We start from the raw sequence: 57,671 nt of genomic DNA on the forward strand, positions 1-57,671 counted from the left end.
TTGTAGGGCGGTAGCAGTTTTGCCAGTATTCCGGTTTTTCGTTCAGGGGAAACACGTTTCATTTGTCACTCCATGCCCTCAAATTGATTTTTCAGAGGGAGTGACAACTATGCTGACACTGAGGGTGCTATCCGACAATATAGGTTGCGGTGGCGCTGGCCAGATGCGAGCCCTGCTCGTTATGCAATTCGGCGCGTGCGACGGCGATTTTATTACCACCGCGCAGCAGCGTGCTGGTAATGGTGAATCGCTCTCCATAGCCTGGGCGTAGATAATCCACCCGCATGTCAATGGTTCCCATGCGTGCGAGCCGGTGATGAAACTCCTGATCGCTGATTGTCTCATGGCGTAGCAAAGTGTTGCCGACGCAGACCAATCCAGCGGCAACGTCCAACCCCGCAGCAATCACGCCGCCGTGCAGAATCTTTTGTGCCGCATTGCCGATGAGCTTATCTTGCCGAGCGAACGTCAAGACGGCTTTGTCTGCCTCAAACTGCTGTAATTCAAGGCCAAGTTCGATATTGAACGGCATCTTGTAAATGAAAATCTCGCCCACGAGTTGGCGTACGGTATCTCTGGTTAGTGTGGTTCCCTGAAATGATGGTATGTCAGCCATGGTCGTTTCCCGCCCAAATAAGAGATACGTGTTAAATGTAGTTAATCTGATGGTTTTTAGTCACGTGGGTGTTTATTTTATGCGCTGATTTTGTTTCTTTCCAGAAAAGACTAAGAAACGGGAGAACGCTACTTCAAACGTCACTGAACTGTGTAGAATGGCGGGCTTGAATGGGGAAAGACTCACCACGAATTGGTTAGACGATCGCCGGTTAAAACGAGCGTTGTATAAAAAATGTCGGAGAAAATGAATGCGTAAAATAGTACTCGTACTGGCAGCATTACTGATGGCACAGGCTTATGCTGAAGATGCAATAAACGCGCCTGCGCCGAATCAACCCGCGGTACGTGGCAGCATTATCGCCAGCCTGTTACAAGAACATGACACCCCATTTATTCTTTATCCTTACGAAAGCAACTACTTGCTGTATACCTATACCAGCAATATCAATAAAACGGCGATACAGAGCTATAACTGGGGTGAAGAAGCACGTAAAGACGAAGTGCACTATCAACTGAGCCTCGGGTTTCCGATCTGGCGTGGCATTTTGGGTGATAACTCGTTGCTAGGGGCGTCCTATACACAGCGTTCTTGGTGGCAGTTGTCTAATAAAAGCGAGTCTTCTCCGTTCCGCGAAACCAACTATGAGCCACAGGTCTTCCTGGGCTGGGCGACCCACTACACATTAGCAGGCTGGACGCTACGAGATGTGGAAATGGGCTTTAATCACCAGTCTAACGGCCGTTCCGAACCCACTTCACGCAGTTGGAACCGTGCTTATATGCGTCTGATGGCACAAAACGGCAACTGGCAGGTGGATGTGAAGCCGTGGGTGCGTTTCTCTGATAGCCAGGATGATAACCCTGATATCACCAAATACATGGGCCATTACCGCTTACGCGTTGGCTATGTGTGGGGCGACAGCGTGTTTAGCGCGGAAGGCCGTTATAACTGGAACAGCGGTTACGGCGGCGGAGAACTGGGCTGGAGCTATCCACTAACGCGTCATGTTCGCTTCTACACCAAGGTCTTTAGCGGTTACGGTGAATCCCTGATTGACTACAACCACCGTCAGACCCGCTTCGGCGTTGGGGTGACGTTGAACGATATGTTCTAACGATCGTGTGTTTTAGCGATTGCGGTTTTTAACCATTGCAGTTTTACCCGACGGCGCTGAAAATAGCGCCTGTTTGATTTCATTGAATTGGGGAAGGCGTGTCTACGGCGGAAGTATTGAATAAGGAAGCGCTGGCGGTTCAGGTTCTACGGGACACGTTCGGCTACCAGCAATTCCGACCGGGTCAGCAGGAAATCATCAGCGCGACGCTCAGCGGGCAGGATTGTCTGGTTATCATGCCGACAGGCGGCGGTAAATCGCTGTGCTACCAAATTCCCGCCTTGGTGATGGACGGGCTGACGTTGGTGGTGTCTCCGCTGATTTCTCTGATGAAAGATCAGGTCGATCAGCTTCAGGCCTACGGCGTCTCCGCCGCTTGCCTCAATTCAACGCAGACGCGTGAACAGCAGCTTGAGGTGATGGCGGGCTGTCGTACCGGTCAGATCAAGCTGCTTTATATTGCGCCGGAACGCCTGACGACAGAAAGCTTCCTCGATCATCTCGGCCACTGGCAGATCTCTCTGATCGCGGTGGATGAGGCACACTGCATTTCCCAATGGGGACACGATTTCCGCCCTGAATACCGCGCACTGGGGCAAATTAAACAGCGTTTTCCTCATCTTCCTTTTATTGCGTTGACGGCTACCGCAGACGACACCACGCGGAGCGATATTGTTCGCCTGCTGGATCTTCAGTCGCCGCTGATTCAGATCAGCAGTTTTGACCGCCCGAATATCCGCTACACGCTGGTGGAGAAGTTTAAGCCGCTCGATCAGCTCTGGATGTTCGTGCAGGCGCAGCGCGGAAAAAGTGGCATCATCTACTGTAATAGCCGTTCTCGCGTGGAAGATATTAGCGCGCGTTTGCAGGCCCGTGGACTGAGCGCAGGGGCATATCACGCAGGATTGGATAACGAACGGCGCGCACAGGTTCAGGAAGCGTTCCTGCGTGACGATCTTCAGATGGTGGTGGCGACCGTCGCATTTGGTATGGGTATAAACAAGCCTAACGTGCGGTTCGTGGTGCATTTTGATATTCCGCGCAACATCGAATCCTACTATCAGGAAACGGGACGTGCCGGACGCGATGGCCTCGCGGCAGAAGCTGCACTCTTCTACGATCCGGCAGATATGGCGTGGTTGCGTCGCTGTCTGGAAGAGAAACCCGCTGGACCGCAGTTGGATATTGAGCGCCATAAACTCAATGCGATGGGCGCGTTTGCCGAAGCGCAGACCTGCCGCCGTCTGGTGCTGCTGAACTATTTCGGGGAAGGACGCCAAGAGGCTTGCGGCAACTGCGATATTTGTCTCGATCCGCCGAAGCGTTACGACGGGCTGGTTGAGGCGCAAAAAGCGCTATCCTGCGTGTATCGTGTCGGGCAGCGCTTTGGTTTAGGTTATATTGTCGAAGTGCTGCGCGGTGCGAATAATCAGCGTATCCGCGACTTTGGTCATGACAAGCTGCCGGTCTACGGCATTGGTAAGGATAAATCGCAGGAGCATTGGGTCAGCGTGTTGCGTCAACTGATTCATCTGGGCCTGCTGAACCAGAACATTACGATGCATTCTGCCGTACAGCTTACCGAATCAGCGCGTCCGGTATTGCGCGGGGAAATGCCGCTGCAACTGGCTGTACCGCGTGTGATTAACCTGAAACCCCGCGCTAATCAAAAATCTTACGGTGGGAATTACGACCGCAAGCTGTTTGCCAAATTGCGTAAACTGCGTAAATCCATCGCGGACGAAGACAATATTCCGCCTTACGTGGTGTTCAGCGATGCCACGCTGCTGGAGATGGCAGAGCTGATGCCGATCACTGCGGGTGAGCTGCTGAATATCAACGGGGTAGGACACCGCAAACTCGAACGCTTTGGTGCACCTTTCATGAACATGATTCGCGATCATGTCGATAATGATGATGAGTGATACTCGCCTTGTCTGATTGCATTTGAAACAGGAAAACCAACATGCTGCTATTTCTGACGGTAGCGCTGGTGCATTTCATTGCGCTGATGAGTCCGGGGCCGGATTTCTTTTTCGTTTCACAAACCGCAGCTAACCTTTCACTCAGAGCATTTCCGGTGGAGAAACAACAGCGCGTCGTGATTTGATACGGCGCGCTGTCTTCATCAGGCCTTTCTTGCCGTGGCGAGTAACGCGCCGACCAGCACAAACAGCGATCCAAATATCCGGTTGAGTATCTTCATCTGCCGTGGGCCTTTCAGCCATCCGGCGATACGTGTGGCCAGCGTGGCATAACCAATCATCACGATAATATCGACAACAACGGTGGTGATACCCAACACCAGATACTGTGCGGCCTGCGGCTGATGAGGGATGATGAACTGCGGGAACAGCGCTGCCAGAAACACAATGCTTTTCGGGTTGGTCAGGTTCACCAATATCGCACGTTTAAAGAGTTTGCGACGCGGCATGACGCTGGCGAGAGCTTGAAGGTCGAGTGCGCCGGCGGCACGCCACTGCTGAATACCCAACCAGATCAGATAAGCCGCACCCAACCATTTTAGAAGATCAAAAGCCAACACAGACTGGTTAAGCAGTGCACCCAGCCCAATGCCGACCAGTACGATATGAATAGCCAGCCCGACCTGTAAACCACTGATTGATGCCACCGCGCCGCGATAGCCGTGACTAATTCCAGTACTCATGGTGTTGATGGCTCCCGAGCCGGGCGACAGGCTGAGAATAAGTGTCGTGAGTAAGTAGGTTAACCACCAATCCAATGTCATGAAATCCTGCTCCTGAATCACGTTCTGTATTACGAGAGTCTGTCTGTTTTTTATGTCACAATACGCTCGTGATCCACCGCTTGTCATGTTCTTCCGCTAGCTTTGTTTTCCCTGCGTCACCGGAGAGGTGTGATGATTCAACGCCACAATACGTTGTTTACGTCGGAACGGTTAACGCCTGAGTCGTTAACGGCAGGCCTGTTAACGCGAGAAGCGCAGTTTGCCGCTTTTGCTACCGGAGAGTTGCTGGATTTCTGGCGTCAGCGCGAAGAGGGCGAATTCTCTGGCGTGGATGATGTGCCGATCCGGTTTGTTCGCTTTACTGCGCCCCAGCACGACAAAATTGTCGTGGTTTTTTCTGGCCGCATCGAAAGCTACGTCAAATATAGCGAAGTGGCATATGACCTCTTTCATCGCGGCTATGATGTGCTCATCATGGATCACCGTGGGCAGGGGCGGTCTGGGCGGGTGCTGCAAGATGGCCACCGCGGACACGTACAGCGCTTCAGTGATTATGTCGATGATGCTGAAACGCTGTGCCAGCAACACATTGATCCGGCGCGATATACCCGCCGCTTTGCGCTGGCGCATTCAATGGGCGGCGCGATTCTGGCACAGCTTTTGGTTCGTCAACCTGCGATGTTTGATGCGGCGGCACTGTGTGCGCCGATGTTTGGCATTCGTTTACCGCTTCCTCATTGCGTGGCCGAGTGGATCGTCGATTGGGCAGAACGTCGCCCAGCGATACGAGATTATTATGCCATCGGCACCGGACAGTGGCGTCCTTTGCCTTACCGAATGAATGTGCTCACGCACAGCCGCGAACGCTACCAGCGTAGTATTCGATTTTACGCAGATTCGCCGGATTTACGCGTAGGCGGCCCTACTTATCACTGGGTGCGTGAGGCGATACAGGCTGGGAAACAATTGCTGGCAGAGGCCAGCGCCGTGACGACGCCGCTTCTGCTGCTACAGGCAGAAGAGGAGCGCGTGGTGGATAACCGCAGTCAGAATGTGTTTTGTCAGGCACTGACGCAGAGCGGTGATGCCAATTCGAATGGCGTTTTGCAAGTTATTCTCGGTGCGCGGCATGAAATTCTATTTGAGACGGATAGTCTCCGCGCCCAGGCGTTGGCGCTGATTTTTGCGCACTTTGCCCGTTACTCTTAATTTTTTGCGGCGCGTGCCGCCAATACACCAGAAGTGAGATCTCATCGTTATGTACCATGTTGTTGCTTCCGATTTAGATGGCACGCTGCTGTCACCTGACCACTCGCTGTCCCCGTATGCGAAAGAAACCCTCAGGCTGCTGACGGAGAAAGGGATTCACTTTGTGTTCGCGACCGGACGGCACCACATGGATGTCGCGCAGATCCGCGATAATCTCGGTATCAGCGCGTTTATGATTACCTCGAACGGTGCGCGTGTGCATAACTCGCAGGGTGAGCTGATTTTCAGTCACAATCTGGATCAGGACATTGCCCGCGACCTTTACAGCGTCGTACACGCGAATCCCGATATGCTGACGCACGTTTACCGTGATGACGAGTGGTTTATGAACCGTCCGCGTGCGGAAGAAGAACGTTTCTTCAAAGAGTCGATCTTTAAATACAAGCTGTTCGAGCCTGCACTGCTTGAGACTGATGGCGTCAGCAAAGTGTTCTTTACCTGCGATTCGCATGAACAGCTGCTTCCGCTGGAAGAAGCGATCAACGCGCGTTGGGGCGATCGTGTCAACGTGAGTTTTTCGACCCTGACCTGTCTGGAAGTGATGGCAGGTGGCGTGTCTAAAGGCCATGCGCTGGAGCAGGTGGCTAAGATTATTGGCTTCTCGCTCAAAGAATGCGTGGCGTTTGGTGATGGCATGAACGACTACGAAATGTTGTCAATGGCCGGGAAAGGCTGCGTCATGCAGAACGCGCATCAGCGCCTGAAAGATTTACTGCCGGATCGCGAAGTGATTGGGTCTAACGCAGACAGCGCGGTGCCGAATTACCTGCGGGAACTGTTTCTGAAGTAAGCGGTGCATTATTGAGGCGATGTCTCATCGGGCACGTTGAACTTCAGCGCTTGTTTGAGGATCGAGATACCGAGGGCGACCACGGTGCGAGGCATCCCTGCGGGAGCCTCATCATCGTGTTTCCCTCTAAATCCATGCTTAAGCGACCAGCTTTAGCGCTTCAGCGTGGTTTTTTCAGAAAATCGACCGCTTTGTCGGGAAAATCGGTAAACAAGCCGTCAACGCCAGCCTGATAGTAGAGAATGTCATAGAGCTGATCGATATCTTTGGCGTACGTCGGTAGCCTGTCTGCTCTTGCCGTAAACGGATGCACCTGAAGTTTATGCTGATGGGCTTCCTTCACCATATTGATAAAGGTGATGTTGTCAGGCGTCGAACCTTTCTGAACGAGCATGTGGTAGTCCGGGCCGATACCGTCGGCGTAGGTCGCAATCTGTTTCATTGCACCGGATTGCTGCATCCAGTCGTAGTTGTAATTCACCCACGTTCCATTGGCCTGTTTTTCGTAGGTTTCATGCCAATCGGTATAGGCGATCAGTTGAATCAGGTTCAGATCCATCTTCATCTGTGGCTGCAATTCGGTTTTGATACGTTTTAATTCTGCAACATCAAACGATTGCAGGAAGACCCTGTCGCTTTTCTCCGTATAGCCATACTGCTTCAGCACGGCCAGCGTTTCGCGGGCGATGTCTTTCCCTTCCTGATGGTGAAACCACGGCGCTTTGATTTCGGGATAGAGGCCGATGTTCTTGCCGGTTGAGTGGTTCATACCCTGAATAAACTCAATCTCTTCCTGAAAGGTATGAATGCGGAAGTCGGATTTCCACATCGGGAAACGGTTTGGGTAGCTCTGTACCTGCTTGCCGTCTTTGATGTCGAACCCTTCGGTGAATTTCAGTGATTTGATCTCTTTCAGCGTGAAGTCGATAGCGTAAAAGCGTCCATCTTTACGGGCACGCTGAGGGAAACGCTCTGCTACATCGGTAACGCGATCCAGATAGTGGTCATGCAGGACAATAAGCGCGTTGTCTTTGGTGAGCACCAGATCCTGCTCCAGATAATCGACGCCTTGAGCGTAGGCCATCGCTTTGGCGGGAAGCGTATGCTCAGGCAGATAACCGCTGGCACCACGATGGGCAATGACGATTTTATCGGGTGATGAAGTGGAAGTGCCGGCGTGACTAGAAGCGCTAAAGGAAACGGAGAGCGCAAGGGTGGAGATCAGAGATGTTACGGTAACGTTCATGCGATCAAACCTCTTTCTGTTGAGAGAAAGGCGGCGTCATCAGGACGCCGCCAGAGGGATGCTTACAAGAGCGGGTTAGGCGCGATTGGCTAACTCTGCTTTATGCTTTTTCTCATTCAGCATAACAACAATCAGCAGAAGCACAGCCATAATGCTGCCGCCGATCATCACCATGAAGCCGCCGTCCCAACCGAAGAAGTCAACGGTGTAGCCGACGATGGCGCTGGCGGCAACGGAGCCACCGAGGTAGCCGAACAGACCGGTGAAGCCTGCCGCTGTGCCTGCTGCTTTCTTCGGTGCCAGTTCCAGCGCGTGCAGGCCGATAAGCATAACCGGACCGTAAATCAGGAAGCCGATGATGATCATACATGCCATATCCACACCCGGATTACCGGCTGGGTTCAGCCAGTAAACGGTGGTGGCGATGGTAACGAGTACCATGAAAAACACGCCAGTTGCACCACGGTTACCTTTGAAGACCTTATCAGACATCCAGCCGCACAACAGCGTGCCCGGAATACCCGCGTATTCATACAGGAAGTACGCCCAGGACGATTTATCCAGTGCGAAGTGTTTAACTTCTTTCAGATAAGTCGGTGACCAGTCGAGGATGCCGTAACGCAGCAGGTAAACGAAGACGTTGGCGATAGCGATGTACCACAACAGTTTGTTCGGGAAAACGTACTGCATGAAGATCTGCTTAGCCGTCAGTTCTTCTTCGTCTTTTTCATTATAATCAGCCGGATAGTCGTTTTTATACTCTTCGACTGGCGGTAGACCACAGGATTGCGGGGTATCACGCATTAGGGCAAATGCGATTAGCGCAACCAGAATGGCGGCGAAGGCAGGCATGTAGAGTGCTGCTTTCCAGTCGTTAAACCAGGCCATACCCAGCAGGAACAGCAGAGGCGGAAGGCCACCGCCGACGTTATGCGCACAGTTCCATACGGATACGATGCCACCGCGTTCTTTTTGTGACCACCAGTGAACCATGGTGCGTCCACACGGTGGCCATCCCATTCCCTGGAACCAGCCGCACAGGAACAGCAAGACGAACATGACGGCAATACTGGATGTTGCCCATGGTACAAAGCCCATGAACAGCATGACGGCGGCTGCCAAAATTAGACCAGCGGGCAGGAAAACTCGCGGGTTGGAACGGTCAGATACCGAACCCATGATGAATTTGGAAAAGCCGTAGGCGATAGAGATGCCGGAAAGTGCAAAGCCAAGATCACCGCGTGAGAAGCCTTGTTCAATCAGGTAAGGCATTGCCAGTGTGAAGTTTTTACGTACCAGATAATAGGCGGCGTAGCCAAAAAAGATCCCCATGAATATCTGCCAGCGCAGACGGCGATAGAGGGGATCAACACGATCCTGCGATACGCGCGCCTGGTGGGCTGCGGGTCTAAAAATACTCAGCATAGATATCTCCAATGCGAAAAAAAACGATAGCTTTTTTGTTCTATTACGAACGTTATTGTAAGGGGCTAGCGTACAAATGAGTGTGATTCATGACGCTAATGTTACATTTTTATAAAACTGTGACGATTTTTGCGCTCATGTTAACAGAATCGGAAAATTCCACAGTGCGGTTTTGGTGATATGAATCACACTTATTGTCTTTAGATTCCTCTTTGTTTTCGTTTGGTGTTCGTTATTGCTCTTTATCAAACATTTCCTCTTGTTTTTGTGTCCCAATAGCAACATACATATCCTCCGCCTGGAGCGAGAACATGATGCAAAACACTGGGAACTGGCGCGAAACTGACGTGGTTGTCATCGGTGGCGGTGCGACGGGAGCGGGTACGGCACGGGATTGTGCCCTGCGTGGGCTGCGCTGCCTGTTGCTTGAACGTTATGATATTGCGACCGGTGCGACCGGGCGTAATCACGGCTTATTACATAGCGGCGCCCGCTATGCGGTAACCGATGGCGAATCTGCCCGAGAATGTATTGAAGAGAATCAGATTCTTCGGCGGATTGCCCGACACTGTATTGAACCTACCGACGGCCTGTTTATCACCTTACCGGAAGACGATCTCGGCTGGCAGGCGCAGTTCATTACGGCTTGCCAGCAGGCGGGGATTCGCGCACAGGCGTTGGATCCGCAGGAAGCGCTGCGGCTGGAACCCGCCGCAAACCCGACGCTGATTGGCGCGGTGCGCGTGCCGGATGGCTCTGTAGATCCTTTTCGCCTGACGGCGGCCAACATGATTGATGCCTGTGAGCACGGCGCGGAAGTGTTGACCTATCATGAGGTCATCGGGCTGATTCGTCAGGGCGACCGTATTACCGGAGTGCGCGTTTTCGACCATAAAAAAGGTGTAGAAACAGAAATATACGCACAAGTGGTGGTCAACGCAGGTGGCATTTGGGGGCAACACATTGCGGAATATGCCGATTTGCGTGTGCGCATGTTCCCGGCAAAGGGCGCGCTGCTGATTCTCGGGCATCGCATTAACAATATGGTGATCAACCGCTGTCGCAAACCGGCAGATGCCGACATTCTGGTGCCGGGCGATACCATTTCTCTGATTGGCACTACCTCAACCCACATCGACTACGATCAGATCGACAATATGTTGGTGACGCCTGCCGAAGTGGAAACGCTGATGCGGGAAGGTTCGATGCTGGCACCCGCGCTGGCAAGCACGCGAATTCTACGCGCCTATGCGGGCGTCCGACCGCTGGTTGCCAGCGATAGCGATCCCAGCGGGCGTAGCGTGAGTCGCGGCATTGTGCTGCTCGACCATGCCAGCCGCGACGGGCTGGAAGGATTTATTACCATCACTGGCGGCAAGCTGATGACCTATCGCCTGATGGCGGAATGGGTGACGGACGCTATCTGCAAGAAGCTGGGTCATGACGTCGTCTGTTCGACGGCGCAGACGCCGTTACCCGGTTCTGAATCGCTGAATGAAGTGAAAACTGCCCCCCACGCCCTGTCAGCGTATCCCCCGGCAAAACCGCTCTCTGCGCCGCTGCGTGGTTCGGCGATTTATCGCCACGGTGAACGCGCTGGGAGAATGCTGTCCGGTGAACGTCTGGACCGCAGTCTGGTGTGCGAATGTGAGGCCGTGACGGCGGGAGAAGTACGCTATGCCGTGGAATCGTTACAGGTGAATAACCTGATTGATTTACGTCGGCGCACTCGTGTGGGCATGGGCACCTGTCAGGGTGAGCTGTGCGCCTGCCGCGCGGCAGGTCTGTTGTGCCGTCTGGGCACCGCGACGCCGGAGCAGTCGCTTACGCAGCTCAGCCAGTTTTTGAACGAACGTTGGAAAGGCATTCGCCCGGTTGCGTGGGGTAATGCGCTGCGCGAAAGCGAGTTTACCAGCTGGATTTATCAGGGATTGTGCGGTCTGACGGCCAGCGACAGTCAGGAGGATCGTCATGCGCTATGACGTTGTGATTATCGGCGGCGGACTGGCAGGATTGACCTGTGGTATCCGCTTGGCAGAGCAGGGAAAACGCTGCGCAATTGTCAGCGCTGGGCAGAATGCGCTGCATTTTTCTTCCGGCGCGCTGGATTTACTCTCTCATCTCCCTGACGGACAGCCCGTTAGCCAGCCGCTCAACGCGCTGGACGAGCTGGCGCGTCAGGCGCCTCATCACCCTTATTCTCGTATGGGGGCGGCGGCGGTTGCCGCACTGTTGCCACAGGTTGAGGCGTTGTTGGAACGTAGCAATATCTCTCTGTTGGGCAATCATCAGCAGAACCACTGGCGTATGACGCCGTTAGGTAAGTTTCGTGCATGTTGGCTAAGCCCGGTTGATGGTGTCACGCGTGGTCTGGCGGATTCCCATTTTGGCCACAATCCGCTTATTGCCGGTATTGAAGGCTTTCTGGATTTTCAGCCCCGAATTGTGGCTGGCACGCTTCAGACGCAGGGTATTGCGGCACGCAGCGATGAGCTCAAACTGCCCGTGTTGGATCGGCTGCGTCAAAATGCCAGCGAATTCCGCGCGGTAAATATCGCCCGCGTGCTGGATCGACCTGAAAACCGCTCGGCGCTGGTGGAAGAGCTATCGCTTCTGGCCAACGGTAACGATGCCATCATCATGCCTGCCTGTCTGGGATTGGACAGCCCCGAGATCGTGAGTGAACTCGCTGATGCGTTAGGTAAACCGGTGCTGCTGTTGCCGACATTACCGCCGTCAGTACTCGGATTACGTTTGCATCAGGCGCTGTCACAGCGCTTTCGCCAACTGGGTGGCATGGTGATGCCGGGCGATCGCGCGGTTCGCGCTTCGCTGTCTCCACAGGAAATTGCGGTTCATAGCCACCATCACCGCGATATTCCGCTGCGTGCGAAACACGCGGTGCTGGCGAGCGGTAGCTTTTTCAGTAACGGGCTAGTGACACAGTTCGATCGGGTGACGGAACCGGTCTTTGGGCTGGATGTTCGGTTCGCTGAGCAGCGCGAGGGGTGGAGCCAGCAGGATGTCTTTGCGCCGCAGCCCTATATGCAATTTGGCGCGATTGTCGATGAACACCTGCATCCGCGTATCGCGGGTGAGACGATCAACAATCTGTACGCGATTGGCGCGGTGCTGGAAGGTTTCGACCCGATTGTGCAGGGATGTGGGGCTGGCGTTTCCTTACTCAGCGCGCTCCATGTTGCCGAACAGATCCTGAAGGAGGGCAATCCATGAGCCTGCTTAGCGATAACAGTTTTGAAGATTGCATCAAATGTACGGTCTGTACCACGTACTGTCCGGTTTCGCGTGTGAACCCGCTTTATCCTGGCCCGAAACAGGCGGGGCCGGATGGTGAACGCCTGCGGCGCAAAGATCCGTCGCTGTACGACGATGCGCTGAAATACTGCACCAACTGCAAACGCTGTGAAGTCGCGTGCCCGTCGGATGTTAAAATTGGCGACATCATTCAGCGTGCGAAAGCGACACACAGCAATCATAAGCCAACACTGCGTGACGCGATTCTGAGCCATACCGACTTCATGGGGTCGATTGCCACGCCGTTTGCGCCGCTGGTCAATACGGCTACCAGCCTGAAACCGGTGCGCCAACTGCTGGATAAGGCGTTGAAAATCGACCACCGTCGCCAACTGCCTAAATACTCGTTCGGCACCTTTCGGCGCTGGTATCGCCAGCAGGCAGCAAAGCAGCAGGCTTATGATGAGCAGATCGCGTATTTCCACGGTTGTTATGTGAACTACAACCATCCGCAACTGGGTAAAGATCTGGTTCAGGTCTTTAATGCGATGGGCATTGGCGTCCAGTTGCTGAATAAAGAGAAATGCTGTGGTGTGCCGCTGATCGCCAATGGTTTTCACGACAAAGCCAGAAAGCAGGCGCACGCGAATATAAAATCACTGGATGAGGCGATCAATCAGAAATCCTTGCCCGTAGTCGCGACGTCATCCAGTTGTACGTTCACGCTGCGGGACGAATACCCGCATCTACTGGGGGTGGATAACGGCCACGTGCGCGATGGCATCGAACTCGTGACGCGTCAGCTCTATCGCCTGCTGGAAGAAGAAGGCCGAACGCTGCCGCTGCGTAAGTTACCGCTGCGGGTGGCGTATCACACACCTTGCCATTTGGAACGGATGGGCTGGACGGCGTATACCTTAGCGCTGTTGCAACGCATCCCCGGTCTTGAACTGGTAATGCTGGATTCTCAGTGTTGCGGCATTGCAGGCACTTACGGTTTCAAGAAAGAGAATTATGCGACGTCGCAGGGCATTGGCGCTCCGCTGTTCCAGCAGATTGAAGAGAGCGGTGTTGATATCGTGGTGACGGATTGCGAAACCTGTAAATGGCAGATCGAGATGTCGACCAGCAAGCTATGTGAGCACCCGATCACGCTGTTGGCGAGGTCATTAGCGCAACCAGAGTAAAAGCAGAAGCGGAGCAAAACGGATAATGGGGGTCACGTAATCCTCATTTTAGGAGAAACACGGGGATGAGGTTCCCGCAGGGATACCTCGCCCCGTGGTCGCTCCGCGTATTTCGGTTTTTAAACGATCGGCATTAAGTAAAACGGGCTGTTTTGCGGCCCGTATTGAGAATAAGAATTCATCGCAAAAAGCACTTTACAAGTGCGAATGATAATGATTATTATTGCTGTGCGTTCCGGGGAACGATGTCATGTGCCTGTGTTAATTACCGATGGTGTTCATGACGATTCGGCTTCCCTGTGAAGGCACGACATTGCTCACATTGCTTCCAGTATTATTTAGCCAGCTCGGGTGCTGGCTTTTTTTTTGCAATTCTCCTCCAGCTCCTCATCCCATTCTGATTTTTCGAACAGAGCGGTGAGTTTTTTGCGCTATCTTATTTGCCACCGCCCGTTACACTTTCCTTATCAAAAACGTGGGAGGAAAGAGCATGATCTATTTACGTCAAGCGCAGGATCGCGGACATGCGAATCACGGCTGGCTCGACAGTTGGCACACGTTCTCATTCGCCGATTATTACGATCCTGATTTCATGGGATTCTCAGCACTGCGCGTGATTAACGAAGACGTTATCGACGGCGGTCAGGGGTTCGGCACGCACCCGCACAAAGATATGGAAATTCTGACCTATGTTTTATCCGGTGCCGTTGAGCATCAGGACAGCATGGGAAATAAAGAGCAGGTACCAGCGGGCGAATTCCAGATTATGAGCGCGGGAACGGGTATTCGTCACTCTGAGTACAATGCCAGCAAAGACCAAGCGCTGCACCTGTACCAAATCTGGATTATCCCGGAAAAAATCGGGCTGACGCCGCGCTACGAGCAGAAGCGCTTTGATGTGCGGCAAGGACGCCAGTTGGTGCTGTCCCCAGATGCGCGTGAAGGCTCGCTGAAAGTCTTTCAGGATATGACGCTGTGGCGCTGGGCGCTGAAAGCACAGGAGCAATCGGTGTATCAGATTCAGGCTGACCGTCGCGTCTGGGTTCAGGTGGTGCGTGGTACGGTAGAGATTAACGGCCAGAAAGCGGAAACCAGCGATGCGTTCGCCGTTTGGGACGAAACGGCTATTTCCGTACACGCCAGCGCAGACAGCGAAATTTTGCTATTTGATTTGCCGCCAGTATAACGGTGGCGAAGAAATAACGGATAAGCCCGCGTAGGAAAGGACGCGGGCTTATTTCAACTACATTACCAGCTCAGCCCAAACCCTCTGGAAAACGCCACCGTACCGGTATTCGTTTCCACATCGTAGTTTTGCCAGATATTGACTGGGAGTTTCCCCTGTGGCGCGCGCTTACCTGTCAGCACCTCTGCCAAAGATATCATCGAGTGACCACGCCAACTGCCGTTGTCATACCCGTAATAGGAATACGTCGCCACAGCAGCGTTAACATCGCCAGCGTAGTTGATAATGTCATACGGTGCACGTAGTGAAAGATGAACGCGCTTTTTCCCTAAATCGGCAGCATGTCGTAACCAGTTAAGGTAGGGATTATTCGCGACACCGTTTGTTGCTGGTTCGGTGGCAACACCATCCTGCTCAACTGGCGTAAAGCTGGTTGACAGCGTCCCGAGAAGAAATATGTCACAGTTGGAAATATGATCTCTGACTTGGGCATCGGTCAGTTCCGTTTCCTTTGCCGCAACCACATTCAGGTATCCCTCCTGTGCCATCACGGCTGCGATGCCTTTGGCCTGCTCTCCCCAAGGCGTCAGGATAAAATAGCGTAGGGCTTTGTCTTTTAATGGCAGCAGTGATTGTTGATTGATCACCACCGTTATGGAACGGTCGGCAATGTGTTTTTCTACCTCGTATCCCTGTGTCGCAGAGGCGTCAGCGACGGTTTTTTCTTTCTCACATAAAAGGTGATACCGTGCCTTGAGGGTTAAAATTCGCTCTACCGATGCATCAATTTCGGTTTCTTCTATGTTCCCTTGCTTCACCGTGTCCACAATGTACTGGATCAAGTCTGGCAAGAGTTTGACCTGATCAGGAGATGAAATACTGATGGGCATCAGGGCTATATCCACGCCAGCGGTGAACACCTGTCGGACGGCGTCTTCCTGACTGAAATGATCGGCAATTGCGCCCATGTCCAGTGCATCTGAAATCGTCACACCTGTATAACCCAACTCACCACGCAGGATATCAGTCTGGATCGTATGTGACATGGTCGCAGGCACAGTAATTTTCTCACCGCTACGTGTAGTAATCTGATAGTTATCCAGTGCCGGATACTGAATATGAGCCGTCATGACCATATCCGATACTGTCTGGTTATCAATCGCCCGTTTATAAGGCATGATATCGATGGCAAAGGCGTCTTCTCGTGAGCGGTCGACGCGAGGCAGACCAGTATGAGAATCCGTGGATGTACTGCCGTGCCCCGGAAAATGCTTGTAAGCGGTGATCAATCCTTGCTGTTTCATGCCTGCCGTCATTTTTTCCGCCAAACGATAAACGGTGTCCGTGTCGTCGCTGAAGGCGCGCACGTTAATGACCGGGTTGAAAGGATTAGTGTTGACATCAACGACCGGTGCAAAGTTGGTATTTATATGCATAAAAATCATGTCTTGTGCCATCAGACGGCCCTGGTCGCTGGCAATCTGTATATCGGCTCCGCCTTCAACCGCTGAGGATAGCGCCATGTTGCCGGGAAAGGATGCGTAATCGCCGCGCGGTAGGCGGAAAACGTTGCCCCCTTCGTTATCGGTACCAATGAATAATCGGGCGCCGCCACGGGTTTCCATCGAGGCATACCACGCTGTCAGCTTTTTAATTTGCTGCTTATCTTTCAAATTGTTGGCAAATAGGATCACGCCACCAATATGGTGATCCGTGATTAATTTGCCAACCGTTTCATCGGGAACTGTCATGTCCTGCTTGCTTTTTCCCGTTGGATCCCAGTAGCGAAAGTCCAGCATGAGCTTTTGTCCGATTTTCTCTTCCAGCGTCATTAAGTTTATTTTCTGTTTAATATTCATAATATATTTCCTTCTTCAGGCCAAGGTTTAATGACAGGGAAATAATATTTAATTGCTATCACGCAACCTGTCATTTTTTATATTCAGTTATCAGACAGCGATATTCTGAAAACCTATTAAATAGGGTGTAAAAAAGAGTAACTATTAATTTTTATTAGTGATTTTCTGGGTTTTTAGGCGTTGGGATAATGGACGTGCAGCGCTAAAATAAACTGAGTCGTTATTATCAACATGAACACTTAAAGGACATTGCGTATTTTCTGGGTCACTTTAATTATTTTATTCCCCTCCACATTTACTTTCTTTATGTTTTTTTTGCTAAACTTAGCTTACTGTTTTTCAGGCATTTTTAGTCGACGATGAAGAAGAAAAGACCCGTTCTCCAGGATGTTGCTGACCGCGTAGGGATTACCAAAATGACGGTAAGCCGCTATTTGCGTAACCCCGCTCAGGTGTCCACTGCCTTGCAGAAAAAGATCGCCATTGCGTTGGATGAACTGGGCTATATCCCTAATCTCGCACCGAATATGCTCGCCAGCTCGACCAGCCGGGCGATTGGCGTACTGCTGCCATCGTTAACCAATCAGGTTTTTGCTGAGGTGTTGCGTGGGATTGAACGCACGGCGGAAGCGCACGGTTACCAGACCATGTTGGCGCACTATGGGTATCATCCTGACAGAGAAGAACAGCGTCTGACTTCACTGCTGTCGTATCACATTGACGGGCTTATTCTGGCTGAACGCACCCACACGCCGCGAACGCGCCAGATGCTGGACGTCGCTGGCATTCCAGTGGTGGAACTGATGGATTCCGTTTCCCCTTGTCTGGATATGGCTGTCGGGTTTGATAACGTCGAAGCCGCTCGGCAGATGACGTTACGCATGGTGGCGCTCGGGCATCGTCATATCGTCTATCTTGGCGCACGACAGGATGAGCGCACCATCATGCGCTGTCGCGGCTACGAGCAAGCGATGTGGGAAAGCGATATCAAAAGTTATTGCGTGATGAGCGAGCGGGCGTCTTCCTATTCGCTTGGTGGTGAACTGTTGCGGCAGACGCAGGCGGAATACCCGCAGGTCGATAGCGTGTTTTGCACCAATGACGACTTAGCCGTCGGCGCGATGTTTGAATGCCAGCGGCAGGGGCTGCGCGTGCCGGAAGATATCGGCGTCGCCGGTTTTCACGGCCACGATATCGGGCAGGCGATGGTGCCGAAGCTGGCTAGCGTACTGACGCCGCGCGAACACATGGGGCGCGTCGGCACCGAGCGCCTGCTGGCTCGCCTGCGAGGCGAGCCGGTGGAGCAGGGAATGGTCGATGTCGGCTTTACCGTGCTGGACGGCGAAAGCCTCTAAGCCGCTGCGTTAGCCTGCTGTGCGCAGTGCTTCAACACAGCGCTGTACGACTTCTTCCCGGGTGCCGTCAATATCGACCTTCAGGACATCCGGCTCATCGCTGCCCGGTTCTTCCAGCGCATCGAACTGGCTTTTCAGCAGCTCTGTCGGCATGAAGTGGCCTGCCCTGGCCTTGTGACGCTCCAGAACCAGGTCAAAGCTGCCTTTCAAATAGATAAACACCATCTTTTCGTTCCCTTCGCGCAGGCGGTCGCGGTAACGCTTTTTCAGCGCAGAACAGACGATGATGCCAGTCTCGTTTTTGTGCGCCAGGCTGTAGGCGACATCGCTGAGTCGCTCCAGCCACGGCGCACGATCGTCGTCATTTAACGGCGTGCCGCTGGCCATTTTCTGGATATTCGCGCGAGGATGCAGATCGTCGCCGTCAATAAATTTTGCCTCAATGGCGCGGCCAAGTTCAGCGCCAACTGAGGATTTTCCACTGCCTGATACGCCCATCAGAATAATGCTTCGACCTGACATAATTTGATCTCTATCCCAAACTGTAAATTAAATGATACTTAATGGTTCCAGACTTTAACATGTTACCCGTATCATGTTACCGGTATCAAATGATGCTGTGATACATCTCACAAACAATCAGCCAATCCAGACTGGGTGCCCTAAAGAGAGTATTAACGATGACAGAAATAACATCCGCTTATAGCGCCAGTGTGCTATTAACCATCGCCGCAGGTTCGGTCGCACTGTTATTGGTGCTGATTATGCGCTTCCGCGTCCACGCATTTCTGGCGTTGACGCTGGTGAGCTTGATCACGGCGCTGGCGACAAAAACGCCTTTCGAGAAACTCGTTCCTACGCTGCTTAGTGGTTTCGGTAGCACGCTCGCATCCGTTGCCCTGTTGGTTGGTTTGGGGGCAATGATTGGTCGCCTGCTGGAAGTGACCGGTGGTGCCAATGTGCTGGCGGATACACTCATCAATAAGTTTGGTGAGAAACGTGCACCTTTCGCGCTGGGCCTTGCCTCTCTGCTGTTCGGCTTCCCGATCTTTTTCGACGCCGGGCTGATCGTGATGCTGCCGATTATTTTCAGCGTGGCGAAACGTTTTGGTGGGTCAACGCTAACGTATGCGTTCCCAGCGGCAGGCGCCTTTGCCGTTATGCACGCTTTGCTGCCGCCGCACCCCGGCCCGGTTGCTGCCAGTGAACTGCTGGGCGCCAACATTGGTCTGCTGGTGCTGGTGGGGGCCGTGATCGCTTTCCCCACCTGGTATTTCGGCGGTTATTTATTCGGCCTGTGGGCAGGTAAAAAATTCCATTTGCCGCTGCCGTCAACGTTCCTGACTGAAGTGAAAGCGGATGAGCAGCACACGCCACCGGCGTTTGGCGTGGTGATGTGGGTGCTGTTGCTGCCGCTGATCCTGATTTTCCTTGATACCGGACTGAATACTCTGACGGTAATGGGCGTTATCAGCGGTGATAGCGGTCTGGTGCAGTTCCTGCGTATGCTGGGGAAAACACCGATTGCGCTGCTGATTACGGTCTTGTTCGCCATGATTATGTTTAGCGGTCAGCATAGCCGTAAACACCTTGAGAAGATCTGTGAAGGTGCGCTGGGGCCGGTTTGCTCAATTATTCTGGTAACTGGCGCGGGCGGGATGTTCGGTGGTGTTCTGCGTTCGAGCGGCATCGGCGATGCGTTGTCTGGCGCGCTGGCGGATACCGGTATGCCAGTGATTGTCGCGGCGTTTGTGGTATCTGCGGCACTGCGTGTGGCACAGGGTTCCGCAACGGTAGCGTTAACGACCACGGCGGCGTTGATGGCACCGGCGGTGGCGGCGACGCCTGGCCTCAGCCAGTTCGATCTCTGCTTTATTGTGGTGGCGATTGCGGGTGGTGCGACGGTGTTATCACACGTGAACGACTCTGGCTTCTGGCTGGTTGGTCGTTTCCTCGAAATGGATGAGAAGACGACCCTGAAAACCTGGACGGTGATGGAAACGCTGCTCGGCACCATCGCGTTCCTGATTGCATTAGTGGGGAGTATTTTCCTCTAACGCTCCTGCGCGGAGGGTGTTAAGCAAGCCTGACGCGCGGTGATAATGGATAGATCGTAAAGACGCTGTAAATACATCCCTGTACGCTCGGGTTGCGCCATCCCTGGCGCAAACGCTTTACTCTTCTATTCCATTATCACCGTTTTCATTCTGAGAATCGTTTTGTAATGGTTTTAGAGTAGAGCTTCGTTACCTGCATGATGGCGAAGCGCTATTTCTATAACTTCATGTAAGCACGCACGCCGTCGAGGAACATCTGCGTCGATAGCATCACCAGAATCAGGCCCATCAATTTCTCCAGTGCGCTCACGCCTTTCTCACCCAGCAAACGCAAGAACAAATCTGACATCAACAGGATGATGAATGAAATCGTCCAGGCGATAAACAGCGCCAGCGTCAGGTGAGGTAGCTGATTGGGGTACTGGTGGGAAAGCAGCATCAGCGCCGCGAGGATCGACGGCCCCGCTACCAGTGGAATCGCCATTGGCACCAGAAACGGCTCTTCTCCGGCAGGCAGGCCGCTGCTGTTGCCTTCCTGCGAAGGGAAAATCATCCGAATTGCGATGAGGAACAGCACGATACCGCCGGAAATGGACACGGTTTCGGTGCGCAGGTTCAGGAACGCCAGAATGTGCTCACCGGCGAACAGGAAGATCAGCATCAGCCCAAGTGCAATCAGCATTTCGCGGATCAGCACCACACGCCGGCGTTTAGGGTCGAGGTGCTTGAGTACGGACATGAAAATCGGCAGGTTGCCGAGTGGGTCCATTATGAGCAACAGCAGTACCGTTGCGGAGATCATTTCTGTCATGTTGGCTCTTTACTCCCAAAACCGTGTTTCCTGACTGGGGCCATCTTCATGGACTGATCAACGTTGTTATCCTGTGCCAGGTTGATGATATTAGAATGACTGCTGAAAAATGCCGTACTATCGAATAAATTCACTTGCGACTTTATGTACATTTTGTAAGGTTGAACGACACGATAATTTACAGGTTTACGACACGACGCGCTCGACCTCTGCGGCAGCTCACTGAGTCAGCAATCACTCAGCGCCATCGACGTTAGCCAGAATTCTTTTTGTTACCCCCAAAGCAGGACAGTTACCATGAAAAATGTTGGTTTTATTGGCTGGCGCGGTATGGTCGGCTCGGTTCTCATGCAGCGTATGCAGGAAGAACGCGATTTTGATGTGATTCACCCGGTGTTCTTTTCGACTTCTCAGCATGGCGAACCTGCCCCCGCGCTGGGCGGCCATCAAGGCGTGTTGCAGGATGCTTATAATATCGAAGCATTGCGCGCGCTGGACATCATCATTACCTGCCAGGGCGGCGATTATACCAATGAAGTCTACCCAAAGCTGCGTGAAAGTGGCTGGCAGGGGTACTGGATCGACGCCGCCTCCTCGCTGCGTATGAAAGATGATGCGATTATCATTCTGGATCCGGTCAACCACGGGGTGATTCAGCAAGGTCTGGATAAAGGCATCAAAACCTTTGCTGGCGGCAACTGTACCGTCAGCCTGATGCTGATGTCATTGGGCGGTCTGTTTGCTAACAATCTGGTGGAGTGGGTCTCTGCTGCGACGTATCAGGCAGCGTCTGGCGGTGGTGCGCGTCACATGCGTGAACTGCTGGCTCAGATGGGCGCACTGCACGGCGAAGTCGCGAAAGAGTTACAGGATCCGGCCTCTGCGATTCTGGATATCGAACGTAAAGTGACAGCGCTGACCCGTAGCGGTTCGTTGCCGACCGATAACTTTGGCGTACCGTTGGCAGGTAGCCTGATTCCGTGGATCGACAAACAGCTGGATAACGGCCAGAGCCGCGAGGAGTGGAAAGGTCAGGCAGAAACCAACAAGATTCTGAGTACCAGCAGCGTCATTCCTGTTGACGGCCTTTGCGTGCGCGTCGGTGCCCTGCGCTGCCACAGCCAGGCGTTCACCATCAAGCTGAAAAAAGACGTCGCGCTGCCGGAAATCGAGCAACTGCTGGCAACCCACAACGACTGGGTGAAAGTGGTGCCGAACGATCGCGACATTACCATGCGTGAACTGACGCCTGCTGCGGTAACCGGCACGCTTTCCACGCCGGTGGGTCGTCTGCGTAAGCTGAACATGGGGCCGGAATACCTGTCCGCCTTCACGGTCGGCGATCAGCTGCTGTGGGGAGCCGCTGAACCGCTGCGCCGTATGCTGCGCATCCTGCTGTAGTTATCTCGCTATAGTTATCTCGCTATAGTTCTCCTGCTTTCTGGCGCAACATCGTTTGGTGTTGTGCCTGTTTCATACTCAAGTTTAATCAAGAGCATAAACAAATGAGTACCGACAGTGAAAAGGATATGTCACGAGTATTGACATGGAAAAATCAGAAATTTGTTGTTACGACGAATAATGATCTACTGGATATTCATGCCATACATTGTTATTTAACGCGTTCAAGTTGGGCAGAAGGCATTGATATCGATACGGTTCGGGAATCTATTACTAACAGCCTTAATTTCGGTTTATTTGCTGACGATAAGCAAATTGGATTCGCACGTGTCGTGACGGATTTTGCGACTTTCGGTTATCTCTGTGATGTTTATGTGCTTGAAGAATATCAGCAGCAAAAGTTGGGCAGTTGGTTAATGGAATGCTGCCTTGACCATCCGGTACTTAAACGACTGCGACGTATTATGTTACTGACATCAACCGCGCCATGGCTCTATGAAAAAGCAGGGTATTCTCCGGTTAACAAAGAAAACTATGTCTGGACGATTACACGTCCCGATATCTATCAATCGAAAATGCATCGTGCTTGAGTCAACCAGTCAGACTAAGCATCGTGGCCTTCTTTCAGGTATTTCTTCAGACAATCTGTACTCGCCTATTCTACCTCCGTCAGTGCTTGGTTCTGGTGGACTGCCGCTTCACGTTTATCGGTGAAATTAACGCCACAACCCTGCCGAATCGTCGTAAATAAATCCATAATATTGGGCGTTAACATCATTTTAATGGAATAACTCACAATATGATGGATTTAAGTGTGAGTACGATCATCAAGCCGCTATTCGACGACCCAACCCGCAACGCTTCTATCTCCCCGTCACGCCACGCTATCGAGTTTTTCCAATGCCTTGCGCGCTGAAATCAGCGGGACGCGTACTTCGACACGTGTGAATTTATCTGCTTCGCTGACCACGGTAATGCCATAGCGGTTGCCGTAGCGTGCTTTAATGCGGCGGTCGACCAGATTCATGCCTAGCCCGTCGCCACCGCTGCGGGGCTGATAGGTGCCAGCGTTATCTTCCACTGACAGTTCCAGCGTGTTGGCGTGTAGGCGCCCGCTAATATGGATGTGCCCGTGTTCAATCATCTGCGAAGTACCGTGCTTAATCGCATTTTCGACAATCGGTTGCAGAGAAAATGCCGGTAGCCGCGCTTCGAGCAGCGCCTCCGGCAGCGAGATTTCTACCGTCAGGTGATCGGCAAAGCGTGCTTTTTCGATTTCGAGATAGGCATTAACGTGCTCCAGTTCGTCATTAAGCGACACTTCATCGTTGCTGCGTTTGAGGTTTTTACGGAAAAACGTCGACAGAGACAGCACCAACTGGCGCGCGTGATCGGGGTTGCGTCGTATCACGGCGGATAGCGTATTCAGTGCATTGAACAGAAAATGCGGGTTGACCTGCGCATGTAGCAGCTTGATTTCCGACTGCGCCAGCAGCTGTTTCTGTTGTTCAAAGCGGCCAGTCAGAATCTGTGCGGAAAGCAGGTGGGCGATCCCTTCTCCCAGCGTACGGTTAATGCTGGAAAATAGCTTATTCTTGGGTTCATAAAGTTTGATCGTGCCGACAACGCGCTGATCTTCGCCACGCAGTGGAATCACCAGTGTAGACCCGAGCTTACACTGCGGCGACACTGAGCAGGTGTAAGACACTTCGTTGCCGTCCGCATACACGACCTGATTGTTGTCTATTGCCCGGCGGGTGTGTGATGACGTGATCGGGGCACCGACGTTGTGGTGGTCGTCGCCCAACCCGATGAAGGCCAGTAGTTTGTCGCGATCGGTAATCGCGACGGCACCGACACCCAGCTCTTCATACAAAATACGGGCTACGCGCATACTGTTTTGCGGATTGAATCCCTGACGCAGCGCCCCTTCGGCGCGTGCCGCGATTTGCAGCGCTTTGGCGGAAAATGCAGACGTGTATTTTTCGAAAATGGCGCGTCTGTCGAGCAGGATACGCATGAACATGGCGGAACCGATGGTATTGGTGATCATCATCGGTAGTGCAATATCTCTCACCAGCTCAACGGCGTTATCAAACGGACGGGCAACCAGCAGAATAATCGCCATTTGCAGACATTCCGCAACCAGCGCGGTCAGGCCGACGACAAGCGGCTGAAACAGCAAATCGATACGGTTACGGCGTGCCAGATAGCGATGCAGCAGCCCGCCGAGCAAGCCTTCGGCAATGGTCGACAGCATACAGGCCAGCGCAGTCATACCGCCCATCGAATAGCGGTGTAATCCGCCAGTCAACCCGACGAGGAAGCCAACAGAAGGGCCGCCCAGCATGCCGCCGAGCACTGCGCCCGTCGCGCGGGTATTGGCAATAGAATCGTCGATATGCAAGCCGAAGTAGGTTCCCATAATGCAAAACACGGAGAAAACCAGATAGCAGACCAGCTTGTGCGGCAGGCGGATAGTGACCTGCATCAGCGGGATAAACAGCGGCGTTTTACTGAGTAGATAAGCGATAACCAGATAAACACACATCTGCTGTAACAGGGAAAGAATTAGATCAACCTGGCTAACCATGGGCGGTGTCTCTTCATACATCATCTATCAACATACACAATTGCCAAATTGTACTGCTTTTTGCTAGCGGACGAATCGATCTTTAAACAAAAGATGCTAATTATCCCGTGTCATAACTTATTCATATAAATATAAACGGAAAAACTTGATCAGCTATCAGATATTTCTCCGTTTTTTGACTACGCTGAATCAAGAGGCGTGGCTCAAGAACTCTTTCATAGTATTCATTATTTTTACACGTCGCCGTTATTCGTTAGCAAGATAATAACTCATTATTTTTATTGGGTTTTTGTTAAAAGTAAGTGACGGAAGAATATAAACGCAACGTAATACGCTTTTTATATAGCTTATTTATTTAATTCAAATGGTTAATCAGAGGATGGATACCATGTCAGCGTTTTCTGAGGCAATTAATTCACTTATTTCCGGTCATTATGCCGATCCGTTTTCGCTGTTAGGTATGCATCATTCCTCCAAAGGCCTTGAAGTTCGCGCGTTGCTGCCGGATGCGGAGGCTGCCTGGGTCGTTGATGCCAGCAATGGACGAAAAATTGCCGAACTGGAGCGCGTCGATGGGCGCGGTTTTTTTTGTGGTCTGGTGCCGCGTCGGAAGCAGGCTTTTCACTATCAATTGGCCGTGACCTGGCGTGAAGAAACCTGGGTGATTGAAGATCCTTACCGTTTTGGTCCGTTGTTGCAGGATTTGGACATTTGGCTTTTGGCTGAAGGCACCCATCTGCGACCTTACGAACGATTGGGCGCACATTTGGAAACGCTGGACGGGGTTGAAGGCACACGCTTTGCCGTCTGGGCGCCGAACGCTCAACGTGTTTCGGTGGTGGGGCAGTTTAACTTCTGGGATGGTCGACGTCATCCGATGCGGCTACGCAAGGAAAATGGCATTTGGGAGCTGTTTCTGCCCGACGTGAAAGCGGGCCAGCTCTACAAATATGAAATGATAGACAGCCACGGCAGCGTGCGGCTGAAGGCCGATCCGTATGCGTTTGAAGCACAGATGCGCCCGGATACCGCATCGCTGATTACGCCGTTGCCTGAGAAAGTCCCGACCAGCGACGCACGACGTGAGGCGAATAGCCTGCGCTCGCCGATATCCATTTATGAAGTTCATCTCGGCTCCTGGCGGCGACATACGGATAACAATTTCTGGCTGAGCTATCAGGAACTGGCGAAGCAACTGATTGATTATGTGCAATACATGGGCTTTACGCACGTTGAGTTGATGCCGATAAACGAACACCCGTTCGATGGCAGTTGGGGTTATCAGCCGCTAGGGCTGTATGCACCAACGCGTCGTTTCGGTACGGCATCAGAGTTTAGAGCGTTTGTTGATGCGCTTCATGGTGCAGGCATCAACGTCTTACTGGACTGGGTGCCGGGGCATTTTCCCAGCGACGAATACGGCCTTGCACAGTTTGATGGCACCGCGCTGTATGAGTACGCCGATCCGCGTGAAGGTTATCATCAGGACTGGAACACGTTGATTTACAACTATGGCCGCCATGAGGTGCGTAACTATCTGGCGGGTAACGCGTTGTTTTGGATGGAGCGCTATGGTATCGACGGGCTACGGGTGGACGCGGTGGCTTCCATGATTTACCGCGACTACAGCCGCAGTGAAGGCGAGTGGGTACCAAACCATTACGGCGGTAAAGAGAACCTCGAAGCTATTGCGTTTCTGCGCTACACCAATCACATGCTAGGCCATGCGGCACCTGCGGCGATCACGCTTGCCGAAGAGTCCACCGATTATCCGGGCGTCACGTTGCCACCTGATTGCAACGGCTTAGGGTTTCACTACAAGTGGAACATGGGCTGGATGCACGACACGTTGACCTATATGCAACTCGATCCCATTCACCGCAAATACCATCACGATCTGCTGACATTCGGTATGTTGTACGCCTATAGCGAGAATTTCGTGCTGCCGCTGTCTCACGATGAAGTGGTGCACGGCAAACGTTCGTTGCTGGATCGCATGCCCGGTGATGTGTGGCAGAAATTTGCCAATTTACGCGCCTATTACGGCTTTATGTGGGCGTATCCCGGCAAAAAGCTGCTGTTTATGGGCGGTGAATTTGCGCAAGGGCGTGAGTGGAATCACGACGCCAGTCTGGACTGGCATCTGCTGGATGAGCCGGAAGGGTGGCATCGCGGTGTTCAGGCGCTGGTCCGCGATCTCAACCATTACTATCGCCAGCAGCCGTCGCTCTATCAGTTGGATTTTCAGCCGCAGGGCTTTGAATGGCTGGTGGTGGACGATCGGGAAAACTCGGTTTTTGCCTTTGTCCGGCGTGATGAGCAGGGCAACGAAGTGCTGGTAATCAGCAATTTTACACCTGTGCCACGTTATGGCTATCGGATTGGCATCAACCAGCCCGGCGGCTGGCGTGAAGTCATGAACACTGATTCTGTTCACTATAACGGTAGCGATCAGGGCAATGTTGGGACGATTTACAGCGAGGAATGGGGCAGCCATCAACGCCAGCACTCTCTTGTTCTGACCATTCCGCCGCTTGCCACACTGTATCTGGTGAAGGAGGCGTAAATGGCGGAGTTGCAGACGGGCAAGCCGACACCGCTGGGGGCAAGTTTTGACGGCAACGGCGTGAATTTCGCGCTGTTTTCGGCGGATGCCGAGCGGGTAGAATTGTGTGTGTTTGATGAACGTCAGCAGGAACAACGGATCGCGCTGACCGCGCGCAGCGGCGATATCTGGCACGGCTATCTTCCCGATGCGCAGCCGGGATTACGCTACGGTTTCCGGGTTGATGGGCCGTTCGAACCGTCACAGGGTTTACGTTTCAATCCGCATAAGCTGCTGTTGGATCCCTGTGCGCGCCAGCTTGATGGCTGGGTTGTGGATGATGCTAGTCTGCAAGGCGGAATTGATCAGCGGGATGAACGCGATAGCGCTGACATTATGGCGAAGTGCGTGGTCACGGTAGAGGATTACGACTGGCAGGATGATCAACATCCACAAACGCCCTGGCATCAGACGGTGATTTATGAGGCGCACGTTCGTGGGTTGACGCAACTGCATCCTGATATTCCCGAAGAGATTCGCGGTAGCTATGCGGCGTTAGGTCACCCAGTGATGATTGACTATCTGACATCGCTGGGCGTGACGGCGCTGGAACTGCTTCCGGTGCAGCAGCATGCCGATGAGCCTCGGCTGCAACAGATGGGGCTGCGTAATTACTGGGGCTATAACGTACTGCTGCCGTTCGCCGTGGATAACAGTCTGGCCGCAGGCAACGACGCGCTGAATGAGTTCAGAGATGCGGTGAAAGCGCTGCATAACGCGGGTATTGAGGTCATTCTGGATGTGGTGTTCAACCATAGCGCCGAACTGGACGTTGAAGGCCCCACGCTGTGCCAGCGCGGCATCGACAACCGCAGTTATTACTGGCTGGGTGAAAACGGTGAATACCACAACTGGACTGGCTGCGGCAATGTGTTGCGGCTGAACCATCCGGCGGTCATTAATTGGGTGATGGACTGTCTGCGCTTCTGGCGCGAGGTCTGCCATGTTGATGGCTTCCGTTTCGATCTGGCAACGGTGCTGGGGCGCACACCGGATTTTACCGCCGCTGCGCCGCTGTTGTCCGCCATGAAAAACGATAGCCGCTTACAGGGCTGCAAGCTGATTGCTGAACCGTGGGACATCGGGCATGGCGGTTATCAGTTAGGTCAGTTCCCGACGCCGTTCGCGGAGTGGAGCGACCGCTACCGTGATGATATGCGCCGCTTTTGGCTACATGGCGATATTTCCCTCGGCGCGTTCGCTCGCCGTTTTGCCGCCTCCAGCGATATTTTCCAGCAGCACGACCGCCTGCCTTATGCCTCTATCAACAAACTGACGGCTCATGACGGCTTTACGCTGCGCGATCTGGTGAGTTTCAACCACAAGCACAATGATGCCAACGGAGAAGGCAATTGCGACGGCACAGACAGTAACTTCAGTAATAACCACGGCACGGAAGGGCTGGAAGCGGATGATGACATCCGTCAACGTCGATTAGCTAGCCAGAAGGCGCTGCTGACGACGCTGATTCTATCGCAGGGAACACCAATGCTGCTGGCGGGTGATGAACTGGGTCACAGCCAACAGGGCAACAATAACGCCTACTGTCAGGACAACGAGCTGGCCTGGCTGCACTGGGAAAACGCGGATCGTACATTGCGCGACTTTGTCGCCGGATTGATCCAACTTCGCCGCACGATCCCTGCATTACAGCAGGAAACGTGGTGGCAAGAAGGAGATGGCGCGGTGCAGTGGCTGAACAGAGAAGGACAGCCTTTGACGCCGCAGCAGTGGGAACAAGGGGAGCATCAGCTACAGATTTTACTGTCTGGTCGTTGGCTTGTGCTGTTTAACGCCAACCTTCATGCCGGTGAGTTCATGCTGCCAGAGGGCCACTGGCAGGTTTCACCGCCGTTTGATGAGATGAACTCGCTTGAGGGCGGAATTTGGCTCGGACAAGCGCAGGCGGTATGTGTCTTGATAAAGCAGACCACCTAAGCCATTAAAAGAATAATCAGGAGATAGCCATGGTGAACAACGACAAGCATGACCCTCTGATGTTGGCAAGACAGCTCCCTTTAAAATCCGTGGCATTAATTTTGGCCGGCGGCCGTGGAACGCGACTGAAAGGGCTGACGGCGCTGCGTGCCAAGCCCGCCGTCCACTTTGGCGGCAAATTTCGCATTATTGATTTCGCACTCTCTAACTGCCTGAACTCCGGTATCCGCCGCATTGGCGTGATTACGCAATATCAGTCGCATACGCTGGTGCAGCATATTCAGCGCGGCTGGTCGTTTTTTAATGCGGAGATGAACGAGTTTGTCGATCTGCTTCCCGCACAGCAGCGCCATTCTACCGATCACTGGTATCGGGGAACGGCGGACGCGGTTTGCCAGAATCTCGACATTATCCGGCGCTATCAGGCGGAGTATGTGGTCATCCTCGCGGGCGATCACATCTACAAGATGGACTACTCACGTATGCTGATCGATCACGTGGAGAAGGGGGCGGAATGTACGGTCGCCTGCCTGCCCGTGCCGCTGGAAGAAGCCAGCGCCTTTGGCGTAATGAGCGTGGACAAACAGCATCGTATCCTCGATTTTTCTGAAAAACCGGATAACCCGACGCCGATGCCAGATAACCCTGATATGGCGCTCGCGAGCATGGGGATCTATGTTTTTAATGCAGACTATCTTTATCAGTTGCTGGAAGAGGATCGTAATACGTCCGATTCCGCTCATGACTTTGGTCAGGATCTGATCCCGAAGATTGTCTCGCAGCGTCTGGCCTGGGCGCACCCTTTTACCCTGTCGTGCGTCACGTCGGGCGAAGATGAAAACCAATATTGGCGGGATGTCGGTACGCTGGAAGCCTATTGGCGTGCCAACCTCGATCTGGCGTCAGTCACGCCGGAGCTGGATGTCTACGATCGGCACTGGCCGATTCGTTCCGCTATTGAATCGCTGCCGCCTGCCAAATTTGTTCAGGACCGTTCAGGCAGCCATGGCATGACGATGAACTCGCTGGTATCGGGAGGCTGCATCGTCTCTGGCTCGGTTGTCACGCATTCAGTGCTGTTCCCACGTGTGAGGGTCAATTCGTTTTGCAGTATAGATTCGACGGTGATCCTGCCGGATGTCAACGTGGGGCGCTCCTGTCGTTTACGCCGTTGCGTGATCGATCGTGCCTGTCACTTGCCGGAAGGCATGGTGATTGGTGAAAACGCGGAAGAAGATAGCCGCCGTTTTTACCGTTCGGAAGAGGGGATCGTGCTGGTCACGCGATCGATGTTGGAAAAGCTGTAAACACCATCGGAACAAAATGGGAGTAATAATGCGGGTCTTACATGTTTGTTCAGAGCTATTTCCACTATTGAAAACCGGTGGACTGGCGGATGTGGCTGGTGCGTTGCCCGGCGCGCAGATTGCGGCGGGGATGGATGTCCGCGTCATTCTGCCTGCCTTCCCCGATCTGAAAAAAGGCATCGCTAACCTAGAGGTCGTGCGTGAACTGGATACCTTCGCCGGACACGTCACTTTGCTGTTCGGCCATTTTAACGGCGTCGGTATTTATTTGATTGATGTGCCCGATTTATATGAACGTGCGGGCAGCCCTTATCACGACCCGGCGCTTTACGCTTATGCCGATAACTACCTGCGGTTCGCGCTACTGGGATGGATGGGATGTGAGATGGCATTCGGGCTGGACCACTACTGGCGGCCTGATATTGTGCATGCCCATGATTGGCACGCTGGGTTGACCTGTGCCTACCTGGCAGCACGCAACCGTCCGGCGAAATCGATCTTCACCGTTCACAATCTGGCCTATCAGGGGCTGTTTGATGCCCGGCATATGGCGAATCTCCACTTGCCGAGTGACTTCTTTCAGGTCTACGGGCTGGAGTTTTATGGTCAGATTTCCTACCTCAAGGCAGGATTGTACTACGCTGACCATATTACGACCGTGAGCCCGACTTACGCGCATGAGATCACGCTGCCAGCCTATGGTTACGGTATGGAGGGCTTGCTGCTGGCGCGTGAAGAGGAAGGGCGGCTGTCCGGTATCCTCAATGGCGTGGATGAAACCATTTGGAATCCAGCACACGATCCTCTACTCACCAGCCACTACAGCCGCGATACGCTGGCGAACAAAGCGGAAAACAAGCGACGTCTGCAAACGGCGATGGGTTTGAAGGTAGACGAAAAGGCACCGGTTTTTGCCATCGTGAGCCGCCTGACCAGCCAGAAAGGGCTCGATATTGCATTAAGCGCGATACCGGATTTGTTGGAGCAGGGTGGGCAACTGGTGGTGTTGGGCGCAGGGGATGCCGATTTGCAGAAGGGTTTTCTGGCCGCCGCCGCGGAATATCACGGTCAGGTTGGGGTACAGATTGGCTATCACGAGGCTTTCTCGCACCGCATCATTGGCGGCGCGGATGTCATCATGGTGCCCAGCCGATTTGAGCCGTGCGGGTTAACGCAGCTTTACGGCCTGAAATATGGCACGTTACCGCTGGTGCGCCGTACCGGCGGACTGGCTGATACGGTATCAGACTGTTCGCTGGAGAATCTGGCGGATGGTCTGGCAAGCGGATTTGTCTTTAACGATTGCAGTGTGGGATCGCTATCGCGCGCGATTCGTCGTGTGTTTGTGCTGTGGTCCCGACCCACGCTATGGCGCTATGTGCAGCGTCAGGCGATGGCGATGGATTTTGGTTGGCAGGCTTCTGCTCAGGCTTATGGTGCGCTATATCAACGCTTGCATACCCACTAGTTTTCTCGCTGCGCGTCATCCTCGTGCAATCTGAAAACGACAGGGTAGGGTAACACTCACTTGGGAATGAATATTATGAACTCGCCGTTTATCTATACTTCACCAACGCTCAGTGTGGAAGCGCTGAAACACTCTATTGCTTACAAGCTTATGTTTACCGTAGGGAAAGACCCCTCTATTGCGAATAAGCACGACTGGCTGAATGCCACCTTACTGGCTGTGCGTGACCGGATGGTAGAACGCTGGCTGCGCTCGAATCGCGCTCAGCTTTCACAAGATGTACGGCAGGTGTATTACCTGTCGATGGAGTTTTTGCTGGGGCGAACGCTGTCGAACGCGCTGCTGGCGATGGGATTATACGAAGATATTAAGGCTGCGCTGGACGGTATGGGGCTGGAGCTGGACGATCTGTTAGAGGAAGAAAATGACCCCGGTTTAGGTAACGGTGGCTTGGGGCGTCTGGCTGCCTGTTTTCTGGATTCGCTGGCGACGATGGCTCTGCCGGGGCGTGGTTACGGTATTCGCTACGAATACGGTATGTTTAAACAAAACATTGTTAACGGCAAACAGGCGGAATCGCCGGACTACTGGCTGGAATACGGGAATGCGTGGGAATTCCCGCGTCACAGTACGCGCTACAAAGTGCGCTTCGGCGGTCGAATCCAGCAGGAAGGCAGCAAAATGCGCTGGCTGGAAACGGAAGAAGTTATCGCGTGCGCCTACGACCAAATCATCCCCGGTTTTGATACCGACGCCACTAATACCTTGCGCCTGTGGGGCGCGCAGGCCAGTAACGAAATCAATCTGGGTAAATTCAATCAGGGCGACTATTTTGCGGCGGTGGAAGATAAAAACCACTCGGAAAACGTGTCGCGCGTGCTGTATCCCGATGATTCAACCTACTCTGGCCGCGAACTGCGCCTGCGTCAGGAATACTTCCTGGTTTCCGCTACGGTGCAGGACATTCTCAACCGCCATTGGATGATGCATAAGACCTACGCCAATCTGGCGGAAAAGTTTGCCATCCACCTGAATGATACTCACCCGGTGCTGGCTATCCCGGAACTGATGCGTTTGCTGATCGATGAGCACAAATTCAAATGGATAGAAGCATGGGCCGTAGTGAGGAAAGTCTTTTCCTACACTAACCACACGCTGATGCAGGAAGCGCTGGAAACCTGGCCCGTCGATATGCTGGGTAAAATCCTGCCGCGCCATCTGCAATTGATTTTCGAAATCAACGAGCACTTTCTGGAATACGTGCAGAAAGAAATCCCCGATGACAACGAGCTGCTGGCGCGGGTTTCCATCATTGATGAAAACAACGGGCGTAAAATACGGATGGCGTGGCTGGCAGTGATCGCCAGTCATAAAGTGAATGGGGTATCGGAGCTGCATTCGGATCTGATGGTGCAGTCCCTGTTTGCTGACTTCGCCCGAATCTTCCCTAACCGCTTCTGTAATAAAACCAATGGTGTAACGCCGCGCCGCTGGCTGGCGCTCGCTAACCCGTCGCTCTCTAAACTGCTGGATGACACAATAGGCCAGACTTGGCGTACCGATCTGAGCCAGTTGAGTGAACTAAAACAGCACATCGATTATCCAGCGTTTGTGCAGAAAATTCGCAAGGTGAAACTAAAGAACAAGGTGCGTTTAGCAACCTATATGGCGGAAAATCTGAATATTGTGGTTAATCCGGAATCGCTGTTTGACGTGCAGATTAAGCGTATTCACGAATACAAGCGGCAACTGTTGAATGTGTTGCACATCATCACGCTTTATAACCGCATTAAAGACGATCCTGAGGTTGAACGTGTTCCGCGCGTCGCCATCTTTGCGGGCAAGGCCGCATCGGCCTATTACATGGCGAAGCACATCATTAACTTGATCAACGACGTTGCGAAGGTGATCAATAACGATCCGGCACTGCACGATCGGTTGAAGGTGGTATTCATCCCAAACTACAGCGTGAGCCTGGCACAGCTGATCATTCCGGCGGCGGATCTTTCTGAACAGATCTCGCTGGCGGGAACGGAAGCCTCCGGTACCAGTAACATGAAGTTTGCACTGAACGGCGCGCTGACGATCGGCACGTTGGATGGGGCGAATGTCGAAATGCTGGAGCATATTGGCGAAGAGAATATGTTTATCTTCGGCAACACGGCCGATCAGGTCGAAGCGCTACGCCAGAACGGCTATAACCCACGGCAATATTACGATCAGGACGAAGAGCTACATCGTGTGCTGACGCAAATCACCACGGGTATCTTCAGCCCTGATGATAGCCGCCGATACAGCGATCTGTTTGATTCATTAGTGAATTTTGGCGATTACTACCAGCTACTGGCAGACTATCGTAGCTATGTGGACACGCAGGATCGGGTTGATGAGCTGTATCGGAACAAGGATGAATGGGCGCGCAGTGCTGTCCAGAACATTGCCAGCATGGGCTATTTCTCGTCTGACCGCACCATCGGCGAATATGCTGCGGATATCTGGAATATCAAACCGATACGGTTGTGATTGCGGGAACTTCATTGTTGCGGATTTACATTGAGGAATGGTGATTGTTTCGTGCGTGGTGAGAATAGGTGTGGTTCTGTAGCAGAGAGCCACGCCCGACACAGGGCAGCTCAAACGCCGCTTGCCCTGTGTACCCAGGCTTATTGGCTAAATCATGCCGCTGCGCGGTGCCTTCGGGCTTGGATTAACGCAAATCGAGCCGCCAGTGACGCGTTCCGGACGCGGCACTGGCTTTCGCGACGTCCTGTCGCTCACTCGGCGTTAATCCACCCCTCAGCATGATTTTTACGCCAGCAATATCAGGCGAAACAATATGGACGAGATGCTCGTCCATTTTTATTAACCCGCTTTTGCCATCTGCTGTTGGCGGTAGCTGGCTAACCAGTCGCTGATGCGTTGTTTCTGTGCGTCATCAAAGCGCATGCCCAGCTTAGTGCGGCGCCAGATGACGTCGTCCAGCGTGACGGCCCATTCTTTCTCGACCAGATAGCGTAGTTCCGCTTCATACAGGTCATGACCGAAATCTTCACCCAGATCGCTGAGGCCTTTCACGTTTGCCAGAATCAGTTCGCTGTTTGAACCGTAGGTACGGCTGTAACGGCGCGTCAGTGATTCAGGCAGATTGAAGCGGCGACGCAGCGCGGCGGCGTAGTCATCCCGCGTGCCAGCGATATCACCGCCCGGCAGTACTGCATCTTTCGTCCAGGCTTTACCCGCCTGCGGATAGTATTTGTGCAGCTTATCCAGCGCGTGCTCTGCCAGTTTACGGTACGTCGTCAGCTTGCCGCCAAACACGGAAAGCAGCGGAGCCTGACCGTTATCATCATCTACCGACAGCGTGTAGTCACGGGTAATCGCCTGTGGAGAATCGGATTCGTCATCGCACAGTGGTCGTACGCCGGAGTAAGTCCAGACGATGTCATCGCGCGTGAGTTGCTGTTTGAAATGGTCGTTATACACATCCAGCAGGTAACCGACTTCGTTATCATCGATCTTCACATCGTGCGGATTACCTTTGTACTCCACGTCGGTCGTACCGATGATCGAGTAGTCATCCTGCCACGGGATCACGAACACAATGCGGTGATCTTTGTTTTGCAGAATATACGCCTGCGGCTGGTTATGGACTTTTGGCACCACGATGTGGCTGCCTTTGATCAAACGGATGCCGTAAGGTGATTTCAGTTGCAAGCCGTCATCAAAGAATTCTTTCACCCACGGGCCGGTCGCGTTCACCAGACCTTTGGCGCGCCAGGTGAAGGTTTCGCCGGTCAGTGAGTCAACGGCATCCACAATCCACACGCCTTGTTCACGGCGAGCACGGGTGACTTTGGTGCGGGTGCGGACTTCTCCGCTTCGTTTTGCCACTTCTTGCGCGTTTAACACTACCAGACGCGCATCATCCACCCAGCAGTCAGAATATTCAAAGCCTTGCTTCAGCTCAGGCTTAAGAACGGAATCTGCACCGAATTTCAGCCCTTTACTGGCAGGCAGGCTGACGCGTTTGCCAATGTTGTCATACATAAACAGGCCGATACGAATCATCCAGGCTGGACGCAAGTGCGGCTGATGGGGCAAACGAAAGCGCATGGGGAAAATAATGTGCGGAGCCATTTTCAGCAGCGTTTCGCGCTCAGACAGTGCTTCGCTGACCAAACGAAACTCATAGTGCTCAAGGTAACGCAGGCCGCCGTGAATCAGTTTAGAGCTGGCAGAGGACGTGGCACAGGCAAGATCCTGCGCTTCCAACAACAGGACTGATAGCCCTCGCCCAGCCGCATCTGCGGCGATGCCTGCACCGTTAATTCCGCCGCCGATAACGATGAGATCTTTGGTTTCCACGTTTCTTCCTCCACCCTCGAATAAATCAAAATGTTCGTTTTCGAGCATTATAATAATCGAAAACAAACAAATCAGCTAATGGTTAACCAAATAAAAACATTTATGCGTGATGAAGCTAACAATATGATGATAGTTGTCACATTAAAATAAGGGTTATTGAGGGTTATTGAGGGTTATTGAGGGTTTTTGGGGGACAATTCTTGACGACCTGATTCCTGTTGGACGTCACAGCTGCTCGATATACTGGCTGAAGCGCAAGAGATAGCCATCGGGATCCTGAACTAAAAACTCTCGCTGGCATGCTTCGGTTGGTCCTGTCGTGTCTTTGCTGGTTTCTATTGTGTAATAGTTATCTTTGAGTGGTCGGTAAAGCGGAATGTGATGATGCGCCAGACTGTCCAATAGCGGCATCACGTCGTCCACCTCTATCTGAAGATTGATACCCCGTCCCAAAGGCTTGACGAGATCTCCCGTGTTCCATCCTCCATCGTGAAACGCTTCCAGCATTAGCTGCGCTTCGCCGAGACTGAGATAGACAAACTCTGGATCCTCACGGCGGAACGTTATGGTGAAACCGAGTATATGCACGTAGAAATGCAGAGAGGCGGAAAAGTCCATCACTGTAAGTTCAGGCACCATGCGGTTCCAGTAGGTCTGATTCACGGTATTTACTTACCTCGTACCATAGGGATAGTCAGTGGCTCTGAACATTAATCATGTATCAGTAAATGGTGTATGACCACTTTTGTTTTTATTACCGAATTCGTTGAATCGATATTCCTCCTGGGGGGAGGAATATCGCATGGCAAGATGCATTAGTGCTGGCCGTAATAGGCGTTAGGGCCATGTTTACGACTAAAGTGTTTATTCATCAGGTGGGTGTCAATCAGGCGCAGACGTGGGTTGATGGAACAGGCAATCCAGGCCATTTTTGCGACTTCTTCCATCACGACAGCGTTGTGTACGGCTTCTTCTGCATTCTTGCCCCAGCAAAAAGGACCGTGCTGGTAAACAAGGATCCCTGGTGTATGTAGTGGGTGACTTGTATTAATGGTTTCTGCTATTACGACTCCAGTATTGTTTTCATAAGCCTGTTCAACTTCTTGTGGTGTGAGTGGACGAGTACAAAGAATGTCACCGGCAAAGTAGTCGGCGTGTGTTGTTCCCAGCGCAGGAATGGATAGCCCTGCCTGAGCCCAGGCGGTAGCGTGTGTTGAATGGGTATGCACAATACCGCCAATTTGCGGATAACGTTGGTAAAGCGCAAGGTGGGTCCCAGTATCTGATGAAGGTCGGTATTGCCCTTCGACAACTTTCCCCTGCATGTCGACGACAACCATATCGTCTGCCTGCATCTCGTCATAAGCGACGCCGCTGGGTTTGATGACGATAATCTGGCGATCGCGATCGATAGCGCTAACGTTGCCCCACGTATAGGTCACAAGGCCATGGCGCGGTAGCGCCATGTTGGCGTCAAACACCTGTTGTTTTAGCGATGTGTTCATGCTGTTTCCTCCACGGGTAGCCCTGCCTGTGACATTTTCTGTCTGACCCAATCGCGGGCGGCTGTGACCTCCTGAATAGGATTTTTTGCATTTTCACTCCACATTTCAATCAGGTAGGGGCCACAATATCCGCTCTCTTTAAGTGTTGAAAAACATTGGGTGAAATCGACAACGCCCGTACCAAACGGCACGTTTTTAAATACGCCTGGTTGGGTGTCCTTAACGTGTACCGCCACGATATGGCCTCTCCCTGCTCGTAATTCCATTTGCACGTCGTTGTCCCATGCGGAAAGGTTGCCAATATCGGGATACAACTGAAACCATGGATTATTTAAAAAGCTAGCGTAACCGAGCGCTTTGCTGATGGAGTTCATCAATGGATAATCCATGATTTCCATCGCCAGCGTGACCTGCGCCCGGCTTGCCATTTCCACCGCTTGCTGTAACCCAAGACGGAAGCGCTCTCGTGTCGTATCATTTGCGCGTTGGTAATAGACGTCATAGCCAGCAAGCTGGATAACGCGAATCCCCACGTCCTGAGCCAGCCGGATCGCCTTGCGCATGATCGACAGCCCTTGATCCCGAATGGCATCGTCCTCCGAGCCCAGCGGGAAGCGACGGTGGGCGCTAAGGCACATTGACGGTACGCGTATGCCGCTGATAGCAATGGCGTTAACCAATTCCATTCGTTGCTCACGGCTCCAGTCAAGTCGTGCCAGTCGGCTATCGGTCTCGTCTACCGACATTTCGACAAAATCAAACCCCAGCGCTTTCGCCTGTTGCAGGCGCGTCAGCCAATCTTCCCCCGCTGGTAAGGCTTTTTCGTAAATACCGAGTGGTACGGCTTTTGTGAGCATGCGTGTCTCCTTACCCCCAGATCTGAGCTATCTGGCGTTTAAATTCGCGAGCAGCTTCTACCGGGCTGGCGGCATCACGAATACTACGCCCTGCGATAAAAACATGGATCGGAATGCCGGCGAATAAGGGGAGATCTTCCAGAGCCAGGCCCCCAGTAACGGTGACGTTGAATCCCATTTCGGCGAGGCGCTGGATGGATCGGATATCCGACTTGCTCCAGGCAATACCTGCTGCTTGCGCATCGCGGCTACGGTGATAGACAACCTGCTGAATACCGATATCGCGCCACGCCTGTGCCTGTTCCCACGTCCAGAAACCGGTGAGTTCGATCTGCACATCACCGTTAAATTCACGTGCAACTTCCAAGGCTCCTGACGCAGTATTAATGTCCGCGCAGCAAATTACCGTGACCCAATCCGCCTGCGCTTCAAAACACATACGCGACAAAATTTTCCCGGCGTCAGCGATTTTTGCATCCGCCAGAACAATTTTGTGGGGGTAGAGCGCTTTCAGATCGCGCACGGCACGTACACCTTCTCCCACGCACAGGATGGTGCCAACTTCAATAATATCCACCTCTTCGGCAATCAAGCGGGTGGTCTGATAAGCATCGGCTAACGTCTGGTTATCCAGTGCGACTTGTAACATGGGTAAATGGGACATCAAAGCTCCTTAATCAGCAATTGCTGTGGTTGAACGATCAATCAAGTCCAGTACCTCTTGCTCGTTGCGGCAGGCGCGTAAACGATCAAAATTGGCTTCATCTTCAAAGAGATTGACGATTTGCATAATGCCGATCTCCTGATGTGTGGCGGCATCGACGGCAGCCATCGTAATCAGGATATCCACCGGATCGTTATCTTCATGGTTGAATATCAATGGCGTTTGCAACGTGACCAGTGCAAAACCTGTACGCTTCACGCCTTCTTCCGGGCGACCGTGCGGCATGGCCAGGCCGGGCGCGATGACAAAGTAAGGGCCGAATTTTTTCACACCGTCCAGAATCGCCTGGTAATAACGTGGTTCGACGACATCGGCGGCCACCAGAAGATCGACACCCATTTTCACCGCCTCCTGCCAGGTGTCGGCTTCGGCCTGTAGGCGAATAGAGCGGTTTTCTGATAATGAATCGCGTAATTTCATGCATGCTCCTCGTGTTGACGACTGCGCTGCGTGTGACGACTAAGCTGAAAATGCTAGGACGATTTTAGAGCGGCAGGGAAGTGCGCCTCGATGACGTCTAATAGCTTGGGACCAAAGTCTGCGGCTGATAGCATGTTGCGTACACCGACGACATATTTATTGCCGCTGACGGTGATTTCATCAGCGACGTGAGTGGAGGCGATGATAATGTCCGCTCCGCTTAGCTCTGCTTTGTATTCACCGACAGCGCAGCTATTCAGCGTGTGGTCGATGCCTTGCTGAGTCAGAAATTGCCCTACCTTCATTTTCATAATCATGGAGCTGCCTTGTCCGCAGCCGCACACCGCCAGAATCCGTACTGTCATGATGATGTCTCCAGTATTAGTTTGTGAGGTTTTCAGTGAGTTTCTTTTCTGCATCTTCCTCGGCGCGCAATGTGCGGCTAGCAAAGACCATATAAATCAAAGCGATGATTACCACCACGCCCATAAACCACAGTCCGAGCGTTAACCCTTGCATTAGCGGTGGTGCAAGAATTGACCAATCTGCCATTCCCATCCATGCACTCAGTCCGGTCAACTTGACAGCCCAGACGCAGCCAAAGATTTCAATCATCCCCATCACCAGGCAGATTTTCAGCGCAGCACGCCAGCCGCCAAAGTGATTGGCAAACACGCCGATAGTCGCATTCGAGAAGAACATCGGGATAAAGCCGGGAATGATCATGATAGGCGAACCAATACCCAGCAGGATGCCGACAGCGATCAATTGCCCGATGGTCCCCCACATGAAGCCCCAGACCACGGCATTGGGCGCAAAGCTATAAATTGCTGCACAGTCGATCGCCAGCACTGCACCGGGTATCAGGCGCTGAGATATCCCGTTAAATGCCTCCGAAAGTTCAGCAACGAACATGCGTACACCTTGAACGATGATGAAAATGGCGACGGCGAATTGGAAGCCTGTCTGGAGGATGTAGATTGACCAATGTGTTTTACCCGCCATCTGCTGCACGGTATCGAACCCGAAAGATAGCAGGATGGCACCAAAGAATATGGTCATGACGATCGCGGTTGAGACAATGTTGTCGTGAAAGATGTTTAGCCAGCCGGGCAGCTTGAGATCTTCTACGCTCTCTTCTTTTTTGCCCAGATAGGGGGCGATTTTGTAGGCCAGCCAGGAGGCGAACTGTTGCTGATGACCAATAGAAAAACCGCAGCCATCTGTGACGTCCTGAGTGGGTTTATACATCATGTTGGAGGTTATGCCCCAATAGAGGGAAACCAGTACGGCAGTGCAAATAATGGTTGTCCACATCGGATAGCCGAGTATGTATAAAAACACCGCGATCAACCCAGCCTGCTGAAACATGATGTGACCGGTGAGCATAATGGTACGGATACCCGTCAGCCGTCGCAGCAGGACGTAAAAGATATTCAGCGCCAGTGCCAGTAAGACGGCGTAACCCACCCAACTGTAGGCATCGCCCATGCTTTCAATTGTTGCCATCATTGAAGCATAGGTGTCTGAAATTGCGCCGTTTATTCCATAAACTGATGACATTTTTGCGACAACGGGTTTGAACGTACTGGTCAGGATGCCGGCCCCTGCCTGCAAGAGCATAAAACCGATGATCGTTTTGATCGTGCCTTTAATGATTACTGTGGTGCTTTTGCGTAGTAACAAATAGCCAATCATCGTGACGATCCCCAGCAGCAGGGGGGCGTTCGTCATGACCTGATTAAAAAAAATCGTGAAGATGGTATAGAAAATTTCCATAAGCACTCCGTTCGGATTTTGTTCATCCCGTTGCGCGTTAGTACCGCCACGCATTTCTGTAGGGCACCTTAACTCTATCAATCACAAGTAATCATAAAAAGATTTTTATTGATTTTTTGCGAGAGGCTTCGCAATTATTTTTTCTTATCAGACAACTAATCTAAATTGAGAATTGTTTTTTATTTTTTTAATTAAATCAGTGATTTGGTATTTTTATTGCGTAGGGATTCCTTTTGAATATCTCAGGAATAACAGAAGGTGACCACTATTATTGCTTATGTGGTAATTGAGAGTGTGATTAAGGCATGATACTTTGTGATTAATTTTATCATAGTTAGTTTTTTTGTGATTATTTTATGACGCATTTGATAATGTACCCAACTGCTGAGTGAGGTTTGCATAATGAGTAAAATTGACAGTATTACCCGCGAGTCATGGATTTTGGACACGTTTCCAGAGTGGGGAACGTGGCTGAATGAAGAAATTGAGCAGGAGCAAGTCGCCCCTGGATCGTTTGCGATGTGGTGGCTGGGTTGTACCGGTATTTGGCTGAAGTCAGAAGAAGGGGCGAATATTTGCGTGGATTTCTGGTGTGGTACCGGTAAGCAAAGTCACGCCAACCCGTTAATGAAAACCGGGCACCAAATGCAGCGTATGGCCGGCGTGAAAAAACTACAGCCCAATTTGCGCACGACGCCGTTTGTGCTCGATCCTTTCGCAATTCGCCAGATTGATGCCGTTCTGGCTACGCACGATCACAATGATCACATTGATGTGAATGTAGCAGCGGCGGTGATGAAGCATTGTGACAGCAGTGTGCCTTTCATCGGCCCGGAAAGTTGCGTGAATATCTGGACTGGCTGGGGAGTGCCGCGTGAACGCTGTATTATTGTGAAACCGGGTGATGTGATTACCATCAAAGATGTGCAAATTCACGCCCTGGATGCGTTTGACCGCACGGCTCTGATTACGTTGCCTGTGGAAGAAAAAGCGGCAGGTGTACTGCCGGATGGCATGGACAAGCGTGCAGTTAACTACCTTTTTAAAACGCCGGGCGGCAATCTATACCACAGCGGGGATTCACACTATTCAAACTACTATGCCAAACATGGCAATGAGCATCAAATCGACGTGGCGCTGGGTTCCTATGGTGAAAACCCCCGCGGTATTACCGATAAAATGACCAGTTCAGACATGCTGCGGATGGCTGAAGCGTTAAATACCAAAGTTGTGATTCCGTTCCACCATGATATTTGGTCAAACTTTCAGGCTGACCCGCAGGAGATCCGCGTACTGTGGGAAATGAAAAAAGACCGTCTGAAATATGGCTTTAAGCCTTTTATCTGGCAGGTGGGCGGGAAATTTACCTGGCCGCAGGATAAGGACAACCTGGAGTACCATTATCCACGGGGCTTTGATGATTGCTTCACAATAGAGCCAGATTTACCGTTTAAGTCCTTCCTTTAGACACATTGATTCGGGCACGCAAGGGTGCCCGAATTTGTATTCAGGTGCATATTATCTGGCTGTATTGATTCCATGACGCGAATCTTTGCGTACTTTTGATAAGTTATGATTCAAAATATAGCAAGTGCTCACTATAATCTGCGTTCAGAATCTTTCAAATGGGGCAAGCATGACTGAATCTCAACGCCAAAACGCCATCATCGATTTTTTGCAGCGTAGGGGGCAAATTACCGTTGCCGATCTGATCGAACAATTCGAGGTGTCTCCGGCGACGGCACGTCGTGATATCAACAAACTTGATGAGAGTGGCAGGCTCAGAAAGGTGCGTAATGGCGCGGAGGTCGTGACGATCCCGCGGCTGGTGTGGACGCCGTTAACCATTTATCAGACACAGCATCTGGATGAAAAAATGCGCATCGCCAAGGCGGCCGCGCAACTGTGCCAGCCGGGAGAGAGTGTCGTCATTAACTGTGGCTCGACCGCATTTCTGTTGGGTCAGGAGATTTGTGGTAAGGATGTGCAGGTGATTACTAACTACCTGCCTCTGGCGAATTACCTGATTGAGCAGGAGCATGACAGTGTGGTTATCATGGGTGGGCAATACAACAAAAGCCAGTCCATCACGCTGGCACCACAGGAGCGAGACGCCAGCTTGTATGCAGGACATTGGATGTTCACCAGCGGTAGAGGGTTGACGGTAGATGGGTTGTATAAAACGGATATGTTGACGGCAATGGCTGAGCAGACGATGCTCAACTATGCCGGAAAGCTGGCCGTTGTGGTTGATAGCAGTAAGGTTGGAGAGAGGGCAGGAATGTTATTTAGCCGAGTCGACCAGATTGATGTCGTGATAACCGGTAATGAAGCCAATGCGGAGATTGTGAACCAACTACGTAATTTGGGGGTTGAGGTTATTTTGGTGTAATACCGTGATTTATCCTCGCTCTTTATCTGGTTTTTGTGGCGTAAGAACGCGCTACAATGGTGCCAGTTATTCTCAAAACTCCGCCATTATTAACAAGGTTGTCATTTCCGATGGAACAATTTGAAGCAATTAGCCTTGAGCACGCCCATTCTCGCTGGCAGGACGGAGGCGTTGTCGTTGATATTCGCGATCCACAGAGCTTTGCCGTCGCCCATGTTCCCGGCGCGACGCACCTGACGAACGAAACGCTGTCTGACTTTGTACGCGGAACCGACTTGGCAGCACCGGTCATGGTGATTTGCTACCACGGTATTAGCAGCCGCAATGCGGCACAGTACCTGATTAGCCTTGGGTTTGATTCGGTGTACAGCATTGATGGTGGCTTTGAGGCCTGGCAACATCGCTATCCGCAAGACACGGTATCTGCCAGTTAAAAAAACGGCGTGTCCGTATCTTCGGATGCGCCGCCGTCTTGACGTCAGGGATTACTGCGGGTTTGCCGTGGATCCGGAATGTCGGAATACCTGTATGATGCTCTTCGCTTGCATGATGACCACCAGTAGGAAAAGCACGGCCAGAAAGGCGGAAATCGGGCGTTCTATGAAAGCCATTAGATCACCGTCGGATTTCAGCAGGGAAGAAAGCAGGCTTTTTTCCAACATTGGTCCCAGCACCATGCCCAAGATGACGGGCGCAATGGGGTAGTGATGTTTTTGCAGGAAATACCCCACGATCCCCATTACCAGCATGACCACTACTGATGCCATTGAGTTATTCATGGCGAAGGCACCGACAATACTGAACACGATAACCACCGGATACACGATATCCTTATTCACGGAAATCAGTCGTTTCAGGAGATTCACCACCACCAGTGCCAGCGGGAGCAGGGCGAGGTTGGCGATAAAGAACAGGATAAAAATGGCGTAGAGCTTTTCGGGATGGAAGATAAATAACGACGGCCCCGGCTGCATGTCTTTCATATACAGTACGCCGATGACAATGGCGGCAACGGAATCGCCGGGAATGCCGAATACTAACGTCGGAATATAGCTGCCAGCCAGACTGGCATTGTTGCTGGATGAAGCGTTGATCAATGCTTCTTCCGAACCCTTACCGTATTTTTCCGGCTGGCGGGAAAATTTTTTCGCTACGGCATACGAGATCCAGGCGGCGATGTCCGCGCCAGCGCCGGGTAGAACCCCAATCAGCGTGCCGATGGCGCTACTACGCGCGATACCGAGGCGATTCTTTTTTAATGCCGGGCGAACGCCGGAAAGAATATTGAATGATGCCTTCTCCTTTGGCTGTGAAGTCACGCTGGGCGATGGTGAGTTTTCGCGGTGACGGTTGGCGTAGTAATCAATGGCATTCGCGATAGCAAACATACCGATCATCGCAGGAATGAAGCTGATACCCTCCAGTAGCGCGACCTGCCCAAACGTAAAGCGGGGTTGTCCTGTAAATTCATCATAGCCGATGGTTGCCAGTACCAGCCCCAACAAGAGCGCCATCAAGCTCTTGACCACATATTGTCCAGAAATCAACGTAGAACAACTTAGCCCCAGCAGGGCCAGCCAGGTGTACTCGAATGAACTGAACTTCATCGCAAAGGAGGCCAGCAGCGGGGACGCGAATGTCAGCACTATCGCGCCGATGATACCGCCAATCACGGATGTGCTCAGGCCAAGCCCCAGAACATAATTGGTTTTCCCCTGCTGGCTTAGCGCGTAGCTGTCGTCCACATAGGCCGCAGAAGCGGGTGTACCAGGAATACGCAGTAGTACGCCGGGAATATCGCCCGCGTAAATCGTGGAGGCGCCAACAGAGATCATCATCGCTAAGGCGGGGATAGGATCCATGAAAAAGGTAAAAGGCACCAGCAGCGCCACAGCCATGGTGGCCGTCAGGCCAGGGATGGCTCCGACAAACAAGCCGAATAACCCTGCGGCGAAGATAGCAATGATAGCATTGAGCGTAATGTAATCGCTGGCGTTAATCAGGATATCCATTGTCATGTTTCCTTAAAAAAGAATACCGGCAGGGAGCGGTACCAGTAATACTTTGGAAAACAGGTAGTAAATACCAGTCGAAAGCACCACCGCTGCAACGGCGGCGGGGAGCCTGTGTTGAGGAAGAAAAAAGACGAATAGTCCTGCCATGATAAGGCTGGTTGTGAATATAAATCCTATTATATCAACAATATATATATAGAAGATCACCGTGCATGCTACTAACACTACGCTCAGGATGTCACGGCGTGCGGTTCCGGATGAGGAAGCGTCGGCTTTTAACCGCACCGTGATGAAATCCAGTAATGAAAGCAGCCCGATCAGAATACCCGTAATGGCTGGCATAAACCCTGCGCCAAACGTGGCGACATCGCCAAGCTCAATGAAGGCATAGGCGGCGACGCTGAGGCCAAATAGCAGGAAAATCAGAGGGAGTAATGATTGTAGTTTCGGCATGTTGTTCAGGTGCCATTTTCATGGCACCTGCCTGTTATTTAGCATCAGAAAGCAGGCTACCAAACTGGGCGTCTTCATCTTTCATGAACTGATAGAGCGCATCGCCGTATAGCTCGCTCACTTCAAATCCTTGGTTTTTAGCGAATTTTTGGAGTTCGCCTCCCTCATACACTTTCTTCATTGCCGCTGTTAGCTTCTCGCTAATGTCCGCTGGCAAGCCTTTCGGCGCGGAGAGCACGTTCCATGTAGTCAGTGACCAGTCATAGGGTGTGGTCTTGTTGAATACGGGGATGGCGGCATACAGTTCGGAGGCCTGATCGGACATGATTGCGAGATGACGTACCATGCCTGCATCAACCATGCTTTTGGCCTCGCCGGGCGACGAAGTGACGAAATCAACGCCGCCGGATACCAGCTCCTGGAGGGCGGCGCTAGCACCCTGCGATGGAATAAAGCGGACCGCATTTTCCGGTAGGTTGGCACTTTTTAACATACCGAGGGTGTTCAAATGCCAGACGGATTTCAACCCACTGCCGGAGGCACGCAGTTTACCGGGCCGTTGTTTTATTGCGTCGATCAGTTGATTGGCATTCTGGTAAGGGGAGTCTTTGGCGACCTGTAAGCCACCATAAATCACGGCCAGACGGCTGATCGGTGTGTAGTCCTCGTAGCTCAGATTAGTCATTTTCTGGTGGTGCATCATTGCGATTTCTACGGTCACTACCCCTAGCGTATAGCCATCAGGCTTGGCACGGTGGATGGCGTCGTGACCCACTACGCCGCTGCCGCCGGTACGATTGACGACATTCACGTTCACGCCCAGTTCTTTTTGCAGACCCTGAGCAACCAAACGTGCCACAGTGTCCGTATTTCCCCCCGCGCCCCAAGGCACGATAATCGTAATCGGTTTCTCCGGCCAGGCCGCAAAAGCGGAGCAGGAGAGGAAAAGTGTACTTAATGCCATTAACCGGATGCGTTTCATTATCGTTGCTTCCTTTTGTAGAGATATGAGGTAAAAGGCAGTTAGTTAATCTGTTTTATTTTGTTGTTGTAATGTGCGGTGCCAGTGCGGATTTGCTCAAGAAGAACAGCCAACCCCCAATGTTTTTCCAGCACATCATCTTGATTGACCCGGCAGTGTGCGCTGCTGAAGGTGCCCTGGTGTTGGTGATAAATTTTGGCGTTCTTGGGGTAGCCCAACGTTTCTGTCACGGCGGCAAGTGAGAGGAATGTTGCCAGTTCCTGCGCCAATTCAGGATCGCGAGCATGGTGATGATATAACCACCGGTAAAGCTCGGGATGGAAATTGGTAAACACGCCGCTAAAGCCTCTGGAACCGGCTTTCATTGCTTCAAAGGCAATGGCAGCGTTGGCATTGATGATATTCAACGGCGTGCCGGCCGTTAACGCCACGCGATGAATGACGGTAGGCAAATCGCAACTTACGTCTTTTAACACAACAAAACGGCTGGTTTGAGCACAGTAATTCAGTTCTTCATCGCTTAGCAGGCGACGGTAAGGTGCCGGACATTCATAGAGTCCCAGCGGTATATCTGGCGGAAGCGCAGCAAGCAGGCGGTTCAGCGTGGCGTAAAATACCTCACTGCCTTGATTGTGAGGGTCAAGGTGGTTGGTAACCAACACCAGAGCGTCAATGCCGGTTTCCGACATCGCGCGCAGTTCGTGAATCTGCTCCTCAATATCGTCACTGACGTGGCCTGATGCGATGACGGGCACTCGGCCATTGACCTTTTCGACGACAAAACGTGCCAGCGCCACACGCTCCGGCAAGCTAAGAAACAACATTTCACTCGACTGACAAACGGCGAACAGCGCATCGACCCCCTTAGCCAGATACCAGTCGATAAGTTTCTCCAGACCGGGATAGTCAATGTCATTGCTGTCGGTAAAAGGGGTCAGCATGACGGGTACAATTCCATTGATTTCTTTCATTATTTACTCCTCACTGAATAATCTTATTTTACCCTCAATGAGGGGGAATGCTGCGCGAGCCGAGCCTTGACCTGACGATGTTCTGGCATGTTGGCGGCACCTTCGCGTTCAACGGCCAGCGAGGCAAAGGCGGAGGCGTAGGTCGCGGCCTGAACGAGGTTTTGCCCGTTGGCGATGGCGGCGGCGAATGCGCCGTTAAAGGCGTCGCCAGCACCGGTTGTATCAATACTGAGTGCGGGAAAGGCGGGAATATGTTGAAACTGTTGGTTATCCAACAGCAGTGCGCCGCGCGCACCCATCGTAATGATGACGCACCGTGCACCGAGTTCGGCGATCTTCATGGCCGCGGTTTTCGCGCTATCCAGATCGTGAATGTCTACCCCAGACAGGAGTGAGGCTTCGGTTTCATTTGGCGTAATCACGTCGATGTAGTCGAGATACGGCAGGATGTCGCCGGAATAGGGTGCAGGATTGAGAATCACTTTTTTACTTAACGCGCGTGCCAGTTTCATCGCGTTTAAGGTTGCGGAGAAATTATTCTCCAACTGGAGTAGCAGGACATCGGCGTGTGATAGTTCTGGGGTGATGGCCGCCACCTCATCTTCATTAATCGTCTGATTAGCGCCAGGATAAATAGCGATCATGTTCTCGCCGTTTTGCTGAGAGACATAAATAATGGCGTTACCCGTTGGCTCCGTTTCGGATTGATAGAGTGTAAAAGAGAGAATTTCAGATGAGGCAAGATGATCGTAGGCGAATTGGCTGAATTGATCTTTGCCGACCTTTGAAACGAAATGGACGCGCGATCCCGCTCGGCTGGCGGCCATTGCCTGATTCGCGCCTTTGCCGCCGGGGCCTAATGTACTGCCCTGTGCCATGAGCGATTCGCCGCCTTTTGGGAAGCGATCAACCTTGGCGACAATATCGACGTTAAAGGATCCCAGAATACATACCTTGCCGTTCATCTTGCTTCCTTTGTTTCTGGTGGTTTGCGGGTGTCGCTGTTTTCCTAAACGCTTAAGCAGTACGTCAAAGTTTTCACCGTTGGTGGTGATGAGCTCTGACTGCAAACTGCGGCGCGTAACGATGGCGCCGCCATGACAGCGCTGGATCAGGCTCATATTGGCTAGTGCGTTTAAGTCACTACGGATGGTTTCGCGGGTGACAGAGAATTCTTTTGCTAAAAATTCAACGCTTGCGCGCCCGTGTCTGTCCAGATAGGTCAGGATTCGATTTCGCCTTTCTTCAAGAAACATACGTCCTCTCCCTGTAGCTATTTTGGAGAGTAAAATAGGTAGAATGATTAAAAAGTGACTAATGTCATGAGAAACAAGTTGAAACGGAAGTAAACAAAAATAAATAATTTCGTTGCATTAAAGGGGGGTGGGGTCGCATTTGTTGTTACATTTTACGAGATTCCCGTTATAAACGAGGGTGTTGGACAGGCTGTGAATGACGATTCGCTTGCCTGCTTGACCTTGATATGTGTTATTTTTACGCGCAATCTGCCTACGATACGGTGAATAACTCTTATGGCCATCCGCGTTATCGCTCTCTCCAACCCGCGCCTGGCGCAGGCATTCGTTGATTACATGCGCACGCAGCAGGTCCATCTGGAAATGCGCCCTCAAGGGCATGAAGCTGAACTGTGGCTGGAAGATGAAGCCCAACTGAACAACGTTCAGGAAGCGATGGAGATTTTTCTGCGTGACCCGACAAACCCGCGCTATCTGGCGGCCAGTTGGCAAACGGGATCGATGGATACCGGTATTCAATACCAGCGTTATTCTTACTTGCAGACGCTGAAGCAAAAAGCAGGGCCGCTGACGCTATCCGTGATGGTCGTGACGATTGCGGTGTTCATCCTGATGCAAATTTCAGGTTATGAGAGCGTGATGACGTGGCTTGCGTTCCCGGCAGAAGGACAGCAGCTACAGCTGTGGCGCTGGTTTAGTCATGCTTTGTTGCACTTTTCTCTACTGCATATTTTGTTCAATCTGATGTGGTGGTGGTATCTGGGAGGGCCGGTTGAAAAAGTGTTGGGAACCGGCAAGCTGTTGGTCATCACGCTGGTTTCTGCGCTGGTGAGCGGCTGGGCGCAGTCCTGGTTTAGCGGCACCTATTTTGGTGGTATGTCCGGCGTGGTTTATGCCCTGATGGGGTATGTCTGGCTTCGAGGGGAAAGAGAGCCTGATGGCTATTTATCCATGCCGCGCAGTCTGATGGCCTTCGCTTTACTGTGGCTGGTCGCCGGATATTTCGATATTTTAGGCATGTCGATCGCGAATGCCGCGCATGTGGCTGGGCTGGTTGTCGGGCTATTGATGGCCTTTTGGGACACGTATAATAAAACAAACCCCCGGTAAATCGGGGCGTCTTAGGGGATAAATGTGAAGCAGACACAACGGCATGACGCCATTATTGAACTGGTGCGTCGGCAGGGGTATGTCAGTACAGAAGAGCTGGTGGATCATTTTGCGGTGAGCCCGCAGACCATTCGTCGCGATCTGAACGATCTGGCCGAACAGAATAAGATCCATCGTCACCACGGTGGTGCGGCCTTGCCATCCAGTTCAGTGAATACGGCCTATCATGACCGTAAAATGATGTGGTCGGATGAAAAAGCGCGCATTGCCCGTCGGGTGGCGAGCCAGATCCCAGACGGGGCCACCTTGTTTATTGATATCGGCACCACGCCTGAAGCGGTGGCCTATGCGTTGATGCAGCATAAAGATCTGCGCGTGGTCACCAATAACCTGAATGTGGCAACGCTGCTGACGGCAAAAGAGGATTTTCGCCTGATTTTGGCCGGTGGCGAAGTGCGCACCCGCGATGGTGGCATTATGGGGGAGGCGACGCTCGATTTTATCTCTCAGTTCCGTCTGGATTTCGGCATTTTGGGCATCAGCGGTATTGACATGGATGGGTCATTACTGGAGTTTGATTACCATGAAGTGCGCACAAAACGGGCGATTATTGAAAATTCTCGCTGCGTCATGCTGGTGACAGATCATTCCAAGTTCGGCCGCAATGCGATGGTGAATTTGGGTAACATGGATTTGATCGACTATCTTTTTACCGACCAGTCACCACCACCCAGCGTACTGAAAATCATTGAACAACATAAGGTACAGTTGGAGTTGTGTTGAGTCCGATGTGCCTTTTCCATGATGGACAAAGGAGGAGGCACGATGTCAGATTCTTCAAACCAGTCTGGTTCTTCACAAAAGTCAGGATTGTCAAAACGTTCAGTGGCTGCAAAAAAGTCAGATGCTTTGACGCAGCCTGCTTCCCCCACTCATTCTGCCATCGCCTTTGATGCACCACAGTTTGCCGCCGCGCTGCTCCGTCAACAGCGGCTCGGTGGCGTCGCTTCCCTAAAGGCGATGACGCCAGTGCAGTGCTGGCGCGCCGTCAGCCTCGCGCTGGCCGAACAGTTGCTGACGCACACCGCGTCGCCAACGCCTCCTGCTTCCAATACCAATACACCTCAGCGCCATGTGAACTACCTCTCGATGGAGTTTCTGCCTGGCCGCCTGACGGGCAACAACCTGCTGAATTTGGGCTGGTATGACGCCGTAGCCAACGCGCTGGCTGAGCAAGGGCTGAACCTGAGCGATATTCTGGAGCAGGAAACCGATCCGGGTTTAGGCAACGGTGGATTAGGTCGGTTGGCATCCTGCTTTCTGGACTCGATGGCAACGGTAGGGCAGCCTGCAACGGGTTACGGCCTCAATTACCAGTATGGCCTGTTTCGCCAGCATTTTGCGCAAGAACAGCAGCAGGAAACGGCTGATGACTGGCAACGTGACTCCTACCCGTGGCTTTTACCGCGAGCGGAGCTGGCGGTGGATGTTGGGTTCGGCGGGCGTTTGCAACCCCAGACCGACGGGAGCCTGCGCTGGCTGCCGGATACCGTTTTCAGGGGAGAAGCCTGTGATTTACCCGTGATTGGCTATCACAACGGTTCCGCCCAGCCGCTGCGCCTGTGGCGTGCGACGCATCGTGATCCGTTTGATCTAACCTTATTCAATGAAGGCCACTATCTGCGTGCGGCGCAGGCGGGAATTTCCGCTGCCAGCCTGACCAGCGTGCTGTACCCGAATGACAATCATGCGGCGGGCAAACGCTTGCGCCTGATGCAGCAGTATTTCCACTGTGCCTGTTCGGTCGCTGACATCCTGCGCCGCCACCTTAACGCGGGGCGGGCGTTATCGGCGTTGCCGGACTATGAAGTCATCCAGCTTAATGATACTCACCCGACGCTGGCGATCCCTGAATTGATGCGGCTGTTGCTGGATGAACACCAGATGTCGTGGGATGACGCGTGGTCGATAACCGGGCGTACCTTTGCCTATACCAACCATACGCTGATGCCCGAAGCGCTTGAGCGCTGGGATGAACGGCTGTTTAGTCGTCTGCTTCCCCGCCATCTGTCGATTATTCGGCAGATTGATACACAGTTTAAGGCGCAGGTTGAACGCAAATGGCCCGGCGATCGGCTGGTGTGGGCGAAGCTTGCCATCCGCCACCAGCGGCAGATTCGCATGGCAAACTTGTGCGTCGTGAGCTGCTTTGCGGTCAACGGCGTGGCGGCACTGCACTCGGAACTGGTGGTGAAAGATCTGTTCCCTGAATACCATCAACTCTGGCCGACCAAATTCCACAACGTCACCAACGGCATTACGCCACGTCGTTGGCTAAAGCAGTGTAACCCGGCGCTGTCTGCGTTGATCGACGACACGCTGCATACACCATGGGTGAATGATTTGCCCGCGTTGCAAGGGCTGGAACCCTACGCTGATGATGCTGATTTTCGTGAGCGTTATCGACAAATCAAGGCCGATAATAAAACGCAGTTGGCGACCTATCTTCGCCAGCAGTACGACATTGTGGTCGATCCACAGGCGTTGTTTGACGTGCAAATCAAGCGATTGCATGAATACAAGCGTCAGCATTTGAATCTACTTCATATTCTCGCGCTATATCGTCAATTGCGTGACAATCCGCATCTGGATATAGTGCCGCACGTCTTTTTGTTCGGTGCCAAAGCGGCACCGGGCTATGTATTAGCGAAAAACATCATTTATGCCATTAATCGGGTCGCTGCGGTCATTAATCACGATCGCCGGGTTAACGATCGCCTAAGGGTCATCTTCCCGGCGGACTATCGCGTATCGCTGGCTGAACGGATGATTCCTGCTGCTGATGTGTCTGAGCAGATTTCGACGGCAGGTAAAGAAGCGTCCGGCACTGGCAATATGAAGCTGGCGCTGAACGGGGCGTTGACCGTCGGTACGTTGGACGGGGCGAATGTAGAAATGGCGCAGCAGGTCGGCGAGGACAATCTGTTCATTTTCGGCCACACCGTGGAACAGGTCAAAGCGTTACAGGCTCAGGGTTACGAACCGGCTGACTACCTTGCTGCGACGCCGCTGCTGCGTGAAATACTGAGCGAGCTGGCGAGCGGCGCGTTCAGTCATGGGGATAAAGACGCGTTTGCCCCGCTGCTGGATAGCCTGCTGAAACTGGGCGACCCCTATATGTTAATGGCCGATTTTGCACCGTATTGTGAGGTGCAGCAGCGTGTTGATGCGCTATATCGTGAGCAGGATGAATGGACGCGCCGCTGTGTGCTGAATACTGCCAGAATGGGGATGTTCAGTTCAGACAGAGCGATTCATGATTACCAGACGCGCATTTGGCAGGCGCATCGTTAGGAAAAGGAGAGGGTATTCAAGGTGGATAAACTGGCAAGCCAACAGACAGGCATCGCGGAAAGCTATACCGATGCCTATGGCAAAGAGCACATTGTTGCGGCCGCAATCAGAAATCAGATTCAGGCAATGATGGACGTTTCTGATAGCGGCAATGCGCCCTTGCCGCCTGTTCGTGTCTTTTTGCAAGGCCGGGATGCGGTCATCGAGCTTGCTGGTCGCGGTGAATACCTCTGGACGCTGATGTATGAAAATGGCGGTCAAATCCAAGGTCAGATAACGGGCGGCTCAACGTTGGCTCTGCCGGGCGTGCTGCCGCTGGGTTACCACTACTTGACGCTGGTGCAGGCCGACCAGCGCTGGAGTTGCCGGATTATTGTCGCGCCGCACCGTTGCTATGAACCCGAAGCTTTACAGCAGGGAAAACGCTGGTGGGGCGTTACCGTCCAGCTTTATACCTTGCGCTCGCAGAACAACTGGGGCGTGGGGGATTTTGGCGATCTGCGCCAACTGGTGGAACAAATTGCCCGACGTGGCGGTGCTTTTGTAGGGCTGAACCCGCTGCACTCGCTGTATCCCGCCCTCCCTGAAGCCGCAAGCCCTTACAGCCCGTCATCCCGACACTGGCTGAACATTATTTATATCGATGTGAATCGAATCGATGATTTCCAGCAGAGCGGTGAAGCGCAGGCGTGGTGGCATCGTGAGGATACGCAAAGTGCGGTTACGTCGCTACGGGCAGGTCGCTGGGTCGATTATGAGCCGGTTACGCAGCTTAAGTTGACGGCCCTGCGGCTGGCGTTTCGCTATTTTACTACCCGCAGTACGCTGGATCCGCGCATTAGCGCCTTCCGTCAGTTTGTTGTCAGTGGCGGGCAGAGTCTGCAACTCCAGGCGACGTTTGATGCGTTGCAGGCCTACCTGAAAAAGCAGGGTGAGAACTACGCGGACTGGCATCAGTGGCCTGCCAGTTATCATGATGTACACAGTGAAACCGTGAAGTCATTCCGCCGTGAAAACAGCGATGAGATTACGTTCTACAGCTGGCTACAATGGGTGGCGTATGAGCAGTTAGCGGATTGCTACGCGCACAGTAAGCAGCTTGGTCTGCCGTTAGGTCTGTATCGCGACTTGGCCGTTGGTGTCGCACAGGGCGGCGCGGAAACCTGGGACGAACGACAGCTATATTGTCTCGATGCTTCTATCGGTGCACCGCCGGATCCACTTGGACCGCAGGGACAAAATTGGCAGCTTGCGCCAATGAACCCCACCATGATGCAGCTTCGAGGCTATCAACCTTTTATCGACGTACTGCGCAGCAACATGGCGCACTGCGGTGCATTGCGCATCGATCATGTGATGGCGCTTTTACGCCTGTGGTGGATTCCCAAAGCGGAGTCAGCAGGCAACGGGGCTTATGTGTATTATCCTGTCGACGATCTGCTGGCGGTACTGGCGTTGGAAAGCCAGCGTCATCGCTGCCTGATTATCGGTGAGGATTTAGGCACGGTGCCGCCGGAAATTGTCAGCAAGCTGCATGACTATGGTATTTATTCCTACAAGGTATTGTTCTTTGAAAAGGACGACGAGAATCACTTCCGCGCACCTGAGGATTATCCGCGCCAGGCGATGGCTACTATCACCACTCATGACCTCCCGACGTTACGTGGCTACTGGCAAACGGTGGATTTATCGCTTGGGCGCGAGCTAGGGCTTTACCCTGCGGAGTCGTTGTTGCAGGAGCAGATGCAACAACGTGAAAAATCCAAGCAGGGGTTGCTCAACGCGTTACATCATTACGGACTATTACCGCAGCGTGTTGGCCGCAACTCGGCGCTGACGACAATGGGCGCACCGCTGAGTCGTGGCGTTCACCGCTATGTTGCAGATAGCGCCAGCGCACTGGTCGGGTTTCAACTGGAAGACTGGCTGGATATGGCGACGCCGGTCAACGTACCGGGCACCAATCGCGAATATCCCAACTGGCGGCGTAAGCTGACGCGTCCGCTGGAATCGATCTTCGCTGACCGCTGCCTTGAACGACTGGTTCGGGATGTGGATTTACGCCGCGGCGCGCCGATGAAAACGCAAAAAGCCTAATAACATAATGAGTACTTTTCCTCCCCTGAGTCGGGGAGGAAAGCAAAGATAAATCAGCAGGGGAGAAGATTAATAGTAGGAGTGCTCGCCGCGCTGGTGTTCGGTGAGATCTCTCACGCCTTTCAGCTCAGGGAAGGTTTGCAGCAGCTCTTTCTCAATCCCTTCTTTCAGCGTAACGTCAACCATAGAACAGCCGTTACAGCCGCCGCCAAATTGCAGAATCGCCAGACCGTCATCGGTAATTTCCATCAGCGTCACGCGGCCGCCGTGGCCAGCTAGCTGTGGGTTGATCTGCGATTGCAGCACATACTCAACGCGTTCCATCAGCGGGGCGCTGTCGTCCACTTTACGCATTTTGGCGTTTGGCGCTTTCAGCGTGAGCTGAGAACCTAATTGGTCGGTCACGAAGTCGATTTCAGCGTCTTCAAGATAAGGTGCGCTGAGTTCGTCCACGTAGGCGGAAATCTTTTCAAACTTCAGTACGGTATCGCTGGCTTCTACGGCATCCGGCGGGCAGTAAGAGACACCGCACTCGGCGTTTGGCGTACCTGGATTGATAACAAATACGCGAATCTGTGTGCCTTCTTCCTGTTTTGCCAACAGTTTCAGGAAATGCTCCTGAGCAGCATCAGTAATACGGATCATAATAGTAAGCTCGATAGTTGACTGCACTTATCGGTTATAATACGCCCATCCTCCCCCCGACTACAAGGTTCGGCATAAACACCAGACCTGAACGCCCGCCGCGCCTTGAGCCAGCAACAGCCTACTGATTTCGGCTGCGGTACTGCCCGTCGTGACCACATCATCCAGTAAAACCACCTGCTGCCCGGACAGCGATACGTCACAGGAAAATGCACCTCGCAGATTTCTTCGCCGCGCGCTGGCGCTGAGTGTTTGCTGTAGCGGCGTGCGTCGGGTGCGCTGCAATTCGCGTGGATTGTAAGCACAGCTCAGCCAGTGAGCGAGAGGGCGGGCAAGCAGTTCGGTCTGGTTAAAACCACGACGCCACTGGCGGTTTCGGTGTAGAGGCACGGTGAACAGACGATCGGGGCGAAATAGAGGTATCTGCCCAGCGAGCTTTCGCTCGCGATAGGTCATCTGCCAGCGTAATAGCATCTGTCGCGCGAGTACCGCTGCCAGCTCGGTTTTACCGTGAAACTTGAAATGCTTAAGCAGCGTGTTAAACGGTGGCG

The 57,671-nt window shown here is 52.6% G+C and carries 48 protein-coding genes and 1 pseudogene (1 of these 49 running past the window's edge); 25 read left to right on the forward strand and 24 right to left on the reverse strand.

What is annotated here, in order from left to right:
* Positions 1-127: 127 nt before the first annotated feature.
* Positions 128-616, reverse strand: coding sequence for a thioesterase family protein (locus tag KP22_RS13000; RefSeq protein ID WP_039305048.1), 489 nt, complete (start codon positions 614-616; stop codon positions 128-130).
* Positions 617-866: 250 nt separating this feature from the next.
* On the opposite strand from KP22_RS13000, the gene pldA reads away from it, so the two are divergent.
* From pldA to KP22_RS22200, 3 genes and pseudogenes are all read left to right on the forward strand, one after another.
* On the forward strand, positions 867-1,733 hold the full coding sequence (pldA, locus tag KP22_RS13005) for a phospholipase A (protein ID WP_039305045.1): 867 nt from the start codon (positions 867-869) through the stop codon (positions 1,731-1,733).
* 98 nt (positions 1,734-1,831) lie between these two features.
* The gene (gene recQ, locus KP22_RS13010; RefSeq protein WP_039324641.1) at positions 1,832-3,658 is read left to right on the forward strand and encodes an ATP-dependent DNA helicase RecQ; all 1,827 of its coding nucleotides are present in this window, start codon (positions 1,832-1,834) and stop codon (positions 3,656-3,658) included.
* Positions 3,659-3,699: 41 nt separating this feature from the next.
* A pseudogene (locus KP22_RS22200) lies at positions 3,700-3,804 on the forward strand (threonine export protein RhtC); the annotation flags it as partial.
* Between the two features lie 57 nt (positions 3,805-3,861).
* Here KP22_RS22200 and rhtB read toward each other — a convergent pair.
* Positions 3,862-4,482, reverse strand: a complete 621-nt coding sequence (gene rhtB / locus KP22_RS13015; RefSeq protein WP_039324643.1) for a homoserine/homoserine lactone efflux protein — start codon at positions 4,480-4,482, stop codon at positions 3,862-3,864.
* A gap of 132 nt (positions 4,483-4,614) precedes the next feature.
* Here rhtB and pldB point away from each other — a divergent pair, with 132 nt between their 5' ends.
* A complete protein-coding gene (gene pldB / locus KP22_RS13020) occupies positions 4,615-5,652 on the forward strand; it encodes a lysophospholipase L2 (protein WP_039324645.1) in 1,038 nt (345 codons plus the stop codon).
* A gap of 49 nt (positions 5,653-5,701) precedes the next feature.
* Entirely contained in the window at positions 5,702-6,502 is an 801-nt protein-coding gene (gene yigL / locus KP22_RS13025; RefSeq protein WP_039305036.1) for a sugar/pyridoxal phosphate phosphatase YigL, read from the forward strand.
* 160 nt (positions 6,503-6,662) lie between these two features.
* On the opposite strand, the gene glpQ is transcribed toward yigL, so the two are convergent.
* The gene (gene glpQ, locus KP22_RS13030; protein WP_039324647.1) at positions 6,663-7,748 is read right to left on the reverse strand and encodes a glycerophosphodiester phosphodiesterase; all 1,086 of its coding nucleotides are present in this window, start codon (positions 7,746-7,748) and stop codon (positions 6,663-6,665) included.
* 75 nt (positions 7,749-7,823) lie between these two features.
* The gene (gene glpT / locus KP22_RS13035) at positions 7,824-9,173 is read right to left on the reverse strand and encodes a glycerol-3-phosphate transporter (RefSeq protein WP_039324649.1); all 1,350 of its coding nucleotides are present in this window, start codon (positions 9,171-9,173) and stop codon (positions 7,824-7,826) included.
* Between the two features lie 311 nt (positions 9,174-9,484).
* On the opposite strand from glpT, the gene glpA reads away from it, so the two are divergent.
* The 4 genes from glpA (at position 9,485) to KP22_RS13060 (ending at position 14,801) form a co-directional block, all read left to right on the forward strand.
* Positions 9,485-11,155: an anaerobic glycerol-3-phosphate dehydrogenase subunit A gene (glpA, locus tag KP22_RS13045; RefSeq protein WP_039324651.1), complete on the forward strand. Its 1,671-nt coding sequence runs from the start codon at positions 9,485-9,487 to the stop codon at positions 11,153-11,155.
* Positions 11,145-12,407 (forward strand): glycerol-3-phosphate dehydrogenase subunit GlpB, encoded by a 1,263-nt coding sequence (gene glpB / locus KP22_RS13050; protein ID WP_039324653.1) that lies wholly within the window; start codon positions 11,145-11,147, stop codon positions 12,405-12,407. Before glpA ends, glpB begins: the two co-directional genes overlap by 11 nt.
* Complete coding sequence (glpC, locus tag KP22_RS13055; protein ID WP_039324655.1) at positions 12,404-13,615, forward strand: anaerobic glycerol-3-phosphate dehydrogenase subunit GlpC; 1,212 nt, start codon at positions 12,404-12,406, stop codon at positions 13,613-13,615. Before glpB ends, glpC begins: the two co-directional genes overlap by 4 nt.
* A gap of 490 nt (positions 13,616-14,105) precedes the next feature.
* Positions 14,106-14,801, forward strand: coding sequence for a pirin family protein (locus KP22_RS13060; RefSeq protein ID WP_039324656.1), 696 nt, complete (start codon positions 14,106-14,108; stop codon positions 14,799-14,801).
* Between the two features lie 62 nt (positions 14,802-14,863).
* Here KP22_RS13060 and KP22_RS13065 read toward each other — a convergent pair whose 3' ends face one another.
* Positions 14,864-16,660, reverse strand: a complete 1,797-nt coding sequence (locus KP22_RS13065) for a glycoside hydrolase family 3 N-terminal domain-containing protein (protein ID WP_039324658.1) — start codon at positions 16,658-16,660, stop codon at positions 14,864-14,866.
* A gap of 359 nt (positions 16,661-17,019) precedes the next feature.
* On the opposite strand from KP22_RS13065, the gene gntR reads away from it, so the two are divergent.
* Positions 17,020-18,015, forward strand: a complete 996-nt coding sequence (gene gntR, locus KP22_RS13070; protein WP_039324660.1) for a gluconate operon transcriptional repressor GntR — start codon at positions 17,020-17,022, stop codon at positions 18,013-18,015.
* Positions 18,016-18,024: 9 nt separating this feature from the next.
* On the opposite strand, the gene KP22_RS13075 is transcribed toward gntR, so the two are convergent.
* Positions 18,025-18,537: a gluconokinase gene (locus tag KP22_RS13075; RefSeq protein WP_039305007.1), complete on the reverse strand. Its 513-nt coding sequence runs from the start codon at positions 18,535-18,537 to the stop codon at positions 18,025-18,027.
* 158 nt (positions 18,538-18,695) lie between these two features.
* On the opposite strand from KP22_RS13075, the gene KP22_RS13080 reads away from it, so the two are divergent.
* The gene (locus KP22_RS13080; protein ID WP_039324662.1) at positions 18,696-20,072 is read left to right on the forward strand and encodes a GntP family permease; all 1,377 of its coding nucleotides are present in this window, start codon (positions 18,696-18,698) and stop codon (positions 20,070-20,072) included.
* Positions 20,073-20,289: 217 nt separating this feature from the next.
* On the opposite strand, the gene KP22_RS13085 is transcribed toward KP22_RS13080, so the two are convergent.
* Positions 20,290-20,883 (reverse strand): YhgN family NAAT transporter, encoded by a 594-nt coding sequence (locus tag KP22_RS13085; RefSeq protein ID WP_039305003.1) that lies wholly within the window; start codon positions 20,881-20,883, stop codon positions 20,290-20,292.
* A gap of 297 nt (positions 20,884-21,180) precedes the next feature.
* Between KP22_RS13085 and asd the strand changes: the two genes are divergently transcribed.
* A complete protein-coding gene (gene asd, locus KP22_RS13090; RefSeq protein WP_039324664.1) occupies positions 21,181-22,284 on the forward strand; it encodes an aspartate-semialdehyde dehydrogenase in 1,104 nt (367 codons plus the stop codon).
* 104 nt (positions 22,285-22,388) lie between these two features.
* Complete coding sequence (locus KP22_RS13095) at positions 22,389-22,874, forward strand: GNAT family N-acetyltransferase (RefSeq protein ID WP_052012523.1); 486 nt, start codon at positions 22,389-22,391, stop codon at positions 22,872-22,874.
* Between the two features lie 284 nt (positions 22,875-23,158).
* Here KP22_RS13095 and KP22_RS13100 read toward each other — a convergent pair whose 3' ends face one another.
* Positions 23,159-24,877, reverse strand: coding sequence for a sensor histidine kinase (locus tag KP22_RS13100; RefSeq protein WP_039324666.1), 1,719 nt, complete (start codon positions 24,875-24,877; stop codon positions 23,159-23,161).
* 388 nt (positions 24,878-25,265) lie between these two features.
* Here KP22_RS13100 and glgB point away from each other — a divergent pair, with 388 nt between their 5' ends.
* From glgB to glgP, 5 genes are all read left to right on the forward strand, one after another.
* Positions 25,266-27,443: a 1,4-alpha-glucan branching enzyme gene (glgB, locus tag KP22_RS13105; protein WP_039324668.1), complete on the forward strand. Its 2,178-nt coding sequence runs from the start codon at positions 25,266-25,268 to the stop codon at positions 27,441-27,443.
* A complete protein-coding gene (gene glgX / locus KP22_RS13110; protein ID WP_039304993.1) occupies positions 27,444-29,420 on the forward strand; it encodes a glycogen debranching protein GlgX in 1,977 nt (658 codons plus the stop codon).
* Between the two features lie 29 nt (positions 29,421-29,449).
* Positions 29,450-30,727 (forward strand): glucose-1-phosphate adenylyltransferase, encoded by a 1,278-nt coding sequence (gene glgC, locus KP22_RS13115; protein WP_039304991.1) that lies wholly within the window; start codon positions 29,450-29,452, stop codon positions 30,725-30,727.
* A gap of 28 nt (positions 30,728-30,755) precedes the next feature.
* Entirely contained in the window at positions 30,756-32,195 is a 1,440-nt protein-coding gene (glgA, locus tag KP22_RS13120) for a glycogen synthase GlgA (RefSeq protein ID WP_039324669.1), read from the forward strand.
* Positions 32,196-32,270: 75 nt separating this feature from the next.
* A complete protein-coding gene (glgP, locus tag KP22_RS13125) occupies positions 32,271-34,718 on the forward strand; it encodes a glycogen phosphorylase (protein WP_039324672.1) in 2,448 nt (815 codons plus the stop codon).
* Positions 34,719-34,902: 184 nt separating this feature from the next.
* Here the strand turns inward: glgP and KP22_RS22435 are convergent, their stop codons facing one another.
* The 9 genes from KP22_RS22435 to ulaA form a co-directional block, all read right to left on the reverse strand.
* Positions 34,903-35,052 (reverse strand): hypothetical protein, encoded by a 150-nt coding sequence (locus KP22_RS22435; RefSeq protein WP_156103738.1) that lies wholly within the window; start codon positions 35,050-35,052, stop codon positions 34,903-34,905.
* A gap of 5 nt (positions 35,053-35,057) precedes the next feature.
* Positions 35,058-36,560, reverse strand: coding sequence for a glycerol-3-phosphate dehydrogenase (gene glpD / locus KP22_RS13130; RefSeq protein WP_039324674.1), 1,503 nt, complete (start codon positions 36,558-36,560; stop codon positions 35,058-35,060).
* Positions 36,561-36,785: 225 nt separating this feature from the next.
* Complete coding sequence (locus tag KP22_RS13135) at positions 36,786-37,199, reverse strand: bleomycin resistance protein (RefSeq protein WP_039304985.1); 414 nt, start codon at positions 37,197-37,199, stop codon at positions 36,786-36,788.
* A gap of 176 nt (positions 37,200-37,375) precedes the next feature.
* On the reverse strand, positions 37,376-38,065 hold the full coding sequence (locus tag KP22_RS13140) for an L-ribulose-5-phosphate 4-epimerase (protein ID WP_039304984.1): 690 nt from the start codon (positions 38,063-38,065) through the stop codon (positions 37,376-37,378).
* Entirely contained in the window at positions 38,062-38,922 is an 861-nt protein-coding gene (locus KP22_RS13145) for an L-ribulose-5-phosphate 3-epimerase (RefSeq protein ID WP_039304982.1), read from the reverse strand. The genes KP22_RS13140 and KP22_RS13145 overlap by 4 nt, the downstream gene beginning before the upstream one ends.
* Before the next feature lie 10 nt (positions 38,923-38,932).
* Positions 38,933-39,586: a 3-keto-L-gulonate-6-phosphate decarboxylase UlaD gene (locus tag KP22_RS13150; protein ID WP_156103737.1), complete on the reverse strand. Its 654-nt coding sequence runs from the start codon at positions 39,584-39,586 to the stop codon at positions 38,933-38,935.
* Between the two features lie 9 nt (positions 39,587-39,595).
* Positions 39,596-40,066, reverse strand: a complete 471-nt coding sequence (ulaC, locus tag KP22_RS13155) for a PTS ascorbate transporter subunit IIA (RefSeq protein ID WP_039304979.1) — start codon at positions 40,064-40,066, stop codon at positions 39,596-39,598.
* Positions 40,067-40,119: 53 nt separating this feature from the next.
* On the reverse strand, positions 40,120-40,431 hold the full coding sequence (gene ulaB / locus KP22_RS13160; RefSeq protein ID WP_039304976.1) for a PTS ascorbate transporter subunit IIB: 312 nt from the start codon (positions 40,429-40,431) through the stop codon (positions 40,120-40,122).
* A 16-nt stretch (positions 40,432-40,447) separates the two neighbouring features.
* Complete coding sequence (gene ulaA, locus KP22_RS13165; protein ID WP_039305341.1) at positions 40,448-41,845, reverse strand: PTS ascorbate-specific subunit IIBC; 1,398 nt, start codon at positions 41,843-41,845, stop codon at positions 40,448-40,450.
* Between the two features lie 402 nt (positions 41,846-42,247).
* Between ulaA and ulaG the strand changes: the two genes are divergently transcribed.
* From ulaG to glpE, 3 genes are all read left to right on the forward strand, one after another.
* Positions 42,248-43,312: an L-ascorbate 6-phosphate lactonase gene (gene ulaG / locus KP22_RS13170; RefSeq protein WP_039304973.1), complete on the forward strand. Its 1,065-nt coding sequence runs from the start codon at positions 42,248-42,250 to the stop codon at positions 43,310-43,312.
* Positions 43,313-43,481: 169 nt separating this feature from the next.
* Entirely contained in the window at positions 43,482-44,237 is a 756-nt protein-coding gene (gene ulaR, locus KP22_RS13175; protein WP_039304971.1) for an HTH-type transcriptional regulator UlaR, read from the forward strand.
* Positions 44,238-44,347: 110 nt separating this feature from the next.
* The gene (glpE, locus tag KP22_RS13180; protein ID WP_039304969.1) at positions 44,348-44,671 is read left to right on the forward strand and encodes a thiosulfate sulfurtransferase GlpE; all 324 of its coding nucleotides are present in this window, start codon (positions 44,348-44,350) and stop codon (positions 44,669-44,671) included.
* Between the two features lie 51 nt (positions 44,672-44,722).
* Here glpE and KP22_RS13185 read toward each other — a convergent pair whose 3' ends face one another.
* Genes KP22_RS13185 through rbsK form a run of 5 tightly spaced genes read right to left on the reverse strand, consistent with a single transcriptional unit; the run spans position 44,723 to position 49,914 of the window.
* On the reverse strand, positions 44,723-46,249 hold the full coding sequence (locus KP22_RS13185) for a tripartite tricarboxylate transporter permease (RefSeq protein WP_039324676.1): 1,527 nt from the start codon (positions 46,247-46,249) through the stop codon (positions 44,723-44,725).
* Between the two features lie 12 nt (positions 46,250-46,261).
* The gene (locus tag KP22_RS13190; protein ID WP_039304967.1) at positions 46,262-46,705 is read right to left on the reverse strand and encodes a tripartite tricarboxylate transporter TctB family protein; all 444 of its coding nucleotides are present in this window, start codon (positions 46,703-46,705) and stop codon (positions 46,262-46,264) included.
* 34 nt (positions 46,706-46,739) lie between these two features.
* Complete coding sequence (locus KP22_RS13195; RefSeq protein WP_052012524.1) at positions 46,740-47,687, reverse strand: tripartite tricarboxylate transporter substrate binding protein; 948 nt, start codon at positions 47,685-47,687, stop codon at positions 46,740-46,742.
* 41 nt (positions 47,688-47,728) lie between these two features.
* Complete coding sequence (locus KP22_RS13200; RefSeq protein ID WP_039324679.1) at positions 47,729-48,658, reverse strand: dihydrodipicolinate synthase family protein; 930 nt, start codon at positions 48,656-48,658, stop codon at positions 47,729-47,731.
* 23 nt (positions 48,659-48,681) lie between these two features.
* Positions 48,682-49,914, reverse strand: a complete 1,233-nt coding sequence (gene rbsK / locus KP22_RS13205) for a ribokinase (protein ID WP_039324681.1) — start codon at positions 49,912-49,914, stop codon at positions 48,682-48,684.
* Between the two features lie 276 nt (positions 49,915-50,190).
* Between rbsK and glpG the strand changes: the two genes are divergently transcribed.
* Genes glpG through malQ form a run of 4 tightly spaced genes read left to right on the forward strand, consistent with a single transcriptional unit; the run spans position 50,191 to position 56,475 of the window.
* Positions 50,191-51,024 (forward strand): rhomboid family intramembrane serine protease GlpG, encoded by an 834-nt coding sequence (gene glpG / locus KP22_RS13210; protein ID WP_039304960.1) that lies wholly within the window; start codon positions 50,191-50,193, stop codon positions 51,022-51,024.
* Between the two features lie 24 nt (positions 51,025-51,048).
* Positions 51,049-51,807, forward strand: coding sequence for a DeoR/GlpR family transcriptional regulator (locus KP22_RS13215; protein WP_005969330.1), 759 nt, complete (start codon positions 51,049-51,051; stop codon positions 51,805-51,807).
* 42 nt (positions 51,808-51,849) lie between these two features.
* The gene (gene malP, locus KP22_RS13220) at positions 51,850-54,378 is read left to right on the forward strand and encodes a maltodextrin phosphorylase (protein WP_081926247.1); all 2,529 of its coding nucleotides are present in this window, start codon (positions 51,850-51,852) and stop codon (positions 54,376-54,378) included.
* Positions 54,379-54,399: 21 nt separating this feature from the next.
* Complete coding sequence (malQ, locus tag KP22_RS13225; RefSeq protein WP_039304957.1) at positions 54,400-56,475, forward strand: 4-alpha-glucanotransferase; 2,076 nt, start codon at positions 54,400-54,402, stop codon at positions 56,473-56,475.
* A 69-nt stretch (positions 56,476-56,544) separates the two neighbouring features.
* On the opposite strand, the gene nfuA is transcribed toward malQ, so the two are convergent.
* Together nfuA and gntX are read right to left on the reverse strand one after the other, a co-directional pair.
* Positions 56,545-57,120 (reverse strand): Fe-S biogenesis protein NfuA, encoded by a 576-nt coding sequence (gene nfuA / locus KP22_RS13230; protein ID WP_039304954.1) that lies wholly within the window; start codon positions 57,118-57,120, stop codon positions 56,545-56,547.
* A gap of 60 nt (positions 57,121-57,180) precedes the next feature.
* A protein-coding gene (gene gntX, locus KP22_RS13235) for a DNA utilization protein GntX (protein WP_039304951.1) crosses the window boundary here: on the reverse strand, positions 57,181-57,671 show its 3' portion. 211 nt of this gene lie beyond the right edge of the window; the window shows 491 of its 702 coding nt (coding positions 212-702); the start codon falls outside the window, past its right edge; it ends in the stop codon at positions 57,181-57,183.

It is taken from the genome of Pectobacterium betavasculorum (genome assembly GCF_000749845.1).
Classification (GTDB): domain Bacteria; phylum Pseudomonadota; class Gammaproteobacteria; order Enterobacterales; family Enterobacteriaceae; genus Pectobacterium; species Pectobacterium betavasculorum.

Excerpts from the sequence above, each read along its gene's own strand:
- KP22_RS13190 (WP_039304967.1), bottom strand. The coding sequence starts at position 46,705 with ATGCCGAAACTACAATCATTACTCCCTCTGATTTTCCTGCTATTTGGC.
- KP22_RS13075 (WP_039305007.1), bottom strand. The coding sequence starts at position 18,537 with ATGTCAGGTCGAAGCATTATTCTGATGGGCGTATCAGGCAGTGGAAAA.
- glpB (WP_039324653.1), top strand. The coding sequence starts at position 11,145 with ATGCGCTATGACGTTGTGATTATCGGCGGCGGACTGGCAGGATTGACC.
- asd (WP_039324664.1), top strand. The coding sequence starts at position 21,181 with ATGAAAAATGTTGGTTTTATTGGCTGGCGCGGTATGGTCGGCTCGGTT.
- glgX (WP_039304993.1), top strand. The coding sequence starts at position 27,444 with ATGGCGGAGTTGCAGACGGGCAAGCCGACACCGCTGGGGGCAAGTTTT.
- KP22_RS13150 (WP_156103737.1), bottom strand. The coding sequence starts at position 39,586 with ATGTCCCATTTACCCATGTTACAAGTCGCACTGGATAACCAGACGTTA.
- KP22_RS13000 (WP_039305048.1), bottom strand. The coding sequence starts at position 616 with ATGGCTGACATACCATCATTTCAGGGAACCACACTAACCAGAGATACC.
- KP22_RS13080 (WP_039324662.1), top strand. The coding sequence starts at position 18,696 with ATGACAGAAATAACATCCGCTTATAGCGCCAGTGTGCTATTAACCATC.
- glgC (WP_039304991.1), top strand. The coding sequence starts at position 29,450 with ATGGTGAACAACGACAAGCATGACCCTCTGATGTTGGCAAGACAGCTC.
- pldB (WP_039324645.1), top strand. The coding sequence starts at position 4,615 with ATGATTCAACGCCACAATACGTTGTTTACGTCGGAACGGTTAACGCCT.
- glpQ (WP_039324647.1), bottom strand. The coding sequence starts at position 7,748 with ATGAACGTTACCGTAACATCTCTGATCTCCACCCTTGCGCTCTCCGTT.
- KP22_RS13060 (WP_039324656.1), top strand. The coding sequence starts at position 14,106 with ATGATCTATTTACGTCAAGCGCAGGATCGCGGACATGCGAATCACGGC.
- glpT (WP_039324649.1), bottom strand. The coding sequence starts at position 9,173 with ATGCTGAGTATTTTTAGACCCGCAGCCCACCAGGCGCGCGTATCGCAG.
- glpC (WP_039324655.1), top strand. The coding sequence starts at position 12,404 with ATGAGCCTGCTTAGCGATAACAGTTTTGAAGATTGCATCAAATGTACG.
- KP22_RS13065 (WP_039324658.1), bottom strand. The coding sequence starts at position 16,660 with ATGAATATTAAACAGAAAATAAACTTAATGACGCTGGAAGAGAAAATC.
- KP22_RS13100 (WP_039324666.1), bottom strand. The coding sequence starts at position 24,877 with ATGGTTAGCCAGGTTGATCTAATTCTTTCCCTGTTACAGCAGATGTGT.
- KP22_RS13085 (WP_039305003.1), bottom strand. The coding sequence starts at position 20,883 with ATGACAGAAATGATCTCCGCAACGGTACTGCTGTTGCTCATAATGGAC.
- ulaB (WP_039304976.1), bottom strand. The coding sequence starts at position 40,431 with ATGACAGTACGGATTCTGGCGGTGTGCGGCTGCGGACAAGGCAGCTCC.
- rbsK (WP_039324681.1), bottom strand. The coding sequence starts at position 49,914 with ATGTTTCTTGAAGAAAGGCGAAATCGAATCCTGACCTATCTGGACAGA.
- glpG (WP_039304960.1), top strand. The coding sequence starts at position 50,191 with ATGGCCATCCGCGTTATCGCTCTCTCCAACCCGCGCCTGGCGCAGGCA.
- ulaR (WP_039304971.1), top strand. The coding sequence starts at position 43,482 with ATGACTGAATCTCAACGCCAAAACGCCATCATCGATTTTTTGCAGCGT.
- rhtB (WP_039324643.1), bottom strand. The coding sequence starts at position 4,482 with ATGACATTGGATTGGTGGTTAACCTACTTACTCACGACACTTATTCTC.
- KP22_RS13195 (WP_052012524.1), bottom strand. The coding sequence starts at position 47,687 with ATGAAACGCATCCGGTTAATGGCATTAAGTACACTTTTCCTCTCCTGC.
- glpE (WP_039304969.1), top strand. The coding sequence starts at position 44,348 with ATGGAACAATTTGAAGCAATTAGCCTTGAGCACGCCCATTCTCGCTGG.
- glgP (WP_039324672.1), top strand. The coding sequence starts at position 32,271 with ATGAACTCGCCGTTTATCTATACTTCACCAACGCTCAGTGTGGAAGCG.
- nfuA (WP_039304954.1), bottom strand. The coding sequence starts at position 57,120 with ATGATCCGTATTACTGATGCTGCTCAGGAGCATTTCCTGAAACTGTTG.
- ulaA (WP_039305341.1), bottom strand. The coding sequence starts at position 41,845 with ATGGAAATTTTCTATACCATCTTCACGATTTTTTTTAATCAGGTCATG.
- yigL (WP_039305036.1), top strand. The coding sequence starts at position 5,702 with ATGTACCATGTTGTTGCTTCCGATTTAGATGGCACGCTGCTGTCACCT.
- malP (WP_081926247.1), top strand. The coding sequence starts at position 51,850 with ATGTCAGATTCTTCAAACCAGTCTGGTTCTTCACAAAAGTCAGGATTG.
- pldA (WP_039305045.1), top strand. The coding sequence starts at position 867 with ATGCGTAAAATAGTACTCGTACTGGCAGCATTACTGATGGCACAGGCT.
- KP22_RS13145 (WP_039304982.1), bottom strand. The coding sequence starts at position 38,922 with ATGCTCACAAAAGCCGTACCACTCGGTATTTACGAAAAAGCCTTACCA.
- KP22_RS13095 (WP_052012523.1), top strand. The coding sequence starts at position 22,389 with ATGAGTACCGACAGTGAAAAGGATATGTCACGAGTATTGACATGGAAA.
- ulaG (WP_039304973.1), top strand. The coding sequence starts at position 42,248 with ATGAGTAAAATTGACAGTATTACCCGCGAGTCATGGATTTTGGACACG.
- KP22_RS13135 (WP_039304985.1), bottom strand. The coding sequence starts at position 37,199 with ATGGTGCCTGAACTTACAGTGATGGACTTTTCCGCCTCTCTGCATTTC.
- glgA (WP_039324669.1), top strand. The coding sequence starts at position 30,756 with ATGCGGGTCTTACATGTTTGTTCAGAGCTATTTCCACTATTGAAAACC.
- KP22_RS13140 (WP_039304984.1), bottom strand. The coding sequence starts at position 38,065 with ATGAACACATCGCTAAAACAACAGGTGTTTGACGCCAACATGGCGCTA.
- KP22_RS22435 (WP_156103738.1), bottom strand. The coding sequence starts at position 35,052 with ATGGACGAGCATCTCGTCCATATTGTTTCGCCTGATATTGCTGGCGTA.
- ulaC (WP_039304979.1), bottom strand. The coding sequence starts at position 40,066 with ATGAAATTACGCGATTCATTATCAGAAAACCGCTCTATTCGCCTACAG.
- KP22_RS13185 (WP_039324676.1), bottom strand. The coding sequence starts at position 46,249 with ATGGATATCCTGATTAACGCCAGCGATTACATTACGCTCAATGCTATC.
- glgB (WP_039324668.1), top strand. The coding sequence starts at position 25,266 with ATGTCAGCGTTTTCTGAGGCAATTAATTCACTTATTTCCGGTCATTAT.
- gntR (WP_039324660.1), top strand. The coding sequence starts at position 17,020 with ATGAAGAAGAAAAGACCCGTTCTCCAGGATGTTGCTGACCGCGTAGGG.
- KP22_RS13200 (WP_039324679.1), bottom strand. The coding sequence starts at position 48,658 with ATGAAAGAAATCAATGGAATTGTACCCGTCATGCTGACCCCTTTTACC.
- glpA (WP_039324651.1), top strand. The coding sequence starts at position 9,485 with ATGATGCAAAACACTGGGAACTGGCGCGAAACTGACGTGGTTGTCATC.